The 49,804-nt window shown below is 70.7% G+C and carries 57 protein-coding genes and 1 riboswitch; of the genes, 21 read left to right on the forward strand and 36 right to left on the reverse strand.

What is annotated here, in order from left to right:
* Nucleotides 1-136: 136 nt before the first annotated feature.
* From ACWGIC_RS30975 to ACWGIC_RS30990, 4 genes are read right to left on the reverse strand one after another with little or no spacing between them, the layout of a single operon-like run.
* Nucleotides 137-1,762, reverse strand: coding sequence for a dipeptide ABC transporter ATP-binding protein (locus ACWGIC_RS30975; RefSeq protein ID WP_452079444.1), 1,626 nt, complete (start codon nucleotides 1,760-1,762; stop codon nucleotides 137-139).
* 4 nt (nucleotides 1,763-1,766) lie between these two features.
* A complete protein-coding gene (locus tag ACWGIC_RS30980) occupies nucleotides 1,767-3,455 on the reverse strand; it encodes an ABC transporter substrate-binding protein (protein ID WP_452079445.1) in 1,689 nt (562 codons plus the stop codon).
* Nucleotides 3,456-3,474: 19 nt separating this feature from the next.
* Nucleotides 3,475-4,476 carry an ABC transporter permease gene (locus ACWGIC_RS30985; RefSeq protein WP_452079446.1) on the reverse strand — a complete coding sequence of 334 codons (1,002 nt, stop codon included), beginning with the start codon at nucleotides 4,474-4,476 and terminating at the stop codon, nucleotides 3,475-3,477.
* Entirely contained in the window at nucleotides 4,473-5,414 is a 942-nt protein-coding gene (locus ACWGIC_RS30990) for an ABC transporter permease (protein WP_452079447.1), read from the reverse strand. Before ACWGIC_RS30990 ends, ACWGIC_RS30985 begins: the two co-directional genes overlap by 4 nt.
* Nucleotides 5,415-5,737: 323 nt before the next feature.
* Here ACWGIC_RS30990 and ACWGIC_RS30995 point away from each other — a divergent pair, with 323 nt between their 5' ends.
* The gene (locus ACWGIC_RS30995; RefSeq protein ID WP_452079448.1) at nucleotides 5,738-6,388 is read left to right on the forward strand and encodes a S1 family peptidase; all 651 of its coding nucleotides are present in this window, start codon (nucleotides 5,738-5,740) and stop codon (nucleotides 6,386-6,388) included.
* A 73-nt stretch (nucleotides 6,389-6,461) separates the two neighbouring features.
* On the opposite strand, the gene ACWGIC_RS31000 is transcribed toward ACWGIC_RS30995, so the two are convergent.
* The 4 genes from ACWGIC_RS31000 to ACWGIC_RS31015 are packed head-to-tail and all read right to left on the reverse strand — an operon-like array spanning nucleotide 6,462 to nucleotide 10,271.
* Nucleotides 6,462-8,051 (reverse strand): acyl-CoA synthetase, encoded by a 1,590-nt coding sequence (locus tag ACWGIC_RS31000; RefSeq protein ID WP_452079449.1) that lies wholly within the window; start codon nucleotides 8,049-8,051, stop codon nucleotides 6,462-6,464.
* 10 nt (nucleotides 8,052-8,061) lie between these two features.
* A complete protein-coding gene (locus ACWGIC_RS31005) occupies nucleotides 8,062-8,496 on the reverse strand; it encodes a hypothetical protein (RefSeq protein WP_452079450.1) in 435 nt (144 codons plus the stop codon).
* Nucleotides 8,497-8,547: 51 nt separating this feature from the next.
* Nucleotides 8,548-8,913, reverse strand: coding sequence for a YrdB family protein (locus ACWGIC_RS31010; protein WP_452079451.1), 366 nt, complete (start codon nucleotides 8,911-8,913; stop codon nucleotides 8,548-8,550).
* A gap of 59 nt (nucleotides 8,914-8,972) precedes the next feature.
* Nucleotides 8,973-10,271 (reverse strand): GH25 family lysozyme, encoded by a 1,299-nt coding sequence (locus ACWGIC_RS31015; protein WP_452079452.1) that lies wholly within the window; start codon nucleotides 10,269-10,271, stop codon nucleotides 8,973-8,975.
* A gap of 636 nt (nucleotides 10,272-10,907) precedes the next feature.
* Between ACWGIC_RS31015 and ACWGIC_RS31020 the strand changes: the two genes are divergently transcribed.
* From ACWGIC_RS31020 to ACWGIC_RS31035, 4 genes are read left to right on the forward strand one after another with little or no spacing between them, the layout of a single operon-like run.
* Nucleotides 10,908-12,200: a sugar ABC transporter substrate-binding protein gene (locus tag ACWGIC_RS31020; protein WP_452079453.1), complete on the forward strand. Its 1,293-nt coding sequence runs from the start codon at nucleotides 10,908-10,910 to the stop codon at nucleotides 12,198-12,200.
* Complete coding sequence (locus ACWGIC_RS31025) at nucleotides 12,197-13,183, forward strand: carbohydrate ABC transporter permease (protein ID WP_452079454.1); 987 nt, start codon at nucleotides 12,197-12,199, stop codon at nucleotides 13,181-13,183. Before ACWGIC_RS31020 ends, ACWGIC_RS31025 begins: the two co-directional genes overlap by 4 nt.
* Nucleotides 13,180-14,010 (forward strand): carbohydrate ABC transporter permease, encoded by an 831-nt coding sequence (locus ACWGIC_RS31030; protein WP_452079455.1) that lies wholly within the window; start codon nucleotides 13,180-13,182, stop codon nucleotides 14,008-14,010. Before ACWGIC_RS31025 ends, ACWGIC_RS31030 begins: the two co-directional genes overlap by 4 nt.
* A complete protein-coding gene (locus ACWGIC_RS31035) occupies nucleotides 14,007-15,467 on the forward strand; it encodes a glycoside hydrolase family 3 protein (RefSeq protein ID WP_452079456.1) in 1,461 nt (486 codons plus the stop codon). The genes ACWGIC_RS31030 and ACWGIC_RS31035 overlap by 4 nt, the downstream gene beginning before the upstream one ends.
* A gap of 56 nt (nucleotides 15,468-15,523) precedes the next feature.
* Here the strand turns inward: ACWGIC_RS31035 and ACWGIC_RS31040 are convergent, their stop codons facing one another.
* Nucleotides 15,524-15,988 carry an ATP-binding protein gene (locus ACWGIC_RS31040; protein WP_452079457.1) on the reverse strand — a complete coding sequence of 155 codons (465 nt, stop codon included), beginning with the start codon at nucleotides 15,986-15,988 and terminating at the stop codon, nucleotides 15,524-15,526.
* 318 nt (nucleotides 15,989-16,306) lie between these two features.
* Between ACWGIC_RS31040 and ACWGIC_RS31045 the strand changes: the two genes are divergently transcribed.
* The 5 genes from ACWGIC_RS31045 (at nucleotide 16,307) to ACWGIC_RS31065 (ending at nucleotide 18,909) form a co-directional block, all read left to right on the forward strand.
* Nucleotides 16,307-16,798 (forward strand): hypothetical protein, encoded by a 492-nt coding sequence (locus ACWGIC_RS31045; RefSeq protein WP_452079458.1) that lies wholly within the window; start codon nucleotides 16,307-16,309, stop codon nucleotides 16,796-16,798.
* Nucleotides 16,799-16,926: 128 nt separating this feature from the next.
* Nucleotides 16,927-17,103, forward strand: a complete 177-nt coding sequence (locus tag ACWGIC_RS31050; RefSeq protein ID WP_354734829.1) for a CsbD family protein — start codon at nucleotides 16,927-16,929, stop codon at nucleotides 17,101-17,103.
* 177 nt (nucleotides 17,104-17,280) lie between these two features.
* A complete protein-coding gene (locus ACWGIC_RS31055; protein ID WP_452079459.1) occupies nucleotides 17,281-17,721 on the forward strand; it encodes an SRPBCC family protein in 441 nt (146 codons plus the stop codon).
* Between the two features lie 78 nt (nucleotides 17,722-17,799).
* Entirely contained in the window at nucleotides 17,800-17,967 is a 168-nt protein-coding gene (locus ACWGIC_RS31060) for a hypothetical protein (protein WP_452079460.1), read from the forward strand.
* Between the two features lie 69 nt (nucleotides 17,968-18,036).
* Nucleotides 18,037-18,909, forward strand: a complete 873-nt coding sequence (locus tag ACWGIC_RS31065) for an alpha/beta fold hydrolase (protein WP_452079461.1) — start codon at nucleotides 18,037-18,039, stop codon at nucleotides 18,907-18,909.
* A 255-nt stretch (nucleotides 18,910-19,164) separates the two neighbouring features.
* On the opposite strand, the gene ACWGIC_RS31070 is transcribed toward ACWGIC_RS31065, so the two are convergent.
* From ACWGIC_RS31070 to ACWGIC_RS31090, 5 genes are all read right to left on the reverse strand, one after another.
* Entirely contained in the window at nucleotides 19,165-19,710 is a 546-nt protein-coding gene (locus ACWGIC_RS31070; protein WP_452079462.1) for a hypothetical protein, read from the reverse strand.
* 528 nt (nucleotides 19,711-20,238) lie between these two features.
* On the reverse strand, nucleotides 20,239-20,733 hold the full coding sequence (locus ACWGIC_RS31075) for a GNAT family N-acetyltransferase (protein ID WP_452079463.1): 495 nt from the start codon (nucleotides 20,731-20,733) through the stop codon (nucleotides 20,239-20,241).
* 40 nt (nucleotides 20,734-20,773) lie between these two features.
* Complete coding sequence (locus ACWGIC_RS31080) at nucleotides 20,774-21,760, reverse strand: zinc-dependent alcohol dehydrogenase (RefSeq protein ID WP_452079464.1); 987 nt, start codon at nucleotides 21,758-21,760, stop codon at nucleotides 20,774-20,776.
* A gap of 86 nt (nucleotides 21,761-21,846) precedes the next feature.
* A complete protein-coding gene (locus ACWGIC_RS31085; protein WP_452079465.1) occupies nucleotides 21,847-22,644 on the reverse strand; it encodes a helix-turn-helix domain-containing protein in 798 nt (265 codons plus the stop codon).
* A 36-nt stretch (nucleotides 22,645-22,680) separates the two neighbouring features.
* Entirely contained in the window at nucleotides 22,681-23,370 is a 690-nt protein-coding gene (locus tag ACWGIC_RS31090) for a nitroreductase family protein (RefSeq protein WP_452079466.1), read from the reverse strand.
* 70 nt (nucleotides 23,371-23,440) lie between these two features.
* On the opposite strand from ACWGIC_RS31090, the gene ACWGIC_RS31095 reads away from it, so the two are divergent.
* Entirely contained in the window at nucleotides 23,441-24,343 is a 903-nt protein-coding gene (locus tag ACWGIC_RS31095; protein ID WP_452079467.1) for a LysR family transcriptional regulator, read from the forward strand.
* Here the strand turns inward: ACWGIC_RS31095 and ACWGIC_RS31100 are convergent.
* The 3 genes from ACWGIC_RS31100 to ACWGIC_RS31110 all read right to left on the reverse strand — a co-directional run bounded on the left by ACWGIC_RS31100 (nucleotide 24,333) and on the right by ACWGIC_RS31110 (nucleotide 26,398).
* On the reverse strand, nucleotides 24,333-25,145 hold the full coding sequence (locus ACWGIC_RS31100; protein ID WP_452079468.1) for an SDR family oxidoreductase: 813 nt from the start codon (nucleotides 25,143-25,145) through the stop codon (nucleotides 24,333-24,335). The two genes, ACWGIC_RS31095 and ACWGIC_RS31100, sit on opposite strands and share 11 nt — an antisense overlap.
* Before the next feature lie 19 nt (nucleotides 25,146-25,164).
* Nucleotides 25,165-25,716: a TetR/AcrR family transcriptional regulator gene (locus ACWGIC_RS31105; RefSeq protein WP_452079469.1), complete on the reverse strand. Its 552-nt coding sequence runs from the start codon at nucleotides 25,714-25,716 to the stop codon at nucleotides 25,165-25,167.
* An 82-nt stretch (nucleotides 25,717-25,798) separates the two neighbouring features.
* Nucleotides 25,799-26,398, reverse strand: coding sequence for a nucleotidyltransferase family protein (locus ACWGIC_RS31110; protein WP_452079470.1), 600 nt, complete (start codon nucleotides 26,396-26,398; stop codon nucleotides 25,799-25,801).
* A 110-nt stretch (nucleotides 26,399-26,508) separates the two neighbouring features.
* Between ACWGIC_RS31110 and ACWGIC_RS31115 the strand changes: the two genes are divergently transcribed.
* Nucleotides 26,509-26,883 (forward strand): nuclear transport factor 2 family protein, encoded by a 375-nt coding sequence (locus ACWGIC_RS31115; protein ID WP_452079471.1) that lies wholly within the window; start codon nucleotides 26,509-26,511, stop codon nucleotides 26,881-26,883.
* A 515-nt stretch (nucleotides 26,884-27,398) separates the two neighbouring features.
* A riboswitch (glycine riboswitch) is annotated at nucleotides 27,399-27,498 on the reverse strand.
* 33 nt (nucleotides 27,499-27,531) lie between these two features.
* On the opposite strand, the gene ACWGIC_RS31120 is transcribed toward ACWGIC_RS31115, so the two are convergent.
* Entirely contained in the window at nucleotides 27,532-28,113 is a 582-nt protein-coding gene (locus ACWGIC_RS31120) for a MerR family transcriptional regulator (RefSeq protein ID WP_009078853.1), read from the reverse strand.
* 259 nt (nucleotides 28,114-28,372) lie between these two features.
* Here ACWGIC_RS31120 and ACWGIC_RS31125 point away from each other — a divergent pair, with 259 nt between their 5' ends.
* Nucleotides 28,373-29,002 (forward strand): TetR/AcrR family transcriptional regulator, encoded by a 630-nt coding sequence (locus ACWGIC_RS31125; RefSeq protein ID WP_452079472.1) that lies wholly within the window; start codon nucleotides 28,373-28,375, stop codon nucleotides 29,000-29,002.
* Nucleotides 29,003-29,033: 31 nt separating this feature from the next.
* On the opposite strand, the gene ACWGIC_RS31130 is transcribed toward ACWGIC_RS31125, so the two are convergent.
* From ACWGIC_RS31130 to ACWGIC_RS31160, 7 genes are all read right to left on the reverse strand, one after another.
* A complete protein-coding gene (locus ACWGIC_RS31130; RefSeq protein WP_009078856.1) occupies nucleotides 29,034-29,507 on the reverse strand; it encodes a bifunctional nuclease family protein in 474 nt (157 codons plus the stop codon).
* A gap of 212 nt (nucleotides 29,508-29,719) precedes the next feature.
* Nucleotides 29,720-30,490, reverse strand: coding sequence for a transcriptional regulator FtsR (ftsR, locus tag ACWGIC_RS31135; protein ID WP_452079473.1), 771 nt, complete (start codon nucleotides 30,488-30,490; stop codon nucleotides 29,720-29,722).
* A complete protein-coding gene (gene garA, locus ACWGIC_RS31140; protein WP_452079474.1) occupies nucleotides 30,487-30,957 on the reverse strand; it encodes a glycogen accumulation regulator GarA in 471 nt (156 codons plus the stop codon). Before garA ends, ftsR begins: the two co-directional genes overlap by 4 nt.
* A gap of 124 nt (nucleotides 30,958-31,081) precedes the next feature.
* Nucleotides 31,082-31,465: a glycine cleavage system protein GcvH gene (gene gcvH, locus ACWGIC_RS31145; protein WP_452079475.1), complete on the reverse strand. Its 384-nt coding sequence runs from the start codon at nucleotides 31,463-31,465 to the stop codon at nucleotides 31,082-31,084.
* Nucleotides 31,466-31,511: 46 nt separating this feature from the next.
* Nucleotides 31,512-32,108: a CDP-alcohol phosphatidyltransferase family protein gene (locus tag ACWGIC_RS31150; RefSeq protein ID WP_452079476.1), complete on the reverse strand. Its 597-nt coding sequence runs from the start codon at nucleotides 32,106-32,108 to the stop codon at nucleotides 31,512-31,514.
* Between the two features lie 716 nt (nucleotides 32,109-32,824).
* On the reverse strand, nucleotides 32,825-33,058 hold the full coding sequence (locus ACWGIC_RS31155; RefSeq protein ID WP_452079477.1) for a hypothetical protein: 234 nt from the start codon (nucleotides 33,056-33,058) through the stop codon (nucleotides 32,825-32,827).
* Between the two features lie 350 nt (nucleotides 33,059-33,408).
* A complete protein-coding gene (locus tag ACWGIC_RS31160; protein WP_452079478.1) occupies nucleotides 33,409-33,588 on the reverse strand; it encodes a hypothetical protein in 180 nt (59 codons plus the stop codon).
* A gap of 28 nt (nucleotides 33,589-33,616) precedes the next feature.
* Between ACWGIC_RS31160 and ACWGIC_RS31165 the strand changes: the two genes are divergently transcribed.
* Nucleotides 33,617-33,847 carry a hypothetical protein gene (locus ACWGIC_RS31165; RefSeq protein ID WP_452079479.1) on the forward strand — a complete coding sequence of 77 codons (231 nt, stop codon included), beginning with the start codon at nucleotides 33,617-33,619 and terminating at the stop codon, nucleotides 33,845-33,847.
* Between the two features lie 20 nt (nucleotides 33,848-33,867).
* On the opposite strand, the gene ACWGIC_RS31170 is transcribed toward ACWGIC_RS31165, so the two are convergent.
* Together ACWGIC_RS31170 and ACWGIC_RS31175 are read right to left on the reverse strand one after the other, a co-directional pair.
* Nucleotides 33,868-35,574 (reverse strand): AMP-binding protein, encoded by a 1,707-nt coding sequence (locus ACWGIC_RS31170; RefSeq protein ID WP_452079480.1) that lies wholly within the window; start codon nucleotides 35,572-35,574, stop codon nucleotides 33,868-33,870.
* 34 nt (nucleotides 35,575-35,608) lie between these two features.
* Nucleotides 35,609-36,460 carry a crotonase/enoyl-CoA hydratase family protein gene (locus ACWGIC_RS31175; protein WP_452079481.1) on the reverse strand — a complete coding sequence of 284 codons (852 nt, stop codon included), beginning with the start codon at nucleotides 36,458-36,460 and terminating at the stop codon, nucleotides 35,609-35,611.
* Between the two features lie 101 nt (nucleotides 36,461-36,561).
* Between ACWGIC_RS31175 and ACWGIC_RS31180 the strand changes: the two genes are divergently transcribed.
* The gene (locus tag ACWGIC_RS31180; protein ID WP_452079482.1) at nucleotides 36,562-37,437 is read left to right on the forward strand and encodes an alpha/beta fold hydrolase; all 876 of its coding nucleotides are present in this window, start codon (nucleotides 36,562-36,564) and stop codon (nucleotides 37,435-37,437) included.
* Nucleotides 37,438-37,522: 85 nt separating this feature from the next.
* Here ACWGIC_RS31180 and ACWGIC_RS31185 read toward each other — a convergent pair whose 3' ends face one another.
* Together ACWGIC_RS31185 and cobA are read right to left on the reverse strand one after the other, a co-directional pair.
* The gene (locus ACWGIC_RS31185; protein ID WP_452079483.1) at nucleotides 37,523-38,290 is read right to left on the reverse strand and encodes a PIG-L deacetylase family protein; all 768 of its coding nucleotides are present in this window, start codon (nucleotides 38,288-38,290) and stop codon (nucleotides 37,523-37,525) included.
* A 29-nt stretch (nucleotides 38,291-38,319) separates the two neighbouring features.
* Nucleotides 38,320-39,546, reverse strand: coding sequence for a uroporphyrinogen-III C-methyltransferase (gene cobA, locus ACWGIC_RS31190; protein ID WP_452079484.1), 1,227 nt, complete (start codon nucleotides 39,544-39,546; stop codon nucleotides 38,320-38,322).
* 219 nt (nucleotides 39,547-39,765) lie between these two features.
* Here cobA and ACWGIC_RS31195 point away from each other — a divergent pair, with 219 nt between their 5' ends.
* Entirely contained in the window at nucleotides 39,766-40,908 is a 1,143-nt protein-coding gene (locus ACWGIC_RS31195; protein WP_452079485.1) for an HAF repeat-containing protein, read from the forward strand.
* A gap of 73 nt (nucleotides 40,909-40,981) precedes the next feature.
* Here the strand turns inward: ACWGIC_RS31195 and ACWGIC_RS31200 are convergent, their stop codons facing one another.
* The 6 genes from ACWGIC_RS31200 to rpmB all read right to left on the reverse strand — a co-directional run bounded on the left by ACWGIC_RS31200 (nucleotide 40,982) and on the right by rpmB (nucleotide 44,978).
* Nucleotides 40,982-42,874, reverse strand: coding sequence for a vWA domain-containing protein (locus ACWGIC_RS31200; protein WP_452079486.1), 1,893 nt, complete (start codon nucleotides 42,872-42,874; stop codon nucleotides 40,982-40,984).
* Nucleotides 42,871-43,932, reverse strand: a complete 1,062-nt coding sequence (locus tag ACWGIC_RS31205; protein ID WP_452079487.1) for an AAA family ATPase — start codon at nucleotides 43,930-43,932, stop codon at nucleotides 42,871-42,873. Before ACWGIC_RS31205 ends, ACWGIC_RS31200 begins: the two co-directional genes overlap by 4 nt.
* A 94-nt stretch (nucleotides 43,933-44,026) precedes the next feature.
* Nucleotides 44,027-44,272: a 30S ribosomal protein S18 gene (rpsR, locus tag ACWGIC_RS31210; protein WP_452079488.1), complete on the reverse strand. Its 246-nt coding sequence runs from the start codon at nucleotides 44,270-44,272 to the stop codon at nucleotides 44,027-44,029.
* On the reverse strand, nucleotides 44,269-44,574 hold the full coding sequence (gene rpsN / locus ACWGIC_RS31215; protein ID WP_452079489.1) for a 30S ribosomal protein S14: 306 nt from the start codon (nucleotides 44,572-44,574) through the stop codon (nucleotides 44,269-44,271). Before rpsN ends, rpsR begins: the two co-directional genes overlap by 4 nt.
* The gene (gene rpmG, locus ACWGIC_RS31220; protein ID WP_116205050.1) at nucleotides 44,574-44,741 is read right to left on the reverse strand and encodes a 50S ribosomal protein L33; all 168 of its coding nucleotides are present in this window, start codon (nucleotides 44,739-44,741) and stop codon (nucleotides 44,574-44,576) included. The genes rpsN and rpmG overlap by 1 nt, the downstream gene beginning before the upstream one ends.
* Nucleotides 44,742-44,978, reverse strand: a complete 237-nt coding sequence (gene rpmB / locus ACWGIC_RS31225) for a 50S ribosomal protein L28 (RefSeq protein WP_406633116.1) — start codon at nucleotides 44,976-44,978, stop codon at nucleotides 44,742-44,744. It lies immediately after the preceding gene.
* A gap of 78 nt (nucleotides 44,979-45,056) precedes the next feature.
* Here rpmB and mrf point away from each other — a divergent pair, with 78 nt between their 5' ends.
* The 4 genes from mrf to ACWGIC_RS31245 are packed head-to-tail and all read left to right on the forward strand — an operon-like array spanning nucleotide 45,057 to nucleotide 47,816.
* Nucleotides 45,057-46,304 carry a ribosome hibernation factor-recruiting GTPase MRF gene (gene mrf / locus ACWGIC_RS31230; protein WP_452079490.1) on the forward strand — a complete coding sequence of 416 codons (1,248 nt, stop codon included), beginning with the start codon at nucleotides 45,057-45,059 and terminating at the stop codon, nucleotides 46,302-46,304.
* On the forward strand, nucleotides 46,301-46,564 hold the full coding sequence (locus ACWGIC_RS31235) for a type B 50S ribosomal protein L31 (RefSeq protein WP_009078888.1): 264 nt from the start codon (nucleotides 46,301-46,303) through the stop codon (nucleotides 46,562-46,564). Before mrf ends, ACWGIC_RS31235 begins: the two co-directional genes overlap by 4 nt.
* A complete protein-coding gene (gene rpmF / locus ACWGIC_RS31240; protein ID WP_037805693.1) occupies nucleotides 46,564-46,722 on the forward strand; it encodes a 50S ribosomal protein L32 in 159 nt (52 codons plus the stop codon). The genes ACWGIC_RS31235 and rpmF overlap by 1 nt, the downstream gene beginning before the upstream one ends.
* Nucleotides 46,719-47,816, forward strand: a complete 1,098-nt coding sequence (locus tag ACWGIC_RS31245; protein WP_452079491.1) for a GTP-binding protein — start codon at nucleotides 46,719-46,721, stop codon at nucleotides 47,814-47,816. The genes rpmF and ACWGIC_RS31245 overlap by 4 nt, the downstream gene beginning before the upstream one ends.
* A gap of 54 nt (nucleotides 47,817-47,870) precedes the next feature.
* Here ACWGIC_RS31245 and ACWGIC_RS31250 read toward each other — a convergent pair whose 3' ends face one another.
* On the reverse strand, nucleotides 47,871-48,773 hold the full coding sequence (locus ACWGIC_RS31250; RefSeq protein WP_452079492.1) for an NADP-dependent oxidoreductase: 903 nt from the start codon (nucleotides 48,771-48,773) through the stop codon (nucleotides 47,871-47,873).
* Between the two features lie 212 nt (nucleotides 48,774-48,985).
* Here ACWGIC_RS31250 and ACWGIC_RS31255 point away from each other — a divergent pair, with 212 nt between their 5' ends.
* Entirely contained in the window at nucleotides 48,986-49,717 is a 732-nt protein-coding gene (locus ACWGIC_RS31255; protein ID WP_452079493.1) for a dienelactone hydrolase family protein, read from the forward strand.
* Nucleotides 49,718-49,804 lie beyond the last annotated feature (87 nt).

Raw genomic sequence — 49,804 nt, forward strand, 5'->3', positions numbered from 1 at the left:
GCTCTGGGCCTTGCTGCGCGACGGACGGCGCTTCACCCCGACCGCCCCACAGCCGATCACCTCGGCCGCTTGACACGATCATTGAGATTCCCTTCCGTTTTCCGTACCGACTCCCGGAAGGGCGGAAACTCATCGGTCAGCCGGACAGCGCGCGCCAGGCCTCCCGCCGCTCCCGCTGCCGTTCCGGATCCGCCACCGGCGCCGCGGCGACCAGCCGTCGCGTGTAGTCCTCCCGCGGCGAGCCCAGCACCGACGCCACCGGGCCCTCCTCGACCACCCGCCCGCGATGCAGCACGACGACCCGGTCCGCCACCCGCTCCACCACCGCCAGGTCGTGGCTGATGAACAGACAGGCGAACGCCAGTTCCCGCTGCAGGTCCGCCAGCAGGTCGAGCACCGAAGCCTGCACCGAGACGTCCAGCGCGCTCGTCGGCTCGTCCGCGATCAGCAGCCGCGGCCGCAGCGCCAGCGCGCGGGCGATCCCGACCCGTTGCCGCTGCCCGCCGGACAGCTCGTGCGGGTAGCGGCCGCTCCAGTCCGGGTCCAGGCGCACGGCGGCGAGCAGCTCCGCGACCCGCTCCCGGTGCTCCCCGCGTTCGCCGTGCACCACCAGCGGTTCGGCGATGCTCGCGCCGATCGTCGCGCGCGGGTTGAGCGCGGAAGCCGGATTCTGGAACACGATCCCGATCTGCCGCCGGATCTCCCGCCGCTGCCGGGCCGACGCCCGCGCGACATCCACGCCGCCGATCTGCACGGAGCCCGCCGACGGCGCGACCAAACCGGTCAGCACCGACGAGATCGTGCTCTTACCCGAACCGGACTCGCCGACGAGCCCGAGCACTTCATCGGTCCCGATCGTCAGCGACACCCCGTCGACCGCCCGCACCGGCGGGGCGCCGCCGCCGACGCGGTAGGTCACCTCGAGATCCGTCACCGACACCAGCGGAGCCGACGCCGGCCGCACCGCGGCGGCGGGCGCGGAACCCAGCGACAGCACCGAATCCAGCAGTTCCCGCGTGTAATCCGCCTGCGGCGAAGCGAACAGCCCGGCCGCCGTGTTCTGCTCGACCACCTGGCCGTCGCGCAGCACCACCACGCGATCCGCGACGTCCGCGACCACACCCATGTCGTGGGTCACCAGCAGAATCGCCGTGCCGAGCCGGTCCCGCAGCGACCGCAGCAGCTGCAGGATCCCGGCTTGCACGGTGACGTCCAGCGCGGTGGTCGGCTCGTCCGCGATCAGCAGCTTCGGATCGTGGATCAGCGCGATCGCGATGACCACCCGCTGCAGCTGACCGCCGGACAGCTCGTGCGGGTAGGCGCGCAGCACCCGCCGAGCGTCCAATTCGACCAGTCCCAGCAGTTCCCTGGCCCGCTCCCGCGCCTCGGCCCGCGACACCTTCCGGTGCGCCCGGACCGCGTCCACGAGCTGCGTGCCGATCCGGAACACCGGGTTCAGCGCGCTCATCGGCTCCTGGAACACCATGCCGATCTCGCCGCCGCGCACCGCGCGCAGCTCCGCACCGTCCACTGTGTACAGATCGCGGCCGTCGAGCACCGCGGAACCGGTCACCGTCGCGGTGTCCGGCAGCAGGCCGAGCAGCGACAGCGCGGTGACCGACTTGCCGGAACCGGATTCCCCGACGAGGGCGACGACCTCGCCGGGGCGCACGTCGAACGTTACGTCCCGGACGGCAGGGCCCGCTGAGGCCCCGCCGAACCGGATCGAGACGTCGCGCAGGGAAAGCAGCTGCTCGGACACGGGATTACTTCGCCAGGCCCATCTGGAGGTAGTTCGGATACGCCGGGAACGCGCCGATCGCGAAATTGCCGACCTTCGCGCCGTGCAGGAACGAGTTGCGGGTGTAGATCAGCGGGACCACCGGCGAGTCCTGCATGATCCGCTTGTCCGCCTTGGCCCACAGCTTCCCGGCCGCGGCCGGGTCGACCGTGCCCTGCGCCTGCGCGATCAGCGCGTCCACTTCGGGCACCGAATACCGCGACTCGTTGTACCCGCCGTTGCCGATCTCCGAGGTGCCGAACAACGGCTCGATGTTGGCGTTGGCGCTCGGGAAGTCCGGCTGCCACGAACCGAGGGTCAGGTCGTAGTTGCCGTCGTTGCCGGTGACCAGCGTCGTCCAGGCTTCGTCGTCGATCGGGCGCAGTTTCGTGCGGATCCCCGCGCGCTCCAGCGCGGCCTGGATCGCCTGCGCCTTGTCCGCCTCGTTGTTCGCCGTCGACACCGGGAAGTCCAGATTGTCGATGCCGTTCGGGAAACCCGCTTCGGCGAGCAGCTGCTTCGCCTTCGCGACGTCGCCCGACGGCGGGGCCGGGTAGAGGTCGTACACCTCGCGCCCGGCGATGCCCTCGGTGATCAGCGTCGTGGCGATCGGCCCGGCCAGGTCCGCGCTGCCCGCGGCGGCGACCTGGTAGGCGGTCTTGTCCACGGCGTACTGGAACGCCTGGCGCACCTTGGGATTCGCCAGCGGGCCGCGCTTGGTGTTCAGCGCGAGGTAGGCCAGCGCACCCGACTTCGACGTGACGAGCTGGTTCTTCGCCGCCGGGTTCGTGCGGATCTGCGCCAGCTGCGCCGGGTTCACGAACGACGAGCCGAACGCGAACGCGTCGTTGCCCTGGCTGGCCAGCAGCCGCTTCGCGACGACGCCGGTGTCCTGGCCCATCTGGATCACGACCGCGTCCGGCAGGCCGGTGCGCGCCAGGTCGGTCTTGGCGTCCCAGTTCGGGTTCCGGACGAACTTGACCTGCACGCCCTTCTGGTACGACTCGACCTGGTACGGGCCGGACGCGACCGGCTTCGTGTCGTAGGTCGCGTCGGTGCCCTTGCCCTTCGGCACCGGGGCGAAGGCGGGCATGCTCGCGATCCACGGCCAGTCGCCGTACGGGCGGGCCAGGTGGAAGACGATGGTCTTCGGGTCCGGCGTCTCGATCGACGCCAGTTCGCCGCCCTTGAACGGGCCCTTGTAGTCGGAGCCGCCGGCGAGCAGGTTCTTGTGGTAGCTCAGGCCGCCGGAGAACGCCGAGTCGAACGACCGCTCGATGCCGTATTTGATCTCGGCGCTGGTGATCGGCGTGCCGTCGGCCATCTTCAGGCCGTCCTTGAGCGTGTAGGTCCACGTCTTGCCGTCCGCGCTCGCCCGGCCGGTGTCGGTGGCGAGGTCCGGGACCACGGTGGCCGGGCCGTCCGCGGCGGTCTTCCACGCGGTGAGCCGCCGGTGGATCAGGCTGATCGTGGTGATCGCCAGGTTCTGGCTCTTCGCCGGGTCGAGGTGCTGCGTCGTGGTGTCGCTGAGGATGTACAGCGTCCCGCCGGACGACACCGACACCGCTCCCCCGCCGCCGGACTGCTCGTTCGCGTTGCACGCGGCGAGGAACGCCCCGGCTCCGGTGACCGTGGCGGTGATGCCCAGCGCCTTCAGGAAGTCCCTGCGATCCATGGTTTTTCCGTTCCCTTTCTCAAGAACCGAGCCGAGCGCGGGGGTCGAGGACCCCGTAGAGCACGTCCACCGCGAAGTTCGCGAGGACGACGAAGAAGGCGGCGAACAGGCTGACGCCCATCAGCACCGGCAGGTCCACCTGGTGCACGGCGTCGACGAGCAGCCCGCCGAGCCCCGGCAGCGCGAACACCCGCTCGGTGATCACCGCCCCGCCGAGGAGCGCGCCGAGGTCGACCGCGAACACCGTCACCACCGGCAGCAACACGTTGCGCAGCGCGTATTTCCCGACGACCGTCCGCTCCGGCAGGCCGACCGCCCGCGCGGTGCGGATGAAGTCCTCGCCCATGATTTCGAGCATCTGGCCGCGCGAGAGCCGGGCGTACACCGCGGCGTTGATGAACGCCAGCACCAGCCACGGCAGCACGAGGTGCCACGCCCAGTCGACCGGGCTTTGCGCGAACGTCACGTAGCCGCTCACCGGCACCACGTCGAGCGTGAAGCCGAACAGCAGAATTCCCAGCAGCCCCACCAGATACGCCGGTGCGGACACCCCGGCGAGCGTGATCGTCATCGCCGCCCGGTCGGCGAACTTCCCGCGCCGCAGCGCCGAGAACACACCGGTCGCGACGCCCGCGATCAGCCAGATCACCGACGCGCCGATGGCCAGCGAGACTGTGATCGGCAGCCGGTCCCCGATCAGCGCCAGCACCGGTTCGCTCTGCTGGAACGAATAGCCGAAGCAGGGCGCGGAGCAGACGATCGCCGTCACTCCGGTGCCGAACGTGCGACCGGTGAAGATGCCGCCGAGGAAGTCGAAGTACTGCTGGATCCACGGTTTGTCGAAGCCCATGAACTCCCGCGCCAGCGCGAGGTTCTCCGGCGTGCACGGCTTGCCGCAGGACATGTAGGCCGGGTCGGTGGGCAGCAGGTAGAACACCGCGAAGGTGGCGAAGCTGACCACGAGCAGCACGCCGAGCATGCCCAGCAGGCGGATGCCCACGAAACGCAGAGTGCGGTTCACCGGCGCACCGCCGTCTTCGGGTCGAGCGCGTCGCGCAGCCCGTCGCCGAGCATGTTGAACGCCAGCGTCGCGACGAACAGCGCGGCGCCGGGGAAAATGAGGAACATCGGATCGGTCTGCACCCAGTTGATCGCGTCGCTGATGGAACGGCCCCAGCTCGGCGTGGGCGGCGGGATGCCGACGCCGAGGAACGACAGCGCGGCTTCCAGTCCGATGTTGGCCGGGATGCTCACCGTCGCCAGCACGATGATCGGCGCCCACAGGTTCGGCAGCAGCTCGCGGCGGAACACGTGCGCGCCGCCCGCGCCGAGCGCACGGGCCGCCCGGACGAAGTCGCGGTTGCGCAGGCTCAGCGTCTGCGCGCGGACGACCCGGGCCACGCGCGGCCAGCCGAACAGGCCGATCACCGCGATCAGCAGCAGCGGCCGCGGGATCGACTGCGGGGCGACCGCGCCGAGCGCGATCATGAAGATCAGCTGCGGGAACCCGAGGAGCACGTCGGTCACCCGGCTCACCACGGTGTCCCACCAGCCGCCGACGTACCCGGCGCTCGCCCCGAGCAGCACGCCCAGCAGCATCGACACCGCGGTCGCGGCGAGCCCGATCAGGAACGACGTGCGCGCGCCGTACGCGACGACCGCGAAGAGGTCCCGTCCGGTCAGCGGTTCGACGCCGAACCAGTGGCTTCCGCTGATCCCGCCGAGGAATCCCGCGCCGGTTCCGTCGGCCGGATTCAGCAGTTCGGTGTGGTAGGTGTACGGATCCTGGCCCTCGATCAGGGCGAGCAATGGAGCCGCGAGGGCGGTGACGATCACCAGCACGATGACGACCGCGCTGGCCTGGGCCCAGCGGTCGTGCCGCAGCGCGCGCCACAGGCTCCGGGAGGCCGGTGCAGCCGCCGGAACCGGGGCGCCGCCCGGCGACAGGATGTCGGACAACGGTTCCCTATGCAGATTCAGCGTTACTTGACGACGTGACAGTAAAGAACCCGAAGGAAATTCACCACGACGGCGGTGCCCGTCCCGGATCGTGAGACGCCGCCGCTGTCCCCCTCTCTCCGCGGGCGCGCCCCGTTCGCGCAGGTCACCAGCGGTCCGGCGGCCCGGCTCAGTGTGCCGTGCGGACAGCAGTCCGGCCACCCTTGTTGTCACCCGTTCGGACGTAGTCCCGGGACGGTCGGCTGACTCCGTTTGTGCCGCCGCACGCCCGGCGCTGGACTAGCCGCACTTAGTCAGTCTCCTGTGGACGGAAGGACCCGCCGATGTCTCGCTGCTCGCTCCGCAAGCTGGCCGGGGTGCTGTTTTCCGCGGCCGCGGCCGCCCTGCTGGTCAGCCCGCCCGCCTCGGCGGTCACCGCGGCGGTGAACGGCGGCGACGCGATGTACACCGTCTCGCCGGGCCCCGGCCGCGAGCCGTATTACTGCTCCGCCGGTTTCGCGATCCTCGTCAAAGACGTCCGGTACATCCTCACCGGCGGGCACTGCACCGAACACGGGCTCGACTGGAAAGACATCGGGCCCAACGTCGACACCCGCTTCCCCGTGACCGACTACGGCCGCGTCCAGGACCCGTCCGGCTCCGGGCACGCCAGGGTCGACCTCTACGACGGCAGCACCCAGCGGATCCTGCGCGCGGGCACCCCGCAGGTGGGGCAGCTGGTGTGCAAGAGCGGCATGACCACGAAGAAGACCTGCGGCAAGGTCCTCGGCCTCAACCAGACCGTGAACTACGGCGACGGCAAGCTGGTCGTCGGGACGATCGCCACCGACATCCCGGTCGACAGCGGCGACAGCGGCGGCCCGTTGTTCTACGCCGGGGTCGGCTACGGGGTGCTGTCCGGCGGGAACAGCCAGGTCAGCTTCTTCCAGCCGCTGCCGCCCGTGCTCGCTGCTTACGGCGCCACGCTCGCCTGAGCTTCAGGTCCGTGAGGGGAACCCTGATTCCCTCAGGGTTCCCCTCACGGACGGCAGAAACGGTTCGGAACGTTCAGGACTGCGCCAGGTCCGCGTGCCCCTCCCGCAGCGCGCGCTTGACGATTTTCCCGCTCGGGTTCTTCGGCAGCGCGTCCACGAACACCACGTACTTCGGGCATTTGTATCCGGCCAGGTGCTCGCGGGCATGCGCGAGCACCTGGCCCTCGGTGAGCGTGACGCCCTCGCGCGGCACGACCGCCGCGGTGACCGCCTCGATCCAGTGCGGGTGCGCGACCCCGAACACCGCGACCTCGGCGATCCCGTCGAGCAGGTACAGCGCTTCCTCGACCTCGCGGCTCGCGACGTTCTCGCCGCCGGTCTTGATCATGTCCTTTTTCCGGTCCACCACGGAGAGATAGCCCTCGTCGTCGAGCACGCCGAGGTCGCCTGAGTGGAACCAGCCGCCTTCGAAGGCCGCGGCGGTTTTCTCCTCGTCCTCGTAGTAGCCGAGCGTCGCGTGCGGGCTGCGGTGCACGATCTCGCCGACCTCGCCGGACGGCAGCTCGCGGCCGTCCTCGTCCACGATCCGGGTCTCGACGTTGATCGACGCCCGGCCCGCCGACCCGGCCTTCGCGAGTTGTTCGTGCGGGCGCAGGATCGTCGCGAGCGGAGCCATTTCGGTCTGGCCGTAGAAGTTCCACAGCTGCACGTCCGGCAGGCGGCGCGCGAGTTCCCGCAGCACTTCGACAGGCATCGCCGCCGCGCCGTAGTAGCCCTTCCGCAGGCTGGACAGGTCGGTCGTGTCGAACGCCGGGTGGCGCAGCAGCGAGATCCACACCGTCGGCGGCGCGAACAGCTTCGTCGCGCGTTCGCGTTCCACCGCGGCCAGCAGCGCCGCCGGGTCCGGGCCGGGCAGGATCACGCTCGTCGCGCCGAGGTAGACGTCGACCGACAGGAAGCAGTCCAGCTGCGCGCAGTGGTAGAGCGGCAACGAATGCACCTCGATGTCGTCGCCGGTCATACCGCCGTCGATCGCGGCCGACACGTACTGGGCGATCAGCGAACGGCTCGACAGCAGCACGCCTTTCGGCCGCGATTCGGTGCCGGAGGTGTACATCAGCCGCAGCGGATCGTCGTCCGCCACGAGCACGGCCGGAGCGGATTCGTCGCCGGGCTGGTCGATCCAGTCCGCGACGCTTTCCCATTCGCCGCCGCTGCCGCCGATCCGCCCGCGCAGGACGTCCGCGCGGCCCGCGCGCTTCAACGCCTCCGCCGCGGTGTCGAGCAACGTGTCCTCGGCGATCATCCCGGACACCCCGGCGTGGCCGAGGATGAACGCGACTTCCTCCGCGCCGAGCATGAAGTTCACCGGCACCAGCACCACGCCCAGTTTGGCCGTGGCGAACACGAGCACCGCGTACTCCCAGCAGTTGTGGCTGAGCAGCGCGAGCCGGTCGCCTTTCGCGAGACCGCGTTCGGCGAGCCGGTGGGCGCAGCGGTTGACCGCCGCGTCGAACTCGCGGTAGGTCGCCCGGCGCTCCCCGGAGACGATCGCGAGCTTGTCCGGGAGGCGCGACGCGGTGCGCCGCAGGAGATCCCCGACGGAATGCTGGCGGGCGTGCTGGATCGCATCCGCCGTTTCGGCGCTGAACGGGCTCGGCATAGCCGGAGTCTCATCCACCGGCGCCGCGCGCGCAAGCAGGACCGGCGGCGACTCTCGGCAGGCTTCCGGGCACACCCGGGGAGAGGCTCGTGGACGAGATCGAAGGACCGACGCCGCGGTCGCGTGCGGAGGCACCAGCGGCATCGGGCTGGCCGTCTACTACCAGATGCCCGACGCCGCCACCGCTCGCGCTGTGCTCGGATTCTTCGCCGTCCACGACCGAATACATCTCCACGCGGCCGCTCGCGCCGGAATAGGTGATCTCCAGCGTCCACTGGTGCGGCTGCCCGTCCGCGGGCACGGTGAGCGACTGCCGCCACGGCATCGGCCCGGTTTCCTTGGCCGCGCCGTCCAAGGTGTAGGTGACCTGCTTCAGCGAACCGGAGCCGGTCGCGTTCAGCACGACCGGCACGAACACCGTCCGGGCAGCAGTGCGAAAGTCCATGCGCACTGTACGGAGACGAGGCGGGACCGGCCCCGCCTCGGGAAAGCCCGTTCAGCCGTCCTTCGCCCACACCCGGACCGCGACCGCCACGGCGATCCCGGCGACGCCGAGCACGATGCCCGCGACCAGCAGCCCGGACGCGATCAACCCGAGCGCGGCCACCGCGAACAGCGCCGCCTCCAGGAAAAACCGTGTCGGCTCCGGGCTGCGCCGCTTGGCCCGGGGCGCGATCACGAGCCCCCAGATCGCCGCGGCCAGCGCCGGCCACAGCACCGCGGACAGGATGTCGAGGAACACGCTCCCGCCGAGCCGCGCACCGGCGACCGCGAGACCGGCGAGCAGCGCCAGTTCGGTCAGGAAGCGGAGGACGAGCACCGCGCCGGGGAAACCGCGCAATTCGGGTCGAGTGGTGGTCACGCGGGGAGCCTAACGGCCGGGACCGCGCTCCGTGCGCGGAGTGCGGACCCGGCCGGAAATCAGCGCCGCGCCACCATCCGCGACAGCGTCATCAGGATCGCCCCGAACACCAGCAGCGCCGCGCCGAACACGGCGAGCCGCGGGGTGTTCACGCCGGTCTTCGCCAGTGCCTGCTGCTTCGGCTGGCTGGCTTCCGCCGCCGCGGCCTGCTTCGGCTGGCTGGCCGCGACCTTCTGCGGGGCCGTCTTCTGTGCAGCCGGGGCCTTGGGCGTCACCTTCGCGACCTCGTGGACGCGGGCGGTGAGCGAATCGGCGTGCTTGGCGTCCGACAGAGACCCCGGCGGGTTCGCCTGCTTGCCGCCTGCCCAGACGAGACCGCTGATGTCCTTCTTCGCCGCGGTCGACGAGGTGGAGGCGGGCGGCTTCGTCGACGAGGACGTCGTCGGGCTTGCCTTCGTGGTCGTGGTCGGCGAAGTCGTGGCCGAACTCGTCGGCGTCTTCGTCGGAGTCTTGGTCGCCGAGGAGTTCGGCGGCGCGCTCGTGGTCGGTTTGGCCGACGTCGGCGGCTTGGTCGACGTGGTCGGCTTCGGCGGGGCCGGGGCCTCGCTCTTCGGGGCTTCTCCCCCGGCGAGCTTGATCAGCTGCTCCATCGAGCCGTTGAACGAGTCCTGGTCGCCCGGCTTGTTGCCGGAGTCCGAGTACTGCCAGATCGTGTAGTACCGCCAGCCCGAGGGCAGCGGACCCGCGCTCTGCGCGTACCGGGCGATGAACAGCGGATGCGTGTCGCCGAACGCCGCCGAGTCGCCGGTGCAGGTCTTCCACCAGTCGGTGGTGGTGTAGAGCATCGGCCAGCGCGACGTTTTCGCGTGCACCCGCTCGGAGAACGACTTCACCCACGACACCATCGCCGGCTTCGACAGGCCGAAGCACGTCGAGCCGTACGGGTTGTACTCGATGTCCAGCATCGGCGGCATCGTGCGGCCGTCCGCGGACCAGCCGCCGCCGTGCGCGACGAAATAGTCCGCCTGCGTCGCGCCGTCGGACACGTCCGGCCGCGCGAAGTGGTACGCGCCGCGGATCATCCCGACGTCGTAGGAGCCGTTGTACTGCTGCGCGAAATACGGGTTTCGGTACCCGGTGCCCTCGGTCGCCTTGACGTACGCGAAGCGCGCGCCGGCGTTCCAGGCCGCTTTCCAGTCCACATTGCCCTGATGCCCGGACACGTCCATGCCCGGCACCTCGGCGGGCGCTGCCACCGCCTGGGGCGCGTGCAGCAGCCCCAGCGCACCGGCGGCAGCCACCGCTGCCGCCGCGACGACCGCACCCGCCCGAGCCGCTATCCGCCCGGAGCCCGTCATCTTCCACTCCCTCTTCTTTTTCCGCCCTGGGAGCGCTCCGGCCGTCCGCTTCTCTTCCCCAAGATCGGCGCCGGATCACCTGGGCGTGCCCCAGTGTGTGTGACACGCGGGACGCCTGTAAACCACTGGGAGTGATGTGACGCCTGGTACACACGAGGTTTTGCCAGGTCACCGTGGGTGCGGCCGGAGCGGGCCGGGACGAAACTCACCCACCCCGGGTCACTGGCCCGCCACCCCTCGCAGCGGGTGACCGGCTCTCCGCTGAAGCGCACCGCCGCCGACCGGACAACGAACTCGCGGCGACTCCGCCCGCGCCGTCTCGCGCCAGGGCCGAAAGTCGGCGATGCGGGACCCGTTCGCGGACCCGGCACGCCCGGCCCGGCGAGGCGTTCACGAACAACTTCCTCGCGCCGGAAACCCTTGCCCGCACTGCGGAATCCCGCCTCTACCAGCACTTTTCGCCACAGTGCCGGTAACCGTGCGGACACGCAGGGTCAACCCGGCGGCCGTCTTCGCAACATCTTGGCAACCGGCTTGACACCGGCTGTGGTCCGGACCACCCTGCAGGACATTGGTCTACACCATTTGTCATTCAGCCCCGGTCGCTGCCGACCGGGCACCGAAAGGACGAAACACGTGAAGCGCTGGCTCAAGCTGGCGGCGGGAGCCGCCGCCATCACGCTCGCCACGGCCGGGTGTGCCGGCTCCGGCGGGAGTGAGAACGCCTCGAGCGCTGGGGGCGCGCAGGACGGCAAGCTGACGGTCTGGCTGATGACCGGCTCCGCGCCGGACAGCCTGACCTCCGCCCTGAACAAGGAATTCGAGGCCGCTCACCCCGGCGTCAAGGTCGACTACCAGATCCAGCAGTGGAACGGCATCCAGCAGAAGCTGACCACCGCGCTGGCGAGCGACACGCCGCCGGACGTCATCGAGGTCGGCAACACCCAGACCCCGGCGTTCGCCGCGCAGGGCGTGCTGCAGGACCTCTCCGCCGACGTCAACAACCTCAACGGCTCGCAGTGGCTGGCCGGGCTCAAGGCGTCCGGGCAGTACGACGGCAAGACCGTCGGCGTGCCGTTCTACGCCGCGAACCGCGTCGTCATGTACCGCAAGGACATGTTCGAGCAGGCCGGCATCGCCAAGACGCCGACCTCGAACGACGAGTGGCTCGACGCCATCGCCAAGCTGAAGGCCAAGTTCGGCAGCGACCCGCAGTTCCAGCCGCTGTACCTGCCGGGCCAGAACTGGTACGCGCTGTCGTCGTTCATCTGGGACAACGGCGGCGACATCGCCAAGGGCGAGGGCAAGACCTTCAAGGCGTCGCTGAACACGCCGGAAGCCAAGGCGGGCGTGGAGTTCTACAAGAAGCTCGTCGACACCTCCGGCACCACCGCGCCGAAGGACAACGACGAGGCCACCCCGCAGCAGGCGGGCATCTACGGCGGCGGCAAGGTCGCCATGTTCATCGGCACCCCGAACGAGGTGGCGACCGCGGCCAAGACCGACCCGGGCATCGCCGCCAAGACCGGCGCGTTCCCGATCCCGTCGAAGACCGCGGGCAAGGGCGCGCCGGTGTTCCTCGGCGGCTCGAACCTGGTCGTCCCGCTCAACAGCAAGCACCAGGACCTCGCGAAGGACTACCTGAAGCTGCTGACCAGCACCAAGTACATGACGCAGCTGGCCGCGGGCGGCTACGTGCCGGGCACCTCCACCGACGTCAGCGCGCTCGACAAGGACCCGCTGGGCGCGGTGATGGCGAAGGCGTCGAAGGACGGCCACGCGATGCCGGCCAGCCCGAAGTGGGGCGAGGTCGAGTCCGGCCAGAACCCGCTGAAGGACATGCTGACCGCTTACCTGACCAGGAAGAAGACCCTGGACCAGGCCGCGGCCGACGCGAACACTGCCCTCGACAAGATCATCGGCGGATGACCGCGACGAAGGACAAGCCGATGCCGGCGGGGGCGACCCCGCCGGCATCGGCGCACGTCGGGGCGGCGCGACGGCGCGGCACCGGGTGGTTCAGCGAACGGCTCATGCCGTACCTGCTGATCCTGCCCGCGCTCGCCGCCGTGCTGGTGCTGCTCGGCTGGCCCACCGTCCAGATGCTCGGCATCAGCCTGCGCCAGCTCGACCTGCGCGAGCTGGTGACCGGCAAGATGGTGTGGATCGGCTTCAAGAACTACGCCGACGTGCTGTCCGACCCCGAGTTCTGGGCAGTCGCGATCCGCACGATCCTCTTCACCGGCGCGCTCGTCGCCGCGACGCTGCTCGTGGCGCTGCTGATCGCGGTGCTGATGCGGCATCTCCACCCGGTGCTGCGGATCTTCGTGCAGATTTCCCTGGTGCTCGCGTGGGCGGTGCCGGTCATCGCCACCACCACGGTGTTCCAGTGGATCTTCGACCAGCAGTACGGCATCCTCAACAAAACCCTGGACCGGCTGGGCTTCCACTCCTTCATCGGATACTCGTGGTTCTCCAGCGGCACGAGCACGCTCGTCGTGATCGGGCTGCTGGTGCTGTGGCAGGCCGTGCCGTTCGTCGCGTTCACGCTCTACGCGGGCCTCATCGGCGTGCCGCGCGAGCACTACGAGGCGGCGGGGATCGACGGGGCCGGGCCGTGGCAGACGTTCCGCGCGGTCAGCTGGCCGGCGATCCGGCCGATCCTGACCATGGTGACGTTCCTGTCGATGCTGTGGGACTTCAACATGTTCGCCCAGGTGTGGGCCATCCGCCAGGGCGGCCCGGACGGCGCGAGCACGACCCTGGCGATCCTGCAGTACCTCAAGGGCATCGCGGGCAGCCACTTCGGCTCCGCCGCGGCCATCGCCACCATCATGCTCGTGCTGCTCCTGCTGGTCACCGGCCGGTACGTGCAGCTGCTGGTCCGGACGAAGGACGGGGAGATCGCGTGAAAAAGTCCCTGCCCGCCCGGATTCTGGTGTCGATCGCCGGCGTCTTCGTGGCGCTGCTGTTCCTCTTCCCGACGTACTGGATGTTCACGACGTCGCTGAAGACGCCGGGCGACGTGCTGTCGCCGAAGTACGACCTGATCCCGACCTCGGCGACGCTGTCGAACTTCGCGTCGGCGCTGACCAAGCCCGGGTTCGTCACGTATCTGAGCAACAGCCTGATCGTGACGCTCGGCGCGGTGCTGGCCGCGCTGATCGTGGGCGTGCTGGCGGCGATCCCGCTGGCCCGCTTCCGCTTCCGCGGCCGCAAAGGGTTCCTGCTGCTGATCCTGGTCGCCCAGCTGGCCCCGCTCTCGGCGCTGTTCATCCCGATGTACCTGCTGATGCGCGACATCGGGCTGCTGAACACGCTGCCGTCGCTGCTGCTGGTGTACTTCGCGACGTCGCTGCCGTTCACCGTGTGGATGCTCTACGGGTTCGTCAACGGCATCCCGTACGACCTCGAAGAGGCCGCGATGATCGACGGATGCAGCCGGGTCGGCGCGTTCCGCCGGGTCACGCTGCCGCTGCTCGGCCCCGGTCTGGTGACCACGTCGGTGTTCAGCTTCATCACCGCGTGGAACGAATTCCTGTTCGCCCTGGTGTTCATGCGGGACCAGTCGAAGCAAACGCTGCCGGTGTGGCTGTCGTCGTTCAAGACGGCGTTCTCGATCGACTGGGGCGGCGTCATGGCGGCGTCGGTGATCTACGCGATCCCCGCGGTGATCTTCTTCCTGATCGTGCAACGGAAACTCGTGTCCGGCATGACCGCCGGCGCGGTGAAGGGATGACGGTGGCTGACCTGTCCGAACCCCGGCGGCTCGCCGAAGCCGTTCTGCTGCCCGGATTCGCCGGAACCACCGCGCCGGACTGGGTGCGCCGCCGCCTCGCCGAGGGCCTCGGCGGCGTGATCCTGTTCGGCCGCAACGTGGTCGACGACGAACAGGTCGCCGCGCTCACCGCCGCGCTGCGGTCCGAGCGGGACGGCGTCGTCGTCGGGATCGACGAGGAAGGCGGCGACGTCACCCGCCTCGACGTCGGCAAGGGCTCGTTCGTGCCCGGCCCGCTCGCACTGGGCGCGGCCGGGGATCCGGAGCTGACCGCGGCCGTCGCGGCCGCTCTCGGCGAGCGGCTGGCGGCGTGCGGGGTCACGGTGAACCTCGCGCCGTGCGCGGACCTCACGCTCGCCGCGGAGGATCCGGGCATCGGCGTGCGGGCGTTCGGCTCGGACCCGGTGGCGGCCTCGCCGCACGTGGCGGCATTCGTCACCGGCATGCAGAAGTACGGCGTCGCCGCGTGCGCGAAGCACTTCCCCGGCCACGGCGCGGCGACCGAGGATTCGCACCTCTCTCTGCCGGTGCTGCCGCGGACCCCGGCCGAGCTGCGGGAGGTCGAACTGGTCCCGTTCGCCGCGGCGATCGAGGCGGGCGTCCGGACAGTCATGTCCGGGCACCTCGTCGTGCCCGAATGGGGCAGCGAACCGGCGACGTTCAACCGGACCGCGCTCGTCGACGTGCTGCGCGGCGAACTCGGCTTCACCGGTGCGGTCATCACCGACGCGCTGGAGATGGGGGCTGTCTCCGGGGCGTACGGGCGGCACGACGGTCTCGGCGAGGCTTCCGTCCGTGCGCTGCTCGGCGGCGCTGACGCGCTTTGCCTCGGCGGGGCCGCATTCGACGCGGAGACGCTGGACCGGACCGCGGAGGCGATCGCCGCGGCAGTGGCCGAAGGGCGGCTTTCCTTAGAACGGCTGGCCGATGCCGCTGCCCGGACCGCTTCGCTGGGCACCTCCCCCGCTCCGGCGACGGTGCAGCCGGTGGACTACTCGCTCGGCCTGTCCGCCGCCCGGGCCGCCCTGCGGATCACCGGCACGCCGAAGCTCACAGGTCAGTCGCTGGTGGTGGACGTGCAGACCGAACCGGGCATCGCGGCCGGGCCGATGCCGTGGGGCCTGGGGGCGCACCTGGCGGAACTGGTCCCGGGCACGCGGACGATGTCAGTGTCCCCGGACGACGTCTCGACGGTCCTGGCGGAGGCCGCGTCGGCGGAGAGCGTCGTGGTGGTGACCCGGGAGGCGCACCGCCATCCGGCGGTGCGGGAGTTCATGGCCGGACTGTCCACTGTGGACTACATCCGGGTCGAAACCGGGGTTCCCGGGCCGGAGACCGGTCCGGGACCGCGGATCGACACCTTCAGCGGCTCCTACGTGAGCCTGCGCGCCGCGGCGGAGTACCTGGCTCGTTCCTGACACTGTCGGTGAGGGGAACCCTGATTCCCTCGGGGTTCTCCTCACCGACGGCGGGCTTACGACGAAGGCCCGAGGGCCAGCTCAGCCCACACGGTCTTCCCTCCGGACCGGGAGATCTGGCCCCACCGGTCGACGACAGCGTCGACCAGCGCCAGGCCGCGCCCGCCGCCCGCATAGCTTTCCCGAGGCCGGGCGAGGTCGGAGAGGGAGTCGGACACCTCGATCAGGATCCGGTCCCCGCGCAACGACAACGCCAGCTCGCACGGCGGACGCGCGTGCCGCATCGCGTTGCAGGCCATCTCGTCGAGCACCAGGCGCACGTCAGCCACCGCGTCCGGGCCTGCGCGCGGGCGATGGCGGCGCACGAACGCGACCGCCTGGTCCCGGATCCTCCGCAGCGTCGTGAAATCCTGGTCCAACTTCAAGCTCAGCCGCGCACCCGCCGTGGCGGCGGTGCCAGCTTCCCCCGGCGACGCTGCTCCGGCGGGCAAGCGACTGTGCTGAAACTCGTCCACGGTCACGCTTGGCCTCCTCCCGCACCTGCCTTGCGCCCGTCCGCGAGTGCTCGATGCCGGTCTCGGTACTGCCAGGCGAAGGAAAGGCGCCCGCCCGTGCGGCCGCCCGCTCCAGTCTCAGGACTCACGCCGTGGCGAGCATCGGCCCCCGGTGCTGTCCTCCCGAGATCTCTCCCCAGCCTTTCAGGGGCCGGATGCCCGCTGACCAGAGACGGCAAACCACAAACCCGGCAAAGGCGCCCCGAGTTTCCCGCAGCCCGGTTTCCCCGCGTTTTTCCCGCTCTTTGCTGTGCGGGGCCCAACGCGCTGTGCCACCTTTTTCCCATGACTGAAATGCCTGCTTACCCGTCCCCCTCCTCCGGTACTCCCGCCGATCGCCCGCCGCGCCCGGCAGCGATCACCGGCGCGTTCTGGGCATTCGTCGCCGCGATGCTCGTCGGCGTCGCCGCGGCCGTGTTCCTGTTCTTCTCGCGCGACGCGGTGGCCGACGCGATGCGAAGAGCGAACGCGCAGAACGCCACGCGCCTCACCGACGCCCAGATCGACCAGGCGGTGACGATCGGCGTCGTCGCCGGAGCGGTGCTCGCGATCGCGTTCTCGTTGCTGCACTTGCTGTTCGCGTTCAAACTGCGCGCGGGACGCAATTGGGCCCGGATCGTGCTCACGGTGCTCACCGCCCTCCAGGTCGTCTCCCTGCTGGCCGGACGGACCACCGTCGTCGGCTACGTCAGCGCCGCCTTCGCCGTGCTCGGCGTCGTCCTGTCTTTCCTCCCGGAAGCCAGCCAGTACATCGCGGCCGCGAAGGCTCGCCACTGACCGGCGGCCGCCGGTTTGAAGGCGGCAGGACGCGGGTAACCGGGTCCGATCCGCACCGGGTCTATTGCCGAGGTCTCTTTTTCACGAGGAATCCGCAAAACACTGGAAAAAGAGAAGAGGTTATCGACATGAGCGACACCGCCGGGAACAAGGCCGAGGAAATCAAGGGCAAGGCCAAGGAAGCGCTCGGCAACGCCACCGGGAACGAGCAGTGGCAGGCCGAGGGGAAGGCAGAGCAGGCCAAAGGCGCGCTCAAGCAGGCCGGAGAGAAGGTCAAGGACGCCGTCAAGGGCGTGAAGGACTGACACTCGCGGCGAATCGGCGGCCGGGACTTCGGTTCCGGCCGCCGATTCTCGCGAGAGTCGTGTTCGCCGCGCCGCGGAGCCTCGACGGCCTCGGCCGGACCGCGGCGTTTGCTCCCCCGGCCCGCCGGGTAGCCGGAGAACTCGGCAAGACTCCCCGGACACTCAAGGAAAGGCTCTATGGCTGCTGCAGCGCATTACGTCGAGGTCAACGCTCCCGCCCAGGCCTGCTACGACTGGTGGTGGCCCCTGACGCGGCTGCCGGAACTGTTCTCCGACGTCCGCTCGGTCGAGGCGCTGGACGACGACGCGACCCGCACCCGCTGGAAGGTCGCCGGACCGGCCGGGTCCACAGTGGAATGGGAAGCCCGGATCGCCGAGGACGCGCCGCCGCGCAAGATCGCCTGGACGACTGTGGACGACGCGGACCCGGACGTGCGCAACGCCGGGGTCGTCCGCTTCGACGACAAGGGCGACGGCCGCACCGGCGTCGAGATCTCCCTTGAATACCAGCCCCCGGCGGGCAAACTGGGAGAAGCGGTCGCGTCGCTGCTCGCCGACCCGCAGAAGAAGGTCGAGCGGGCCGCTGAGCAGTTCCGGACCGTCATCGAAGCCCGCTGACCACGTCGGCGCTTCACGCCGGGGCGGAGAGCAGGAGCGACCGTGGCTTTTATCAAGGGGCACCCACGACGTGTCCTTGTGGCGCGAGCGCTCCTCTTGGCGGCCTGGTGGTCTGTCTACACGTTCGTGGTCCGGCCCCTGCTGCCGGACGGGGACGTCGTGGGCATCGTCCTCATCATCGTGCTGTCACTGGGAATCTTGGCCGTGCCGATCGTCGCCGCGTGCCGTCGCCGAAAACGTCGGTGAGCCGCCCGGCTACCGGGTCGGCACCGTGTCCATGGGCGCGCCGCCAACGAAATCGGGAAGCGGGAATTCATGTTCGACGGCTTCACCACCGCGACAGTCGACGGTGCCGACTGCCCCGTTTTCGTCCGGCACGCGGGCAGCGGCCCGCCGGTGTTGCTGCTGCACGGGCATCCCCGTACTTCCGCGACCTGGCATCGGGTTGCGCCGCGGTTGGTCGAGCGCGGATTCACCGTCGTCTGCGCCGACCTCCCCGGATACGGCCGTTCCGGCAAACCGGAACCCGCCGAAGACCACGAGCCGCACTCCAAACGGGCAAGCGCGCGCCGTCTGCTGGCAGTGATGCGCGCGCTGGGCCACGAACGGTTCTCCGTGGTCGGGCACGACCGGGGCAGCTACCTCGCCCTCCGCATGGCGCTCGACCATCCGGACCAGGTGCTCCGGGCGGTGCTCGCCGACTGCCTGCCGATCAGCGAGCACCTCGGCCGCATCACCCCGCAGTTCGCGACCGCGTGGTGGCACTGGTTTTTCTTCGCCCAGCCCGAAACCCCGGAACGCGTGATCAACGCCGACCCCGGCTCGTGGTACCGGGGCGACCCGGAAAAGATGGGCCGCGAGAACCACGCCGAATGGCGCGCGGCGATGCGGGATCCGGAAGTGGTCCGCGGCATGCTCGAGGACTACCGCGCCGGCCTCACCGTGGACTACCGGGACGAACTCGCCGACCGCGCCGCCGGTCGCATGCTCAAGCAGCCGGTGCTCGTCCTGTGGTCGCTGCGGGACGACCTGGAAGACCTCTACGGCGATCCCGTGGGAATCTGGCAGGAATGGGCCGAGGACGTGCGCGGGTGCGGCATCGACTCCGGACACCACATGGCGGAACTCGCCCCCGTGGAGGTCTCCGCGGCTGTCGCGGACTTCCTCGAACCGCTCAAAGCGGAGTGAGGCCGCGGCTTTGCGCCGTGTCGGTACGGCCCCTCGCGGGCGCTCCGCCGACCAACCAGGTTCGGCCCGCTGCCGCCCTGTCTCATTGCTGTCACGCGGCAAGTACGGTCACTGTCGCGGGCGGCAGCCAGGTGTGGGGAGGAGGCCAGCTCTTCCCACACGGCCGATAATCGCCCTCGGTTTCGTGCGGGACAGTCTTGATCCGCGAGACGCTGCTCGCTTCGGCTGGCGGCCCTTCCGCTGTACCGCACGCCTTCAGCGCGCCAGGGGCGGTGGGTTGTCGCGCAGACGCGCCAAGCGTCTGGCTTGCAGCTGCGGTCCGCAGAATGCCGCCGCCGCAGCCAGGCCGAAACCGGCCACACTCCACAACCATCCCAGGTTCCCGGGCACCAGGGACACGAGATCGATCGCGGCTGTACAGGCGAACAACGCCGTCATCGTCAGCCGGTTCTTCCGCGCCTGACGCAGGCTGCGCTCGGCGAACTCGACAGCGAGCCGGTATACGGCTGGATCGGCGGGGATCCGGCCGAACTCCGCGGCGCGCGAGGCCAGCCGCACCTGGCGCAGCGATACCGCATCGCCGAGCAGCTCCCGCGCCACGCGCAACTGCGCGCGCGACATCGCGCTAAGCGCCCAGAAGCCCATGACCGCACACGCTCCGCCGGCCACCGCCGCGAGCCACCATGGAAACGTGGTCAGCGCTCCCGTCAGCACCGCGCCCGCAAGTCCGGCGACGACCCCGGCCGCCACCGCACGACCCCAGATCTTGCCCGCCTCTCCCACACCTTCATTGTCCGCCACCGCGCGTCCCGGTGCCGCCGGCCTTTTCTCGCGCCCGTGGGACCGCAGGTGCCCCGCAGTGAGCATCGCCGGGATCGCGCGGCACGCAGTCGGCGAACCTTGTCGGCACTGAGCCTCGACTGCCGGCTGACCCGCTCTCGCCCGGAATACGTGCAGTCGCAGGCGGCAACGGTTCCAGAGAGCGGCTTCCGACGGCATGGAGACATTGCTCGACATCTATCTCAACGTCCAACTGGCCATGGGGCTCGCGTGGCGCGAACTCGCGCCCGGCCCGCCACGACCGAGGCACCGAGTTCGAGGGACCGGTGCGACAAGCGTCTTCGGCCATCGCGCCGTCATGGCCGTCGGCGAACGGAGGAACGAAGACCCCCAGCTGCCAGAACCTCCGGCCCGGCGAGCCCGTGCACGTCGGACCGGATCAGACCGTGACGCGCGCCGGATCGTGCTCGACCAGGCGCGGCCCAGACAGGCCGCTGGCCCACGCGTCCAGAAGCCCGAAATCGCCCGGCCGCGGCCAGGCTTCCCGCGTCATGCCGCGTCGGCGGCCAGGCTGCGGGTGAACGCGACCCGGTCCAGCCCCGGCCCGTCGTAGTCCGGGAGCACGTCGGACACCTCGAACCCGAGCCGGGCGTGATAGGCGCGCGAACCGGCGTTCTGCGGGCTGGTGATGCACTTGACCTTCCGCACCCCCAGCTCCCGCACCTGCCCGAAGAACCACTCGTACAACGACCGCCCGATCCCCTGGCCGTGCAGTTCCGGGTCCACGCCGACGAAGTGGATGTAGGCGGTGTCCGGGTCGGTCTGCGAAACGAAGCCGATCAGGAACGCCGCCAGCGTCCCGTCCGGACGCTCGGCCAGGCGGCTCGTCGTGGTGAAGTGCTGGAAGTACAGGCGCGGCACCAGCAACGCCCGCTCCTTCGCTCCGGCTTCGCCCTTCAGCCCGCCCCACCACGGGCCCAGCGCGGCGAGCACCCGCGCGTGGTCGTTTTCGGTCGGCTGGCGGAAAGTCAGGTCGGCACTCATGCCCCGACCCTCTCGTTTCCGCGCCCGCCAGGCAACTCGGTTATCGTCGCGGGTCGACGTGGACCTTCGGAGCCCCCGGCGGCCGCTCCCCGCCGAGAACCGCCGCGACCTCGTCCAGCCCGACCGTCGCCGCCACCAGCGGCCGCGGGTCGACTTCCCCGGCCGCGTACGCTTCGATCGCCTGCGCCAATCCCGGCGATCCGCTCAGCACGCCGATCGCGGTGACGTCCTTCAACGCCAGCGCCCGCGTGTCGATGAGGCTCGGCCTCCCCGCGAGTCCGATGCAGACGATCCGCCCCGCCGGTTCGACCACTTCCGCCGCGAGGGCCGGAGCCGCGGGATCGCCGGTCGCGTCCACCACCGCGTCGAAGGGCGGCTCCGGCACGCTCGTGCCGGCGGGAAAACCCAGCCCTCGCGCGAATTCCACCGACCACGGCGTGGCGCCCACCAGATGCACCTCGCTGCCCGCGGCGCGCAGGAACAGCGCGGTCAGCAGCCCGATCGTCCCCGGGCCGAGCACCAGCACCCGCTCCCCCGCCGCCGCCCGCGCCGCGCGGCACGCGTTGCCGCCCGGTTCGGCCAGCGCGCCGGCGACCGGATCCACCGTTTCCGGCAGCTCGTGCAGCGAGCGCACCGGCACCGCGAGGCGTTCGGCGAGCGCTCCGGCCCGGCCGCCCCGGATGCCGACCTCCTGCCTGTTCGCGCAGACGTGCTGGCGGCCGCCGCGGCAACGCCGGCAGTCCCCGCACCCCAGCATCGTGTCGCCGGTGACGCGGCGGCCGACCCACGCGGGGTGCACGCCGCGACCGACCTCCGCCACCGTGCCGCACCATTCGTGGCCGAGCCGCATCGGGTACCGGGCGTGCCCGTCGGCGAGGTACTGCATCTCGCCGGTGAAGAACTCGACGTCGGTGCCGCACACCCCGGCCCGCTCGACGTCGACGACGACCTCGCCGACCCCGGCGACCGGCTCCGGCACCTCGGCCGGACCGGCCTCCCCCGGCCCGGTCACCACGAACGCCCGCATGGTCCCGATCGTAGCGGCGCTCCGCCGTTCACGCCCTCGCGCAAAAAGGTGGCTGCCGCCGGAGCACGACCCCGGGACGGCACCGCTCAGCCGGTCGTCCTCTCCCGCAAAAACGCCGCCGTCGCCGGGTCCGCCGGATAGAACGACTCGATCACCAGCTCCGCGACAGTCACGTCCAGCGGCGTCCCGAAGGTCGCTACGGTGCTGAAAAAGACGAGTTCCAGGTCCTCGTGCCGGTAGCGCAGCGGAACGAAGATATCGCCCGGCCCGGGGACCTCCACCTCCGGAACCTCGTCGTCGCACGGATACCCGCGCAGTTCCTCCAGCAGCTCGGCCAGCCCGGCGTCCGCCGTCTGCTCGACCTGACGGCGCAGCCGCCCCAGCAGATGCGCCCGCCACTCCCCCAGATTCAGCACCCGCGGAGCCATCCCGTCCGGGTGCAGCGTCGCGCGCAGGACGTTCACCGGACCGGTCAGCAGCCCCGGCGCGATGCCTTCGGTGAGCACGCCGAGGCTGAGGTTGGCGTCGACGAGGTTCCAGCCGCGGTCGACCACCGCCGCCGGATACGGGTCGTGCCCGGCGAGCAGCCGCCGGACGGCCTCGCGGACGACAGCCATCTCCGGGGCCCCGATGTCCGACTCGCCGTAGACGGGCGCGTAGCCCGCGGCGAGCAGCAGGCGGTTCCGCTCGCGCAGCGGGATGTCGAGGTGCTCGCCCAGCCGCAGCACCATGTCCCGGCTCGGCTTGGACCGCCCGGTCTCCACGAAGCTCAGGTGGCGCGTCGAGATGTCCGCCGCGATCGCGAGGTCGAGCTGGCTGATGCGGCGGCGGTCGCGCCATTCCCGGAGCAGTTCGCCGACCGGGGCCTTCACCGTAGTCGTCACCCGCCCGACGCTACGGCGTCGCCCGCCGCGGGACCATTACCCCCGAGGTAACGGCGCGTGCACCACCAGCGCCTCGGCGAGCGGTTTGCGTTCGAGGTCCGGCACCTCGCAGTCCGGCGCGGGATAGCCGACCGGGAACAGGATGTACGGCCGTTCGGTCGCCGGGCGCTCGAGGACCTCGTTCAGGAAACCCATCGGGTTCGGGGTGTGGGTGAGCGTCGCCAGGCCCATCGTGTGCAGGGCGGTGATGAACATGCCGCAGGCGATGCCGACGCTTTCGTTGACGTAGTAGTTCTTCCGCAGCGAGCCGTCCGGCAGCGGCGTGCTCTTCTGCGCGAACGCGACCACCAGCCACGGCGCGATTTCGAGGAATTCCTTGTGCTCGTCGGTTTCGAGCCGGGCGAGCGCCGCGTGCCAGTCCGGCGCGCTCCGCTCCCGGTAGAACCTCCGCTCCTCGACCTCGGCCGCCTCGCGCACCGCGCGCTTCACGTCCGGGTCGGCGGTCGCGACGAACGTCCACGGCTGGTGGTGCGCCCCGCTCGGCGCGGTGTTCGCGATCCGCACCGCGGTCTCGATCGCTTCGAGCGGCACCGGGTCCGGGGAGAACCAGCGGACCGACCGGCGCCGGTCGAGCAGCCGGTACAGCTCCTGCCCGCGCGCGAGGCTCTCCTCCGGGGACAGCCGCGGCGGCGCGTAGGGGACGAACGGATGGGTGTGCCGGGTCATGCTCCGACCCTGCCGCGCCGGCGGTCATCGGTCCAGTTCACATTTCTGGTGAAGGACATAAGCTGAACTGATGTCTCCCTCGTTGCGTCAGCTCGAGTATCTGGTCGCGGTCGCGGACACCGGCGGCCTCACCGCGGCCGCGGACAGCTGCCACGTGTCGCAGTCGGCGGTGTCGCTGGCGATCGCCTCGCTGGAACGGACTCTGGGCGTGCAGCTCATCCTCCGCGGCCCAGGACGGGCGACCGCGCTGACCGACGCCGGCCGTCAGGTCGTCGGCGAGGCCCGCGCTGTGCTCACCTCGGTCGCCGAACTCGGCACCGCCGCCCGCGATTTCGGCCAGGACCTCGCCGGACGCCTGAGTTTCGGCTGCTACACGCCGCTCGCGCCGTTGCACGTGCCCGCCGCGCTGGCGACCTTCCGCACCCGGCATCCGGAAGTCGACGTCACCTTCGTCGAAGGCACGCTGCCGGACCTTCAGCACCTGCTGCTGGAGGGCCGCTGCGATCTGGCCGTGCTGTACCGGCAAGACCTGGTGCCCGGCATCGCCGTGGACAAGCTGTACGACCAGCCGCCCAGCGTCCTCCTCCCGCCGGACCATCCCTTGGCGCGCCGCAAGACGGTTTCGTTGCGCGCCTTGGCCGACGAGCCGTTCATCCTGCTGGACGTACCGCCGTCGGAGCGGTATTTCCGGGACGTTTTCGCTGCTGTCGGCCTGCCCATGCCGGTCGCGCACCGCACGACGAGCTTCGAACTGGCCCGCGCCCTGGTCGCCCGGGGCTTGGGTTACACGCTGTCGGTGCAGCGGCCGCCGTTGGAACTTTCCGTGGAGGGCACGCCGTTCGCTGTCCGCCCGCTGCGCGAGCGTGTCCCGACGACGCCGGTCGTGCTGGCCCGCGCCGAAGGTGCGCGGTTGACCCGGCGAGCGGAAACGTTCCGCACCTTCTGCCGGGAGTTTTTCGGCGCTAAAGCGTAATACGGCGCGGTTCACGCCCAAGCAGCTCGCCGAGCACCGGGCTCGTCTCCGCGAAATGACCTTCGCGCGCCGCCTGAAACATCGTCAGCGTCATCCGCGCCTCCGGCCCGCTCCCGAGCCACTCCTCGTCGTCCACCACGACGCGCTTCACCTCGCGCCCGCTGACCCGCTCAGCGATCTCGGCCAGATCGTCGAACGTCACCGCCCGCCGCGCCGTCAACGTCACCGGACCGTCGAATACCCGGTCGCCCGCAAGAACAATTGCCGCCGCCTCGGCGACGTCGGCCCGATCAGTCCACGAAACCGGCCCGTCCGCCGGCGCCCTGATCACCCCGTCCTCCCGCCACGACCCGAGCAGCCACCCCAGGCTGTGCGCGTAAAACCCATTGCGCAGCGCCGTCCACGCCACCCCGGAATCAGCAAGCACCCGCTCCGTAGCGGCGTGCTCGACCCCCGGCGAAAACGGCGTGTCCAGCCGGGCATTCTGATGGCTCGTATAGAAAATCCGTTGCGCCCCGGCCTCGACCGCCGCCTCGATCCCCGCACGATGCAACCCGACCCCGTCCGCGTGCGGATCGTTCGAGGAAACCAGCAGTACCTTTTCGGCCCCTTCAAAGGACTTCCGCAGTGCCGCCGGATCCTCATAGGACCCTTGCCGCACCCGCACGCCGCGTTCCGCGAAATGCCGCGCCTTCCCGACATCCCGGACGCTGACGCCGATCCGCTCCGCCGGAACCCGTTCGAGGAGGTGCTCCACCGTCGCCCCGTTGAGCGCACCGGCCGCCCCCGTGATCACAATCATGTCCGTATCGCCTTCTGTCTCAACGCTTTCGGAGCAACGGCAGCAGGATGTCGTCCACCAGATGCCGCACGAACCGCTCATCGCAACGCTCTCCCGCGACAACGATCCGGTGCACGATCACCGCAGGCGCCACCTCCGCGAACAACTCCGCCCCGCCCGGCGCCAGCTCTTCGCCGGACAGCCGGTCCCCCATCGCCCCTTCGTCGCGACGCAAGATCCGGCGCATCTCTTCCGCCAACCGGGGATCGCCGCGCATTCCCGCGAACAACGCACCCAGCAGCCCGATCTCCTGCTCAGCGATCTCCCGCGCCAGCCACCGCACGACAGTCAGCAAGTTCTCCCGGAGACCGCCCGCGCCCGCTTCGGGCGGAGCACTTCCTTGCCGCTGCTCCACCGCCGCCGCGACAAGGGCCGCCTTGTCCCGGTGCCGCCGGTAAATCGTCGTCTTCGCCACCCCGGCACGACCCGCGACCGCCTCGATGGACAACTGGTCGTAGCCGACCTCGGTCAGCAACTCCAGCACCGCTGCGTGAATCGCGTCGTCCCGCCGGGCATCACGCGGCCTGCCCACCCCCGACGATTCCTCGCCCACCGGCCCTCACTTCCGATACGCTACCGTTTCGTATCGAAACTACGCCGTGGTTGTGAGACCGTCAAGCAGGCCACGGCAGCACCCTCAACTCCGGCCATTGCTCCTGCCAGCGCCGGGCTTTCGCCTCGTACGAACTCCGCGGCGCATGACCAGGATTAGGCCGGACAACGAGATTGAACACATCAGCGAACCCGTGCGGCGCGTAGACCCGCCACTCCCCGCCGCTGCCCTGCCGAATCCCCAGACAGGGCGTCGTGGACGGAAACGAATCGATCGCTGCCTCGGTCGACGGATACGGCTCGCACGGAACGCCGAAGCGGTCCTCGTACCAGAGATGCACCCGCGCCTCGTTGCGGATTTCCACCGTGACCGGGAGATCCCCGAACCTCCGCGCACCCTTCTCGATGACCGAGTTTTCGGCTTCCCAGCTGAGATCGGAGTCGTCGAAGTAGAACAGGTCGTAGTCCTTGATGCCCTCGGCGGGCGGCCGTCCGGTCACCACGTTCCAGACCGTTTGACAGAGGCAGCCCGCGGTCAGGTACCAGCCCGGAAGATCCAGTTCAGCCGCCCGCGCCAGCACTTCCGGCACGAATTCGTTGCGAGTCGCCATCTCGCGGAATGCCCCCAGCTGCTCGTCGATCGCGAGCCGTCCGTAGTCCATGCCCCGGTTTAGCACGGCGAGCCGGTTACCTCCCGGGTAATCGACCAGCCGCTGGTTTTCGGACAGGCTTGGCCGTACCGAAACCGGGACGACACAAGGAGAACCCCGCGATGACCACTACCGCACCGACCGCCGCCGCCATCGCCCGCCGTTACCTCGACGTCTGGAACGAGACCGACCCGCAGCGCCGCCGCCAGCTGGTCTCGGAGGTCTTCGCACCGGGCGCGACCTACACCGATCCCCTCGGCGCGGTCGCCGGACAGGACGAGATCGACGGCTTCATCGGCGGCGCGCAGGCACAGTTCGCTGGGCTGGTCTTCAGCCTGCCCGCGGACCCGGACGCACACCACGACCTCGCCCGCTTCCAGTGGCACCTGTCGGCCCCGGGCAACCCGGACCCGATCGCGATCGGCTTCGACGTGATCGAACTCGCCGACGGGCGGATCGCCAAGGTGCACGGGTTCCTGGACAAGATTCCGGGCTGACGCGGAGAACCGCGGCGGCCGCGATGTGGTTGAGACCACATCAGGAGGTTCAGACCACCCGGGAGGTCTGAACCTCACCGGCCGGGCCGGGCATCTCAGCCTCGCCGGCGCCAGAACGCGGAGACCTCGCCAGGCCACGCGGCGAGAACGCCGGAATTCACTGGCCACGCCGCGATAACCCAGCCGCACCAGCGCACGCCACGTCAGATCTCGCCCATCGCACAGCGACATCGCCAGCCGCGTCGCGAAAACTCAGCTCACCGAGGCACGCTCCGGGTGCGACAGCACGCGGAGCCAGAACTCACCAGCTCACGCCACGCCAGAACAACGGAATCCAGCCATACCGGGAAACCCCCGCTCCCAGCCACGCCGCGCCGCACGCGCGAGTTCGTGGCCCTCCCCACTCTGTCCGTACCCCGCGGGGCGCCTGAGAGTTTCACCCGCGTGGATACGCGGGCTTGCACCGTCGGCGGCACCGGCTGGTGGTCTCCTGCCGATGCGCTTTCCAGAGGCGTCTCGTCCGCGCGGTCCAGGGTGCCTGAGAGGTTCCGGGGAGGACTTGCTCCTTCGGCGCCGGTCCGGGGATGCCGGTCCGGTCTCTCCCGCGCGGGTTCGTCGATCGCGCGCCCAGTCTAGCGCGGACCAAGATCAGCCCGTGCGGCGGGCGTTGCGGCGCTGGGTCAGCTCGTCCGGCACGACGGCCTCGACCAGGCCGCCGTCTGCGCGCTCGGCCGGGAACTCGTGGATCGTGCCGCTGATCTCCTGCATCGCCCCGCTGACCGCGATGCCGAACACGCCCTGGCCGCCCTGGAGCAGATCCACGATCTCCTCCGGCGAGGTGCATTCGTACACCGTGGTGCCGTCGGAGAACAGCGTGACCTTCGCCAGGTCTCGCACCCCGCGCACGCGCAGGTGGTCCACCGCGACCCGGATGTTCTGCAGCGAGACCCCGGTGTCCAGCAGGCGTTTCACGACCTTGAGGACCAGGATGTCCTTGAACGAGTAGAGCCGCTGCGACCCCGAACCGTGCGCCGTCCGGATGCTGGGCGCGACCAGCTTCGTGCGCGCCCAGTAGTCCAGCTGGCGGTAGGTGATCCCGGCGATCTGGCAGGCCGCGGGACCGCGGTAGCCGACCAGTTCGTCGGGCAGCGAGGCGTCGGGGAACAGCTCGCCCTGCTCGCCGTCGGCGACAGGTCCGGCGGGTATCTCCGGACGACCAGCCTCGACCACCGCAAGCCTCCCCTCGCCCGGCCTCGCGGCGGGGCGTTCGACAGGCCGGTCGAGCCCAGGATCGGGATCGGCCGGGGAAAACTGCCACGAGCGCGCCGGGTCGGCGAATCACATCGTGGCGATTTACCGCCTTTGACGGTAAGGCTGCGCCGCGAGCCGGTCAACGCGACGCGCGGCGGACCTCAAGGCCGTGTCGAGGCTTTGGCCCGTTCGCCGCACGGGGTTGACGATTTTTACTCGGCCGAGTAACTTGTTACTCATGCAAGTAAACATCGACACGCAAGCCGAACTCGGCCTCAGTGTGACCGAGGCCACCACCCGGGCGCAGATCATCGGCGCGACCATCGCCACGATCGCCGACCACGGGTACGCGCGCACCACCTTCGCGCGGATCAAGGAGCGGGCCGGGCTCAGCAGCACGCGGCTGATCTCGTACCACTTCACCAACAAGGCCGGCCTCATGCAGGCGGTGCTGAGCACGGTGTCCGAGACCAAATCGGAATACCTGCGCAAGCGCAGCGAGAACATCGACCCGGCGGACCGGCCGGGGAACCTGCGCGCGTACATCGAAACCTCGGTCGCGTTCCTGCGCGACTACCCGCAATGCGAACGGGTGCTGACTGAGATGGCCGCGCACGCCGACGACCGCGACGGCTGGGCGATGACCGGCGTCATGGTCGGGCAGCTGCGCACCGGCGCGCTGCAGCGGCAGCTGGAACAGGGCCGCGCGGAAGGGGTGTTCGGCGACATCTCGCCGGAGATCGTGGCGCTGTCGATCGCGCAGGCGGTCGACGGGGTCGCGGCGGCGTACGCGGCGAATCCGGCCGTCGACCTGGACCGCTACGGCCGCGAACTGGCCGACCTGTTCGCCCGCGCCACCGCGCCGTGAGAGGGCTCCCCGGCGGCGTGACCGCCGGGGATCAGGTGTCGGCGCCGCGGAAGTCTTCCGGGGACACGGAGTCGAGGAACTCGCGGAACTTCTCGACCTCGTCCTCCTGCTCGTCCGGGATGATCAGCCCGGCTTCCTCGAGCACGGCGTCGACCGCGTGGATCGGGACGCCGATCCGCAGCGCCAGCGCGACCGAATCGCTCGGGCGGGCGGAGACCCGGATGTCGCCGTCGAAGACCAGCTCGGCGAAGAAGGTGCCTTCTTTGAGGTCGGTGATCACGACCTGCTCGAGCTCGCGCCCGAGCGCGCCGATGACCTCTTTGAGCAGATCGTGGGTCAGCGGCCGGGCGGGCCGGACGCCTTGCTGTTCCAGGGCGATCGCGGTGGCTTCGACCGAGCCGATCCAGATCGGCAGGTACCGCTCGCCCTCGGTCTCCCGCAGCAACAAGATCGGCTGATTCGCGGGCAGTTCGACCCGCACTCCGACGACGCGCATCTCGCTCATCGGGCTTCGCCTCCCTCTCGTGCACACGGGCCGCAGCGCTGGCGACGGCTGACGACCGTTGTCTCCGACGCTACCCGTCATCCGGGCGCTGTGCTCGCTCGCAGCGGACTTTCCCGGTCCGCGGTCACGCGAACCGTCTCTCACGGTACGGCATCCCGGCGCTGAGGTTCAGTCATTGACAAGTAACGGAAAACGCGTCCCGGGCCCGCGGGTCAGTCGCCGGCGACGCCGCGGATGCCCGCCTTGACGAGCAGGGTGTGCAGCGTGACCGACAACGCGGCCAGCTCCCGCACCACCTCGTCCGCGCGCGCCTTCGCGTCCGCGTCACGATGCCGGTACGCCGGGGTCACGATCTGCTCCAGCAGGCCGACCTCGCGGTCGGCCGCGGCGCGGAACGCGCGCAGGTGCCGCGGTTCGAGCCCGAATTCGGTCATCGCCTTGACGGTGCGCGCGATCAGCACCGATTCCGGGCCGAAAAAACCCGCCGCGCCGGGGCGCAGCAGGCCGTACTGGCACAGCTCGGCCAGCGTCGCGTCGTCGATGCCCGCCTGCTCCAGGAGGTCTTCCTGGGTGAGCCGGGTGTCCGGGCCGGTCTCGAAGTCCGCCGCCGCGGGCAGCCCGGCCGGATCGCTCCCGTCGCCGAGCGGCACGAGCCGCCGCGGCAGCTGGGGGGCCGCCGGGACCGGCACGGGCGGTTGCGCGCCCGCGTCGGCCGCGTCGAGCTGCTCCTTGATGACCTTCAGCGGGAGGTAGTGGTCGCGCTGCGCGGACAGCACGTACCGCAGGCGTTCCACGTCCGCCGGCGAGAACTGCCGGTACCCCGAGGGCGTGCGGCCCGGGCAGACCAGGCCTTCCGCCTCGAGGAAACGGATCTTGGAAATCGTGACATCGGGGAAGTCCCCGCGCAGCTGCGCGAGCACCGCCCCGATGCTCAACCCGTCCCGCCGGGCCTCCTGACGACCGGGCTGACCGGCCGCCGTCACTGCGCCCCCTGGCCCCCGTGCCCCGGGCCGGTCAGGAAGACCAGGCGGAACTTCCCGATCTGCACCTCGTCGCCGCCGGCGAGGACGGCCTGGTCGACCGGCTCGCGGTTGACGTAGGTGCCGTTGAGGCTGCCGACGTCGATCACGACGAACTCCCCGCCCTCGCGCCGGAATTCCGCGTGGCGGCGGGAAACCGTGACGTCGTCGAGGAAGATGTCGCTGTCGGGGTGCCGTCCCGCGCTGGTGGTGTCGCGGTCGAGCAGGAAGCGGGAGCCCGCGTTGGGCCCGCGCTTCACGACCAGGAGGGCGGAACCCGGCGGGAGGGCGTCGACGCCCTGGACCGGTGCCTCGGCGGCCGGCGCGGGCTCCTGCTGGCCTTCCATGTCGGCCAGGAAATCGGCCCGGAAGACAGAGGTCCGCTCCGGAGACTGCTCCGGGGGAACGCCGGGCCCGTCGTTCGTGCTCACCTGAGCTCTCCTCTACGCATGAAGTGTTGTCATCGACCAAGAACGTGCAGCTGTCAACGTACCGTGCCCGACCGGCCCGGAACCCTCGGGCTCCCCTTGAGGCTCCGGCGCCGGGCCGGGCGGCTCAGCCCTTGATGAGCGCCTGGTACGCCTCGGCCTCGAGCAGGGCCTCGAGACCGGCCGGGTCGTCGAGCCGGATCTCCACGAGCCAGCCCTCGCCGTAGGGGTCGGAGTTGATGAGCTCCGGCGAATCGGCGACCGCCGGGTTGACCGCCACGATCTCGCCGTCGACCGGCGCGAACAGCTCGGAAACGCTCTTCGTGGACTCGACCTCGCCGAACGGGTCGCCCGCCCCGACCTGCTTGCCGACCTCGGGCAGGTCGACGAACACGACGTCGCCGAGCTGGTCCTGCGCGTATTCGGTGATGCCCACCCGCACGAGCGAACCCTCGCGGGTCGCGACCCACTCGTGTTCCTCGGTGTAGCGCAGTTCTTCCGGAGTGGTCAACGCCGCTCCCCTTCCTGGTGCTGGCTTTCCTGCCGACAATCTTCCATCACCGGGTCCGCAGCGCGCGAGCCGCCTGCACGACGTAGAGCGCGCCGGACCAGACATACAGGACGCCGCCCCAGACCATGAACGCGTACGCGATCGGCCGCGCGACCGCCGCGACGTCCGAGCCGCCCTGGGTGAGCAGCAGGAACGGGAAGGCGTACATCAGGACGAACGTCGCGCCCTTGCCGATGTAGGTGACCTCGGGCGGCGCGAACCCGCCGCGGCGCAGCAGCACCACGCAGACGCCCAGCACCAGCTCGCGCAGGACCAGCGGGACGACGACCCACCACGGGATGATGTCGCGGATCAGGAAGGCGACGAGCGTGGCGAGGATGTAGAGCCGGTCCGCGGCGGGGTCGAGCAGCTGCCCGAGCCGCGACATCTGGTCCAGCCAGCGGGCGAGCTTGCCGTCGAGCCAGTCGGTGAGCGCGGAGAAGATCAGCAGGGCGAGCGCCCAGCCGTCCTCCTTCGGGCCGAGCAGCAGCCAGAGGAACACCGGCACGCCCGCCAGCCGCAGCAGCGACAGCAGGTTGGGAACGTTGAGCGCCTGCCGCCACAGGGAGGGCTCGGTCTTGGGCTCGTCGGGGGCCGTGGTCACGCGTGCAGCCTAGAGCGGGCGGGGGTGCGAGGTTTCTCCCGGCGGGTGAAGTTCCGGGGTTCGCCTCCGCCGGGCGGGGGATGCGGGCGGGAGTACCGCGCAGGACGAGGGGCTCCGGGGGCTCGGGAAAGCTGTGGAAAGAGGGATTGCGGCTGGCCGCTGTGCCCCAATGCCGCGTTGGGTGCATCGGATGCACCCAACGCGGCATTGGGAGGCGAGCAGCGCAGGACGGGCTCGACGCCGCGCCGATGCGCGAGATGCCGCTTCGGGTGCGCTGGAGGTGCCGGACGCCGCGTTGGGTGCGCAGGACGGGGACCAATGCCACTACGGGTGCGCGAGACGCGGCCAAGGCCGCATCGACGCGCGACGCGCCCAGTGCCGCTGCGGATGCGCGAGAGGTACCGACCTCCGCGCCAGGCGGACGGGACACGCCTGATGCGGCATGGGGCGTCAGCCCCGGCGGAGGGTCCGACCGGCGCGGCCGGATCCGGCTGAGCCGTCGGCTGGAACGATTCCGTCACCAGCGCCGGGGCATCGGTTTTCGCCGCCGACCCGGCCGGGCCGAGCGCGAGGCCGGTCCGCTCCAGCCGTTCCGTGCCTGGCAGGAAGCGCCTGCCCGGCACAGGTGAATCGGTGCGGCGACAGGGAATCCGGAGGATCCGCCGGGCCGCGGGCCGGGACCCCTCCCCGGTTCCGGCCGCGGTCCGGCGGAAGTCTCAGCGGGAGCGCCGCCTGCTGGCCGCACGGCGGTGGCTCCAGCCGCGGCTGCGCAGCTGCGCGTTGCTCAGCGTTTCCGGGCGGCCGCGGCCGTCGGTGCCCACCCAGCGCGGGCGCACGGATCCGGCTTCGAGGACGTAGGGGCGGCCGCCGCACCACACCACGCTGCAGGGTTCGGTCGGCGGATCGGTCGGGGCGTCGGATTCGGCCGCGGGGGCGGTTTCGGTGCTCATGCTCTCGGTGACTCGTGCTCTCTGGCGTCGGGCTTCGGGGACCTGGAACGCGCGGGGCGCCTGCCCTATACGTCGGCGCGGGACCGCCGATCGTTAACCGCCGCGGCACGGATTCCTCCGAACGATATGCCCCGTCGATGCGGATTTCCCGTTCCGGAAACCGAAACCAACCGTCCACAGTAGACTCGACCGCGTCCGCTCCGGTGTGTCGGTGCCGCTCAGCGCGGCGCGAGGGGCCAGAATGGGCGCGACCCCGGCGAAAGGATCGCGGTGCTCCCGTCGAAAACCGTGTTCGGGCCGCTGTGCGCGGCTGTGGTGGTTGTGCCCGCGCTCGCCGCCTGTTCGGGGGATCAAGCGCCACCGGCGGCCGCCACGTCGGCGCCCTCCGCGATCGCCTCGGCCGCGCCGAGCACGCACGCTCCCCCGCCGCTGCCGCAGACCGCGGGCGCGAGCAGCCCGCCTGCCGCGCCCAGCAGCACCGCGGCCGCGCCAAAGCCGTCGAAGCAGGCACCGCCGGCCAACCCGGGCACGTGCGGCACCGTCACCGCGGCGAGCGGGATGACGCTGTACGTCTACGACAACAAAGCCATCCCGTGCGCGGACGCGCTGTCGCTGGTCAAGAAGTTCCACCAAGCCATCAACGGCCGTCAGGCCGCGGGCTCGAACAATCCGGTCAACGCGACCGTCGACGGCTGGCTGTGCGTTTCCGGTCCGCCCGCCGCGCAAGGCGGCACCACGTGCAGCAAGGGCGAGCAGACCGTGCTGGCGGCGGTGGTCCCGGCCGAATAGGACCGGGACCCCGCCGCTTCTCAGGGCTTGAGATCCGGGAAGTCGTCCTCGCGGAACTCGCCCTCGGGCCGCTCGCCGTCTTCCCGGCCACGCAGTTCGACCCGGCGGATCTTGCCCGAGATGGTCTTCGGCAGGTCAGCGAACTGAAGCCGCCGGATCCGCTTGTACGGCGCGAGGTGTTCGCGCGCGTACGCGAGGATCGCGCGCGCGGTGTCGGCGTCCGGCTCATGCCCCGCGACGAGCACGACGTACGCCTTGGGCACGGCCAGCCGGATCGGGTCCGGCGCGGGCACCACGGCCGCCTCGGCGACCGCTTCGTGCTCCAGCAGGACGCTCTCCAGTTCGAACGGCGAGATCCGGTAGTCCGAGGCCTTGAAGACGTCGTCGGTGCGGCCCACGTAGGTGATGTAGCCGCGTTCGTCGATCGAGCCGACGTCGCCGGTGTGGTAGTAGCCGCCGGCGAACGCCGCGGACGTGCGCTCGTCGTCGTCCGCGTAGCCCGCCATCAGGCCGACCGGCCGGTGCGCGAGGTCGAGGCAGATCTCGCCCTCGGCCGCGCGCTCGCCGGTGACCGGGTCGACCAGCGCGACCGCGAACCCGGGCAGCGGGCGGCCCATCGAACCGGCCACGACGTCCTGGCCGGGGGTGTTCGCCACCTGGACGCTGGTTTCGGTCTGGCCGAAGCCGTCGCGGATGGTGACGCCCCACGCCTTCTCGACCTGCTCGATCACCTCGGGGTTGAGCGGCTCCCCCGCTCCGACGACCTTCTTCGGCGGCGTCCGCAGCGCGCCGAGGTCCGCCTGGATCAGCATCCGCCATACCGTCGGCGGAGCGCAGAAGCTGGTGACGGCGCACCGGTCCATCTGCGCCATCAGGGCCGCCGCGTCGAACCGCGCGTAGTTGTACAGGAACACGGTCGCTTCGGCGTTCCACGGCGCGAAGAAGTTGCTCCACGCGTGCTTGGCCCAGCCCGGCGACGAGATGTTGAGGTGGACGTCGCCCGGTTCCAGCCCGATCCAGTACATTGTGGACAGATGGCCGACCGGATAGGAAACGTGCGTGTGCTGCACGAGTTTCGGCTTCGCGGTGGTGCCCGAGGTGAAGTACAGCAGCAACGGGTCCTCGGCGCGGGTGACCCCGTCCGGGGCGAACTCGGCCGGCGAGGCGTACGCGGTTTCGAAGGCGTGCCAACCGGAAACCGGTTCGCCGACCGCGATCCGCGTGTAGCCGCCCGCCACGTCGGCGAACTTCTCCGTGTCGGCGGCGCGCACGACGACGTGTTTCGCGTTGCCGCGCTCCACCCGGTCCACGAGGTCGGCCGGGCCGAGCAGCGTGGACGCCGGGATCACGACGGCGCCGAGCTTGATCGCCGCGAGGATGGTCTCCCACAGTTCGCCCTGGTTGCCGAGCATGACGATCACCCGGTCGCCGCGCTCGACGCCGAGGCCGCGCAGCCAGTTCGCGACCTGATTGGACCGGGCCGACATCTCCGGGAACGTCCACCGGTTCTCGGTGCCGTCCTCCTCCACGATCCACAGCGCGTGCCGCTGCGCGTTCGCCGGGTCCCGTGCGATCGCGTCGAACCAGTCCAGCGCCCAGTTGAACTCGTCGAGCCGCGGCCACGCGAACTCGCGATAGGCGGTCTCGTAGTCCTCGCGGTGGGCCAGCAGATAATCCCGCGCCGCGCGGAATGCCTGGTAGCCGGTGACCTCAGCGCCGTTGCTCACGTCGTACTCCTCGTGCTCGCTTCCCGTGCCTGTTTTACTCGCCCTTGAACTCGGGCGCTCGTCGCTCCATGAAGGCCTGCACGGCTTCCTGGAGGTCCTTGCTCGGGAGGAACGCGGAGTTCCACGCGGCGACGTAGCGCAGGCCTTCGGCGACCTGGCGTTCGGTGTTCGTGGAAAGCACCTGCTTGGTGCCCTGCACGACCAGCGGCGGGTTCGCGGCGATCTCCGCGGCCAGCTCGCGGGCCTTCGCCAGCAGCGTCTCCTGGTCCGCGTAGACGTCGTTGACCAGGCCGATCTTCTCCGCCCGCGCGGCGTCGATGTCCTTGCCGGTCAGAGCCAGCTCACGGACGTGGCCCTCGCCGATGATCGGCGCGAGCCGCTGCAGGCTGCCGATGTCGGCGACGATCGCGACCTTCACCTCGCGGACGCTGAACTTGGCGTCCGCGCTGGCCAGCCGGATGTCGGCGGCGGTGATGACGTCCACGCCGCCGCCGATGCACCAGCCGGACACGGCGGCGACCACCGGTTTGCGGCATTCGGCGATCGAGCTGACCGCCTGCTGCAGCCGCTGGACCTCGCGGTGGAACTCGGTGCGCGGCCCGGCCAGCGCGTCGCCGGCCAGCAGCGGAGCCCAGCTGCCCATCATCGCGGGCAGGTCGAGGCCGTAGGAGAAATGCTTGCCGCTTCCGGCGAGGACGACGGCGCGCACGCGCGGGTCGGCGTCGAGGGCGGCGAACACCAGCGGCAGCTCGCGCCAGAAGTCGGGGCCCATCGCGTTGCCCTTGCCCGGGCCGAGCAGGGTCACCTCGGCGACCGGGCCGTCGAGGGCGACGCGGAGCGAGACGAGGTCGGGAAGGGCGGCTACTGGTTCGGTCATGCCGATCATCTTGACTCATCGCGCCAACCCCAGCTCATCCGGTTGACACTGTGCCAACGCCGCTGCGGGATGCTTTCCTGGAGACCCGAGGTGGAGAGGGAGGCGCCCGTATGGAACCGGCACCCGTGCCCGTCGCCGACGCCCCGCCGGCGGAACCCGCGGCGGCCCGCAGGACCCGGCCGATCGAGCTGTCCGGCTCGTTCCGGCACGAGGGCCAGCGCCTGTGCTACACCGAATACGGCAGCGGCGACCGCGTCGTGGTGCTGATGCACGGGATCATGCTCACCCGCCGGATGCACGCGCCGCTGGCCCGGCGGCTCGCCCGCGCGGGATTCCGCGTGGTCACGCTCGACCTGCTCGGCCACGGCGATTCGGACCGGCCGACCCAGTCGTGGCGCTATTCGATGCCCGCGTTCGGCGAGCAGACGGTCGCGCTGCTCGACCATCTCGAGATCGAGGACGCGGTGGTCGGCGGCACCTCGCTGGGCGCGAACGTGGCACTGGAGGTGGCTGTCGCCGCCCCGTCGCGGGCGCGCGGGCTCGTGGTCGAAATGCCGGTGCTGGACAACGCGATCATCGCCGGGCTGATGACGTTCGCGCCGCTGCTGTTCGCCGCGCGCTTCCTGCCCGTGACGGTGCGCGGGGTCGCGCTGGCGGCGCATCTGGTGCCGCACGGGAACCAGTGGGTCGACGTCGTCACCGACACGCTCAGCCAGGATCCGGCTCCGATGGCCGCGTTGCTGCACGGCGTGCTGTTCGGCCGGATCGCGCCGCCCAAGTCGGTCCGGGGCGCGATCACCACGCCGACGCTGGTGATCGGGCACGAAGGCGACCCGATCCACCCGTTCGGCGACGCGGGCAGCCTGGCCGAGGACCTGCCGAACGCCGAGTTCGTCCAGGCGCGGAGCCCGGTGGAGCTGCGGTTCGACCCGAAACGGCTGACCGCGGCGATCCGGGACTTCGCGTTTCGGCGTTATCCCTCCTGATCCTGGCCCCCGCGGTCCGTGAAGGACTCCTTGAGGGAATCTGATTCCCTCAAGGAGTCCTTCACGGCACGTCTGGGGACCCGAGTCAGTCCTGGTCGGCTTCGGGGAACTCCGGCGGAGCCTGCAAGTCGTGGGCCCGGAACAGCACGGCGTGCTCCACGCCCATGGCCTTGCCGCTCATCGCGGCGAACTGCGGGATGAAATCCGCGGGCGCGGGGTGGTCCGGGAGCGCGGCCAGGTACGCGGCGTGCGCCTCCAGCGAGACGATGCCGCGCCGCAGCGGCTCGCCCGTGACGTCGACGCCGTGGGTCGCGCCGGAACCCACGAGCCCTGGGACGAGGTACCAGCGCGCGGAATGCGGGGCCAGGCCCTCGTCGTCGACCTGCTCCGGGAAGACCCACCGGTTGCCCGCGTCGCGGATCGCGTCGAGCGTCGCGAGCCCGGCCGCGCGGTGGTCGGCCTGGTCGAAGCCGTAGGGCGTTTCGACCTCGAACCCGCAGCCGAGCACCACATCCGGTTTGAACCGGCGGATCTCGCGGCAGATGTCCCGGCGCAGGTCGAGGCCGTAGACGAGCACGCCGTCCGGATGTTCGAGGACGGTCAGGTGCTCGACGCCGACGGCAGCGCAGGCGTTGCGCTGCTCGGCGACGCGCAGGCGGGCCGTCTCCTCCGGCGGGTTCGGCATGCCTGCCTCGCCGCGGGTGAGCAGGAGGTACCCGACCTCGATGCCGCGCGCGGTCCAGCGCGCGACGGCGGCGGACGTGCCGTACTCCATGTCGTCCGGGTGCGCGACGACGCAGAGCACGCGCCGGAAGGACTCCTCGGGCAAAGCGGGCAAAGTCATGCCGGACATCTTCGCGCGCGGACGGCCCGCTGTCTGCGTTATCCCGCCTGATTCCGGTCGAGTCCGGCCACCGGGCCGAACACGATCACCGCGGGCGGCCGCACGCCCGCGGCGGCCGCGTCCTCGGCCACCGAGGCGAGCGTCGACCGCAGCACCCGCTGGGTCCGCATCGTCCCGTCCTCGACCACCGCGACCGGCGTGTCGCCCGGGCGGCCGCCTTCCAGCAGGGCGGCGGCGAATTTCGGCAGCCGTTCGACGCCCATCATGAGCACGATCGTCCCGCGCATCCGGGCCAGCAGCGACCAGTCCACCAGCGACCGCTCGTCCCCCGGCGCGACGTGCCCGGACACCACGACCACCTCGTGCGCGACGCCGCGGTGCGTCACCGGGACGTCCGCCACCGCGGGCACCGCGAACGCCGAGGTGATGCCCGGGACCATGGTCACCGGGACGCCGGCTTCGGCGCACGCCTGGACCTCTTCGAAGCCGCGGCCGAACAGGTAGGGGTCGCCGCCCTTGAGCCGGACGACGAACTTGCCCTCCTTGGCTTTCTCGACGAGCGTCCGGTTGATCACGTCCTGGCTCGCCGCGCGGCCGTACGGGATCTTCGCCGCGTCGATGACCTCGACCTCCGGCGCGAGTTCGTCCAGCAGATCGCGCGGGCCGAGCCGGTCGACGACCACGACGTCGGCGCGCGACAGCAGCCGCCGCGCGCGGACGGTGATCAGGTCCGGGTCGCCGGGGCCGCCGCCGACCAGGGCGACGCCGGGCAGAGCGCCTTCCGGACGCGGCTGCCGGCCGTCCTCGATCGTGCCCGCGTGCAGGCCGTCCAGCATCGAATCGCGGACCGCGGCCGAGCGCAGCGGCTCGCCGCCGGACAGGACGCCGAACAGGAGGCCGCCGTGCCGTCCGGTCGCCGGGGTCACCGCCGAGCCGGACTCGCCCTCGTCGGCGCGGACGCAGAAAACGCGTTCCCGCTCCGCCTCGGCGCAGATCGCGGCGTTGGTCTCCGGGTCGTTCGTGCAGGCCAGCGCGTACCAGGCCGCGTTCAGATCGCCCTCGGCGTAGCGGCGCTGATGCCACACCAGCTCCCCCGCGTCCGCCATCCCCTGCACCGACGGCGTCGTGTGCGGCGACACCAGTTCGACGCGGGCGCCCGCGCTGATCAGCCGGGGCAGCCGCCGCTGGGCGACGGAACCGCCGCCGAACACCACGACGCGGCGGCCGGTCAGGTTCAGGCCGGAAAGGTAGTGCGGGTCGTCCATGCGCGGAAGTTTATGGGCGAGGCGCCGTTTCGCATCCCGAGCGTGGGTCATGCCACGCCGGAGATGTGCCTTAGGCCGCCGGGGCTAACACGACGGCAAAACTGCCTCGGCTGTCAGCACGCAAAACCGGGGCCACAGGAGCAATTCGCGATACGGGCGTACCACCGCCGCGCCCGGGAGCGACTGCTGGGCGCACACCGGATCACATGGGGAGTCATCATGACAAGGAACCGTTCGACCAGACGAAGACGCGCGTGCTCGCTCGCCGCCGCCCTGCTCGTGCTCGCCGCCGCGACGACCGGCACCGCGCAGGCCGACCCGCTCGCGCCGACGGATCTCGCTCCGCTGCCCGGGGACGACCAGAGCATGGCGCTGGCGGTCAACGAGTCCGGGGTGACGGTCGGCACGTCGTCGGCGGGCCGCGACCCGCGCCTCGACCATCCGGTCCGGTGGGACAACGCCGGACATCCGACCGCCCTTCCCACGCCAGGCGCCACGCAGGGACAGGCACGCGCCATCAACAGCCACGGCGTCGCCGCGGGCTACGTGCTGACGCCGACCGTCGCGATCCCGGCGCGCTGGGACGCCGCGGGCCAGGTGACCTTGATGCAGCTTCCGCCGGGCTACCACAACGCGATGGGCGAATACATCAGCGACACCGGCGTCGTCGTCGGGGAATGGCTGACGCCGGACAACTTCGAGCACCCGTTCCGCTGGGATCCGGACGGCCAGGTCACCGACCTCGGCACGCTGCCCGGCGACACGTGGTGCGTCGCCACCGGCATCTCCGCCGACGGCACGGTCATTTCCGGCCTGGACACCAACCCGGTGAAGGCCCACTCCGTGCGCTGGGTGAACGGCGGGCCGATCACCGATCTCGCGCCGTCCGCGTGGGCCAGCGCGAACAACGTCATGAACCGGGACGGGACGATCGCCGGGCACCTGACCGACGTGCAGAACGGGACCTCGGCCCCGGTGACCTGGGGCCGCGACGGCACGCTCAAGCGCCTCGCCTGGCCGAGCCCCCATCCGAGCTGGCTCAACCAGGTCGGGCCCACCGGCTATGTGACCGGCAGCGGCTATCTCTATCCGCCGGACCGGGATTCGGTGCTCTGGGACCCGGAAGGGAACGTGGACGTCATCGACGGCGACATCGCGGGAGTCGATTCGAACGGCACCGCCGTGGGAGCGTTCCAGCGGCGCGCGACTGTCTGGTACGAGAACGGGAACCGGACGCAGTTCGGGCTGTTGCCCGGCGGCACTTACAGCAAGGCGGAGTGGATCACCGACAGCGGATACATCGTCGGGAGCGCGGACACCACTGGGTACAAAACGCACGCGGTGGCTTGGAAAATCGGTTAGCGCCGGACGCGGCTGGGCGGGCCTCGCGTCCGCCCGGCCGCGCCTGCGTTTTCAGCGTCGCCGTCGGACGCGCTCACTCCACCCGGAAGACCGGACCACGCGGGACGAACGGCAGCCGGGCGCCGCGCGGGACCAGGAACGCGTGTTCCCGGTGCGGCCGGACGTGGTCGCACTGCGCGTCGGTGATGATCAGGACCGGGCCGTCCGCCGGGAAGTCCGGGGCGCGGCGCAGCAGGTCGACGCCGGGCTGCAGGCGGGTGCCGCCGCGGCCGCGGACCTTCACCCGGCCCGCGATGTCTTCCACCGCAAGGTATCCGGCGTCGTAAGCAGCCGCGTCGCAGAACACCACCCGGGCCGCCGGGACGTCGCGGGCCCGCGCGTACGACGCGATCGCGCCGAGCGCCTTGCCCAGCAGTTCCGCGTTCATCGAGCCGGACGTGTCCAGCACGACGCCGAAGGTCGAGCGGCGGTCGAGCCGCTCCGGCCAGAACCGGCCCGGGCGCGGGATGTCCGGTGTCGCCGATTGACGGCGCGACGCTCGCGCATAGCTGCGCTCCGGCCGCTCCGCCTGGACGTGCTCGTCGAACCACTTCGCCAGCTGTGCGTCCCACGGCAGCGGCGGGTGGTCCAGCGCGCGGATCTCCTGTTCCAGCCCGAGCGGCAGCAAGCCGCGGCCCTGGGCGTGGTGGTAGACCAGGCCCTGGCTGAGCGCGCGGCGATAGAACTCGTCCAGGTCGACGCCACCGGTCCGGTCGCCGTCCCGCCACGGAAGCGGCTTCGGTTCCGTGCGGCGCGAGGAGCGGCGGGCGGCAGCTTCCGGTTCGGACAGCCAGTCGCCCAGGACGTCTCCGGCTTCGCGGCCGCCCAACGTGCGCAGCTTGCGAGCGCGGCGCAGGTCGGTGGTGAGCGTGTCGTACACCGATTCCGCGGACAGCGCGGCGAGCTGCGGATCGTGCAGGCAGTCGCTCGGCAGCTCACCGACGCCGAGGGCGACCAGCCAGCCGTTGATCACGTAGTCGCACGCGACGTTCCACAGGTACGGGTCGCGGCCGAGGGCGCGGCGGTCGTGCCGGAGCGCGGCGTGCAGCATTTCGTGGGCGAGCACGAACCGCCATTCCTCCGCGGTCAGCGCGGCGTTCGGGTTGACGTAGATCTCGCCGTGTTCGGCGTCGACCGCCGCGACCGAGATGTCCCAGGCCCGGACCACCTCGGGATCGACGATCAGGGTGAACCCGGCGGCCACCGCGCCGAGCAGCGGGAACGACGAGGCGAACCAGCCCAGCGCGCGGTCCCACTCCCCCGGACGCCGCCGGAGCCGGGTCTGGCCTCGTGCTTCGGCGGCCTGCTCCATCGCCTCGGTGGCCGAGGCGATCAAGCCGCGCGCGAATCGCTCAGTCCACGGGTCGGGCTTCCCGTAGTGCTGGACCTCCCAGCGGTTCGGCGGTTCGGCGAGCGCCAGGCACGGCCGGTCGCCGCCGGTGCCGAGCGACCGGAAGACCTCGGGCACGCCGGTTTCGCGCCAGGCGCGGGCGAGGGAAAGCTCGTCCGTGCCGGGAAGTTCGGGCAGAAGCGTCAGCGGCGTCCCGACCCGCACCGCCTCCGCGAACCGGTGCACCGCGACGCAGCACGCCGCGCTGTAGCTCGCGTCCACGCTTCGGTCGGCAGTGATCGCGTCCGCTTCGGCGAGCCGGTCTTCGTCCAGGTGGCCGAGGCCGAGGTGCAGCAGCAGATGCGCGAACACCCACGCCCATTCGGCGGGCTCGGCGTCGCGAGCGCGGTTCGGGGTGAGCACCCCGCGGTCGGAAACGACTGCCCAGCTTTCCTTGCCGGGCAGGCTGAGCCGGTCCAGGCTCGCACCCCGGGAAAGATGGTCCAGGACGGTGTTCGCGCGGACCAGCGCCCAGCCCGCGTCGATCGCCTTGGTGCGGCGCTCGCGGAGACGCGCCTCGGTGTGGGCCCCGCTCATGCCCGCGCCGCCACCAGCCGCGGCAGGTCGCGCGCGGTCTCGACCAGGAACCAGGACGGCAGGCGCGGGTTGCCCGCCTCGTCGTCCGCGATCACCAACTGCGCCATCTCCAGCGAGATCTCCGCCAGTTCGACCAGCAGGCTCTTCGCGCGGAACGCGAACTGCCGCACCGCCGCCGACGCGTGCCGCTTGTCCGCGGGCAGGTCGCGGGACAGCCGGACGCGGAACGTCTCGGCGAGGAAGTAGAGCAGGTCCCGCTCGCCCGGCTCGGCGGGCCAGCGCGCGTCGCCCTTGATGATCGCTTCCAGGTCGAAGGCGTGCCGGGCGGCCTTCAGGAAGGACCGGAACGCGCCCGCGTGCTGCGGGGTCAGCGTGGCGTACGCGAGCAGCCCGGCCGTCTCGTCGTCGAGCGGGTCGCCCGCCGAGTGCATCAGGTCGGACAGCATGTGCCAGGACCGCGGCGTAGAGAACGGTTCCTCGGTCTTCGGCGGCTGGCTCCACAGATGGTCCGGGCGCTGGGTCAGGTATTCGACCACCGCCGGGTGGATGCCGTTTCCGGCCGCCCAGGCGAGCCAGTCGCCCGCCGACGCGCGCAGGTGCAGGTGCACCAGCCGGTTCACCAGCGCCGAGGCCATCGGGCGGGCCAGCGCCTGGTCGGCGGCGCGGTTTCCGGCCCCGATCACCACCGAACCGGGCGGCAGCTCGTAGGAGCCGATCCGGCGGTCGAGGATCAGCGAGTAGAACGCCTTCTGCACGTCCGGCGACGCGGCGTTCAGCTCGTCCAGGAACAGGCAGTACGGCTCGTCGCGGGCGATCTGCTCGGGCGGGCAGAACCGGCTGCGGCCGTCGGCGATCTGCGGCACGCCGATCAGGTCCTCCGGCGCGAGCTGGGTGCCGAGCAGCGAAACGCATTCGAGGCCGAGCGCCGCCGCGAATTCCCGGACCAGCGACGACTTCCCGATTCCGGGCGCGCCCCAGAGGAAAACCGGCCGGACGACGGCGGTGGTGAGCAGGATGTCGGGCAGCTGGGCAGGCGTGACGGTGAGCTGGGCGTGCAAAACGTGGACCTCTCCGGTGTCGGGACATCCTCGTGCGGTGCCCGTTTCGTGCCGTTATGGTCCCGCGCCGGGCCAGCTGCCCGCATCCGGTTTTTCAGCTTCGCGCCGCCGTCGGGTACGGAAGCAACGCCATCTCGCGTGCGTTCTTGATCGCGGCCGCTACCTGTTTCTGCTGCTTCGGCGTCAATCCGGTGACCCGGCGGGCCCGGATCTTGCCGCGGTCGGAGATGAATTTCCGCAGCAGGTCGACGTCTTTCCAGTCCACCCTGGTGATTCCGGCGGCGTGGAGGGGATTGGGGCGCCGCCGCGGCGTCCGGTCCGGTTTGGGCATGGCGCTCACCAGCTCGACTTCGAGACGCCGGGCAGTTCCCCGTTGTGCGCCATCTGCCGCATGCGCACCCGGGACAGCCCGAATTTCCGCAGGTATCCGCGCGGACGGCCGTCGGCGGCGTCGCGGTTGCGGATGCGCGTGCGGCTGGCGTCGCGCGGCATCCGTTGCAGCGCAACGACTGCGTCGGCCTTCTCCTCCGAAGAGGCGGACGGCGAAGCGATCACCGCTTTGAGCGCGCGCCGCCGTTCCCCATAACGGGCAGCGATCACCTTCCGCTGCTCGTTCTTCGCGATTTTCGACTTCTTCGCCATCAGCGTTCTTCCTTGAATTCGACGTGCTTGCGCGCCACCGGGTCGTATTTGCGCAATACCATCCGGTCCGGGTTGTTCCGGCGGTTCTTCTTGGTCACGTATGTGTAGCCGGTGCCCGCGGTGGACCGCAGTTTGATGATCGGCCGGATGTCGGTGCTTTTCGCCATCTAGAACTTCACTCCCTTCGCCGCGAGGTCGGCGACGACGGCTTCGATGCCGCGTTTGTCGATCGTCTTCATGCCCTTCGCCGACACCTTGAGCCGCACGGTGCGGCCGAGACTCGGCACGTAGTAGCGGCGCGTCTGCAGATTCGGCTCCCAGCGCCGCGAGGTGCGGCGGTGCGAATGCGAGACCTGCTTGCCGTAGCCCGGCTTGCGGCCGGTGACCTGGCACACGGCTGACACGGACCCTCCCAAGTTGATAGTGACATTCATGTTCAACTACGCTCGTCACCGTACCCCGCCCCGTCGTCTGGAGATCCAGTGCCCCAACGTCCGCGTGTCCCGCTCGTGCTCTGCAGCGGGATCGCCCCGGCCCGCAACGACGACCTCGCCGCGCTCCTGCTCCGCGCGAGCCCCGGCACCGCCGTCGTCCATCACGACCTGCGCGACATCGGCTCCGGCGTCGTCCGCCGCCGCGTCCGGCTCCGCGGCCGCGACCAGCTCACGCCGCTCGAACTCGCGCACGGCTGCGTGAACTGCACGCTGCGCGAGGACCTGCTGCCGCTGCTGCGCCGGCTGGCGCGGATGCCGCAGGTCGACCGCATCGTGGTGCGGCTGGACGAGGCGATGGAGCCGGAGCCGGTGAGCTGGGCGGTCCGCAACGTCCTGGTCGGCGACCGGCCGGTGAGCGACGACGTCGAACTCGAAGCGGTGTTCACCGTGCTCGACTGCGCGAACTGGCTCGCCGACGTCACCGGCGACGACCTGCTCGCCGAGCGCGGCCTGCAGGGCAGTCCCGAAGACGAGCGGACGGTCGCGCAGGTGGCACTGTCCCAAGTGGAATCGGCGGACGTGCTGGTGCTCGCCGGAGCGGCTCCGGACGCCTGGTGCGCGGCAAAGTCCTCAGCGGTGCTGGACCGGGTCGCGCCGTCGGTGCCGCGAGTCGAGCTGACCCGCACCGACGCCGCCGGGCTGTTCGCCGCGATCCCGGCCGACGCCCGCCGCGGCGCGGTCACCGACCTGCACGGCGCGTTGCTGCGCGGTGCGCCGCCGCTGCAGCCGGACTGCGGCATCGAACTGCTCCAGTTCACCGCGCAGCGCCCGTTCCATCCGGAGCGGCTGCACGAGGCGATCGATCTGCTGCTCGACGGCGTGGTCCGCACCCGCGGCCGGGCCTGGGTCGCCAGCCAGCCGGACGTCGCGTTCTGGATCGAGTCGGCGGGCGGCGGGCTCGGCATCGGGCACGCCGGGCCGTGGCTCGCCTCGCCGGACGGGCCGGACTGGGCCGACGTCTCCCCCGAACGCCGCACGCTCGCCTCGCTGCGCTGGGACCCGGTGCACGGCGACCGCGCGCAGGAGCTGGTGATCGTCGCCGATCAGGCCGCCCCGGCGGAGATCGAAAGCGCGTTGCGCGCCGCCCTGCTCACCGACGCCGAACTGGCCGAGGGCGAGGCGGCCTGGCGCGAGTACCCCGACCCGTTCGGGGACTGGCACGAGGACCCCTGCGAAGAAACCGAAGAACCCGACCGGCACGCGAACGCCGCCAACCAGAAGGACGAAACCCTGTGAAACCCGGCATCCACCCCGACTACCACCCGGTGGTCTTCAAGGACTCGTCGACCGGCGACGCGTTCCTGACCCGCTCCACCGCCACCTCCGACCGGACGATCGAATGGTCCGACGGGAACACCTACCCGCTCGTCGTGGTGGACATCAGCGCGTGGTCGCATCCGTTCTGGACCGGCACCCAGCGGATCCTGGACTCCGCGGGCCAGGTCGAGAAGTTCCACCGCCGCTACGGGCAGCGCCGGAGCGGGGGTGCGCGCTGATGGCCGTCCCGAAGCGGAAAATGTCGCGCAGCAACACCCGGTCCCGCCGCTCGCAGTGGAAGGCCGCCGCGCCGGACCTGGTGCCGATCGTCGTGGACGGCGAGCGGAAACTGGTGCCGCGCAAGCTGATCAAGCACTTCCAGCGGCTCGAGCGGTGAGCGCTCTTCCGGTCACTGTCCTTTCCGGATTCCTCGGCGCCGGGAAAACCACGCTGCTCAACGAGATCCTGGCCAACCGCGAGGGCTTGCGCGTCGCGGTGATCGTGAACGACATGAGCGAGGTCAACATCGACGCCGCGCTCGTGCGGGACAGCGTGTCGCGGACCGAGGAACGACTGGTCGAGATGACCAACGGGTGCATTTGCTGCACCCTGCGCGAGGACCTGCTGGACGAGGTCGCCCGGCTGTGCGACGACGGGCGGTTCGACCATCTGCTCATCGAGTCCAGCGGGATCTCCGAGCCGATGCCGGTGGCCGCGACGTTCTCCTTCCCCTCCGGCGACGGCTCCCCGGTGCTGTCTTCGGCGCGGCTGGACACCATGGTCACCGTGGTGGACGCGGCGAACTTCGCCCGCGAACTGGATCGCGGGGACAGCCTGGCCGAGCGCGGGCTCGACCAGTACGACGGCGACGAACGGACGGTCAGCGACCTGCTGATGGACCAGGTCGAGTTCGCGGACGTGCTGCTGCTGAACAAAACAGACCTGGTCACGTCCTCCGAACGGGATCGGCTGATCGCTTCGCTGCGCCGGCTCAACCCGGCCGCCGACGTCGTCTCCGCCGAGTTCGGCCGGGTGCCGCTGGCACGGGTCTTCGGCACCGGCCGGTACGACGCCGAACGCGCGCAGCAAGCGCCGGGCTGGGTGGCGGAACTGAACGGCGACCACGTGCCGGAGACCGAGGAGTACGGCATCTCCAGCGTCGTGTTCCGCTCCGGCCGCGCGTTCGACCCCGCGCGGTTGTGGGAGTTCGTCACCCAGCGGCTCGATTCCGGCGAGTTCGGCACGGTGCTGCGGTCGAAGGGGTTCTTCAGCCTCTGCACGCGGCCGGGCACGCTCGGCCTGTGGTCGCAGGCGGGCAGCGTGGCGCGGTTCGAACCGCAGGGAGTCGCCGCCGAACCCCGGCAGGAGCTGGTGTTCATCGGCGTCGGCCTCGAACACGCCGCGCTGCTCGAAGCGCTCGACGCGTGCCTGACCGACAGCTCCGCCACCGTGGACCCGTTCCCCGAGTGGGAACCGGTCCACGTCCACTGAGGACAGTTCCGGCTCACGGCCGCGGCGCCGTGAGCCGGAACCGCCCGCACCCGGTCAGTCCATGGTGAGCACGATCTTGCCGTGGACGTTCCCGGCCTGATAGGTCCGCATCGCCTCAACGGCCTCGGCGAGCGGGAACACGGCCATGATGTGGTGCGTCAGCTCTCCGTTCGCGTAAAGGTCCGTCAGCCGCGAGAGGCGGGCCGCCGAACGAAGGTTCGGCGTGATCCGGATGCCCAGCTCTTCGACGCGCTCGTGCTCGGTCAGGGTGAGAATCCGCGACCGGTCCCTGACCAGCTTCACCGTGTACTCCAACGCGTCGCCGCCCACCCCGTCGACGGCCGCGGTGACGCCGTGTGGAGCCACCTGCTCGACGAAATCCTCGCTGTAGGCAAGGGGAATCGCCCCCAGCGCACGCACCTGCTCGTGCCACGCGGGACGCGCGACGCCGAGCACCTTCGCGCCGCGCAGCCGGGACAGCTGCACCGCCATCGCCCCGACGGAACCCGCCGCGCCGTGCACCAGCACCGTGTCCCCCGGGCCCACCCCGATCGTCTCGACCGCGATGTCCGCGGTCTGCGCCGCCGCGGTGAACGCGCCCGCGACCTCCCACGGCATCCCCGGCGGCTTCGGGACCACCTGGTCCTGCCCGGCGACAAGGACCTCCTGATACCCGCCCAACCGTCCGAAGCCGAGCACCTCGTCGCCGGCGGCGAACCCTTCGACGCCCTCGCCGACTTCGTCGATCACCCCGGCGAACTCGTTGCCCGGCACGGTGAACGCGCCCGGTTCCGGCACCGGGACGATCCCCGCGACCACCGCGAGGTCGAACGGCTGCACCCCCGCCGCCTTCACCCGGACCCGGACCTCCCCCGGTCCGGGGCTCGGCTCCGGCACCTTCTCCAGCCGCAGCACCTCCGGCCCGCCCGGTTCGCGGAAACCGATCGCCTTGCCCATGCACGCCTCCAGCGCTCGTGTCGATCACCGGAAGTCTTCAACTTCAAGCGCGCTTGAAGTCAAGAACTCCGTGGGATAGGTTGGGCGGCGATGACTACCGGGACGGCATTGCGCCACTCACGGATCGGCTACCCGGTGCTCTTCTGAGCGCCGCGCGGGCTCCGCCTCCTTCGTCGTGACCACAGGCGCCTCAACGACGACAGGAGAAATTCATGCCCGGCAAGACCCTGCAGATCCCCACCGCCGACGGCGTCGCCGACGCCTTCGCCGCTTTCCCCGCCGACGGCGGGCAGCACCCCGGGGTGCTGATGTACGCCGACGGCTTCGGCCTCCGGCCCGTGCTCCGCGACCTGGCCCGCGAGCTGGCCGGACACGGCTACTACGTCTTGGTCCCCAACTATTTCTACCGGCAAGGCCCGGCCCCGGTGCTCGAACTTCCGGACTTCATCGGAGCCGACGAGCGTCCCGGCGTCTTCGCCCGCGTGATGCCGATGATCGAAGCGCACACCCCCGAACTGGCCCTCCGCGACGCGGACGCCTACCTCGAGTTCCTTGCCGCCCAGCCGGAAGTCAGCGCCGGGCCGGTCGGGGTGACCGGCTATTGCATCGGCGGCCTTCTCGCCGTCCGCACCGCCGCGGCCCGTCCGGACCGGGTCGCCGCGCTCGCCGCGTTCCACGCCCCGGTCGGCGCCGCCGGGCCCGAGAGCTTCTCTCAGCTCACCGCTCAGGCTCACTTCGGCCATGCCGAATCCGACCTGACGCCCGAGGCTCTCGGCGAACTCAACCAAGCTCTCGATGCCGCAGGAGTCACCTGCACATCCGAGATCTATCCCGGCACTGTCCACGGGTTCACCATGGCCGACACCGACACTTTCGACGCTGCCGCACTGCGACTTCACTGGGAACGGCTGGTGCCGCTGCTCGCGAACACCCTCGCCGGATGAAGGTTCAGCCGTTTCGCAGCCGGGCCCCCGCGGCGAAACCGCTGGGAGCGACACGACCCAACACCAAACCAACCCCAATTCGAAGAC

Source organism: Amycolatopsis sp. NPDC054798, from assembly GCF_053611505.1.

Bases quoted from the DNA above. Each gene is read 5' to 3' on its own strand.
- ACWGIC_RS31175 (WP_452079481.1), bottom strand. From the start codon at position 36,460: ATGATCGGCATGACCGAACCAGTAGCCGCCCTTCCCGACCTCGTCTCG.
- ACWGIC_RS31115 (WP_452079471.1), top strand. From the start codon at position 26,509: ATGACCACTACCGCACCGACCGCCGCCGCCATCGCCCGCCGTTACCTC.
- ACWGIC_RS31025 (WP_452079454.1), top strand. From the start codon at position 12,197: ATGACCGCGACGAAGGACAAGCCGATGCCGGCGGGGGCGACCCCGCCG.
- ACWGIC_RS31095 (WP_452079467.1), top strand. From the start codon at position 23,441: ATGTCTCCCTCGTTGCGTCAGCTCGAGTATCTGGTCGCGGTCGCGGAC.
- ACWGIC_RS31015 (WP_452079452.1), bottom strand. From the start codon at position 10,271: ATGACGGGCTCCGGGCGGATAGCGGCTCGGGCGGGTGCGGTCGTCGCG.
- ACWGIC_RS31080 (WP_452079464.1), bottom strand. From the start codon at position 21,760: ATGCGGGCGTTCGTGGTGACCGGGCCGGGGGAGGCCGGTCCGGCCGAG.
- ACWGIC_RS31005 (WP_452079450.1), bottom strand. From the start codon at position 8,496: ATGGACTTTCGCACTGCTGCCCGGACGGTGTTCGTGCCGGTCGTGCTG.
- ACWGIC_RS31065 (WP_452079461.1), top strand. From the start codon at position 18,037: ATGTTCGACGGCTTCACCACCGCGACAGTCGACGGTGCCGACTGCCCC.
- ACWGIC_RS31100 (WP_452079468.1), bottom strand. From the start codon at position 25,145: ATGATTGTGATCACGGGGGCGGCCGGTGCGCTCAACGGGGCGACGGTG.
- ACWGIC_RS31195 (WP_452079485.1), top strand. From the start codon at position 39,766: ATGACAAGGAACCGTTCGACCAGACGAAGACGCGCGTGCTCGCTCGCC.
- ACWGIC_RS31045 (WP_452079458.1), top strand. From the start codon at position 16,307: ATGACTGAAATGCCTGCTTACCCGTCCCCCTCCTCCGGTACTCCCGCC.
- ACWGIC_RS31185 (WP_452079483.1), bottom strand. From the start codon at position 38,290: ATGTCCGGCATGACTTTGCCCGCTTTGCCCGAGGAGTCCTTCCGGCGC.
- ACWGIC_RS31000 (WP_452079449.1), bottom strand. From the start codon at position 8,051: ATGCCGAGCCCGTTCAGCGCCGAAACGGCGGATGCGATCCAGCACGCC.
- ACWGIC_RS31055 (WP_452079459.1), top strand. From the start codon at position 17,281: ATGGCTGCTGCAGCGCATTACGTCGAGGTCAACGCTCCCGCCCAGGCC.
- ACWGIC_RS31130 (WP_009078856.1), bottom strand. From the start codon at position 29,507: ATGAGCGAGATGCGCGTCGTCGGAGTGCGGGTCGAACTGCCCGCGAAT.
- ACWGIC_RS31180 (WP_452079482.1), top strand. From the start codon at position 36,562: ATGGAACCGGCACCCGTGCCCGTCGCCGACGCCCCGCCGGCGGAACCC.
- rpmF (WP_037805693.1), top strand. From the start codon at position 46,564: ATGGCCGTCCCGAAGCGGAAAATGTCGCGCAGCAACACCCGGTCCCGC.
- ACWGIC_RS31050 (WP_354734829.1), top strand. From the start codon at position 16,927: ATGAGCGACACCGCCGGGAACAAGGCCGAGGAAATCAAGGGCAAGGCC.
- ACWGIC_RS31200 (WP_452079486.1), bottom strand. From the start codon at position 42,874: ATGAGCGGGGCCCACACCGAGGCGCGTCTCCGCGAGCGCCGCACCAAG.
- ACWGIC_RS31255 (WP_452079493.1), top strand. From the start codon at position 48,986: ATGCCCGGCAAGACCCTGCAGATCCCCACCGCCGACGGCGTCGCCGAC.
- ACWGIC_RS31155 (WP_452079477.1), bottom strand. From the start codon at position 33,058: ATGAGCACCGAAACCGCCCCCGCGGCCGAATCCGACGCCCCGACCGAT.
- ACWGIC_RS31165 (WP_452079479.1), top strand. From the start codon at position 33,617: ATGACGCTGTACGTCTACGACAACAAAGCCATCCCGTGCGCGGACGCG.
- ACWGIC_RS31250 (WP_452079492.1), bottom strand. From the start codon at position 48,773: ATGGGCAAGGCGATCGGTTTCCGCGAACCGGGCGGGCCGGAGGTGCTG.
- ACWGIC_RS30980 (WP_452079445.1), bottom strand. From the start codon at position 3,455: ATGGATCGCAGGGACTTCCTGAAGGCGCTGGGCATCACCGCCACGGTC.
- ACWGIC_RS31110 (WP_452079470.1), bottom strand. From the start codon at position 26,398: ATGGACTACGGACGGCTCGCGATCGACGAGCAGCTGGGGGCATTCCGC.
- rpsN (WP_452079489.1), bottom strand. From the start codon at position 44,574: ATGGCGAAGAAGTCGAAAATCGCGAAGAACGAGCAGCGGAAGGTGATC.
- ACWGIC_RS31075 (WP_452079463.1), bottom strand. From the start codon at position 20,733: ATGAGTGCCGACCTGACTTTCCGCCAGCCGACCGAAAACGACCACGCG.
- rpmG (WP_116205050.1), bottom strand. From the start codon at position 44,741: ATGGCGAAAAGCACCGACATCCGGCCGATCATCAAACTGCGGTCCACC.
- ACWGIC_RS30995 (WP_452079448.1), top strand. From the start codon at position 5,738: ATGTCTCGCTGCTCGCTCCGCAAGCTGGCCGGGGTGCTGTTTTCCGCG.
- ACWGIC_RS31090 (WP_452079466.1), bottom strand. From the start codon at position 23,370: ATGACCCGGCACACCCATCCGTTCGTCCCCTACGCGCCGCCGCGGCTG.
- ACWGIC_RS31125 (WP_452079472.1), top strand. From the start codon at position 28,373: ATGCAAGTAAACATCGACACGCAAGCCGAACTCGGCCTCAGTGTGACC.
- ACWGIC_RS31035 (WP_452079456.1), top strand. From the start codon at position 14,007: ATGACGGTGGCTGACCTGTCCGAACCCCGGCGGCTCGCCGAAGCCGTT.
- cobA (WP_452079484.1), bottom strand. From the start codon at position 39,546: ATGGACGACCCGCACTACCTTTCCGGCCTGAACCTGACCGGCCGCCGC.